Origin of the sequence: Paenalcaligenes hominis (genome assembly GCF_041359055.1) — a bacterium.
In the GTDB taxonomy this organism is placed as follows: Bacteria; Pseudomonadota; Gammaproteobacteria; order Burkholderiales; family Burkholderiaceae_B; genus Paenalcaligenes; species Paenalcaligenes hominis_A.
In genome coordinates this window covers 173,015-230,685 of sequence record NZ_JBGJKZ010000004.1, presented here as the reverse complement: position 1 = coordinate 230,685, position 57,671 = coordinate 173,015, and the positions used below count along the sequence as shown (strand labels likewise).

The 57,671-nt window shown below is 46.5% G+C and carries 48 protein-coding genes, 3 tRNA genes, 1 other RNA gene and 1 pseudogene (2 of these 53 running past the window's edge); 36 read left to right on the top strand and 17 right to left on the bottom strand.

The annotated features are described in order from the left end of the window. The 5 genes from ACBP46_RS10970 to recR all read left to right on the top strand — a co-directional run. Nucleotides 1-2,108, top strand: partial view of a UvrD-helicase domain-containing protein gene (locus tag ACBP46_RS10970; RefSeq protein WP_371016776.1) — the 3' portion only. The gene continues 1,219 nt to the left of window position 1, outside the view; only the last 2,108 of its 3,327 coding nucleotides appear in the window; the start codon falls outside the window, past its left edge; its stop codon occupies nt 2,106-2,108. A gap of 16 nt (nt 2,109-2,124) precedes the next feature. Next, an RNA gene (ffs, locus tag ACBP46_RS10965) (signal recognition particle sRNA small type) lies at nt 2,125-2,222 on the top strand. A gap of 98 nt (nt 2,223-2,320) precedes the next feature. After that, a complete protein-coding gene (locus tag ACBP46_RS10960; protein WP_371016775.1) occupies nt 2,321-4,489 on the top strand; it encodes a DNA polymerase III subunit gamma/tau in 2,169 nt (722 codons plus the stop codon). A gap of 53 nt (nt 4,490-4,542) precedes the next feature. Further along, on the top strand, nt 4,543-4,869 hold the full coding sequence (locus ACBP46_RS10955; RefSeq protein ID WP_167660852.1) for a YbaB/EbfC family nucleoid-associated protein: 327 nt from the start codon (nt 4,543-4,545) through the stop codon (nt 4,867-4,869). Continuing rightward, the gene (gene recR / locus ACBP46_RS10950) at nt 4,870-5,481 is read left to right on the top strand and encodes a recombination mediator RecR (protein WP_371016774.1); all 612 of its coding nucleotides are present in this window, start codon (nt 4,870-4,872) and stop codon (nt 5,479-5,481) included. A 67-nt stretch (nt 5,482-5,548) separates the two neighbouring features. Here the strand turns inward: recR and tal are convergent, their stop codons facing one another. Further along, entirely contained in the window at nt 5,549-6,520 is a 972-nt protein-coding gene (tal, locus tag ACBP46_RS10945; protein ID WP_371016773.1) for a transaldolase, read from the bottom strand. A gap of 163 nt (nt 6,521-6,683) precedes the next feature. On the opposite strand from tal, the gene carA reads away from it, so the two are divergent. Continuing rightward, complete coding sequence (gene carA / locus ACBP46_RS10940; protein ID WP_371016772.1) at nt 6,684-7,847, top strand: glutamine-hydrolyzing carbamoyl-phosphate synthase small subunit; 1,164 nt, start codon at nt 6,684-6,686, stop codon at nt 7,845-7,847. Nucleotides 7,848-7,864: 17 nt separating this feature from the next. After that, complete coding sequence (gene carB, locus ACBP46_RS10935; RefSeq protein ID WP_371016771.1) at nt 7,865-11,098, top strand: carbamoyl-phosphate synthase large subunit; 3,234 nt, start codon at nt 7,865-7,867, stop codon at nt 11,096-11,098. Between the two features lie 74 nt (nt 11,099-11,172). Here carB and ACBP46_RS10930 read toward each other — a convergent pair whose 3' ends face one another. From ACBP46_RS10930 to ACBP46_RS10910, 5 genes are all read right to left on the bottom strand, one after another. Next, complete coding sequence (locus tag ACBP46_RS10930) at nt 11,173-11,814, bottom strand: histidine phosphatase family protein (RefSeq protein WP_371016770.1); 642 nt, start codon at nt 11,812-11,814, stop codon at nt 11,173-11,175. Nucleotides 11,815-11,824: 10 nt separating this feature from the next. Then, nucleotides 11,825-12,727, bottom strand: coding sequence for a LysR family transcriptional regulator (locus tag ACBP46_RS10925; RefSeq protein WP_371016769.1), 903 nt, complete (start codon nt 12,725-12,727; stop codon nt 11,825-11,827). A gap of 2 nt (nt 12,728-12,729) precedes the next feature. Then, nucleotides 12,730-13,827, bottom strand: coding sequence for an ABC transporter ATP-binding protein (locus ACBP46_RS10920; RefSeq protein ID WP_371016768.1), 1,098 nt, complete (start codon nt 13,825-13,827; stop codon nt 12,730-12,732). 12 nt (nt 13,828-13,839) lie between these two features. Further along, nucleotides 13,840-15,540, bottom strand: a complete 1,701-nt coding sequence (locus ACBP46_RS10915) for an ABC transporter permease (protein WP_371016767.1) — start codon at nt 15,538-15,540, stop codon at nt 13,840-13,842. 64 nt (nt 15,541-15,604) lie between these two features. Beyond that, nucleotides 15,605-16,927: an ABC transporter substrate-binding protein gene (locus tag ACBP46_RS10910; protein ID WP_371016766.1), complete on the bottom strand. Its 1,323-nt coding sequence runs from the start codon at nt 16,925-16,927 to the stop codon at nt 15,605-15,607. 190 nt (nt 16,928-17,117) lie between these two features. On the opposite strand from ACBP46_RS10910, the gene ACBP46_RS10905 reads away from it, so the two are divergent. Together ACBP46_RS10905 and greA are read left to right on the top strand one after the other, a co-directional pair. Then, nucleotides 17,118-18,443, top strand: a complete 1,326-nt coding sequence (locus tag ACBP46_RS10905) for a solute carrier family 23 protein (RefSeq protein ID WP_371016765.1) — start codon at nt 17,118-17,120, stop codon at nt 18,441-18,443. A 204-nt stretch (nt 18,444-18,647) separates the two neighbouring features. Beyond that, nucleotides 18,648-19,124, top strand: coding sequence for a transcription elongation factor GreA (gene greA, locus ACBP46_RS10900; protein ID WP_371016764.1), 477 nt, complete (start codon nt 18,648-18,650; stop codon nt 19,122-19,124). Between the two features lie 78 nt (nt 19,125-19,202). On the opposite strand, the gene ACBP46_RS10895 is transcribed toward greA, so the two are convergent. Further along, nucleotides 19,203-19,619 carry a YhbY family RNA-binding protein gene (locus ACBP46_RS10895; RefSeq protein ID WP_371016763.1) on the bottom strand — a complete coding sequence of 139 codons (417 nt, stop codon included), beginning with the start codon at nt 19,617-19,619 and terminating at the stop codon, nt 19,203-19,205. Nucleotides 19,620-19,636: 17 nt separating this feature from the next. Here ACBP46_RS10895 and ACBP46_RS10890 point away from each other — a divergent pair, with 17 nt between their 5' ends. From ACBP46_RS10890 to ACBP46_RS10870, 5 genes are all read left to right on the top strand, one after another. Next, on the top strand, nt 19,637-20,281 hold the full coding sequence (locus tag ACBP46_RS10890) for an RlmE family RNA methyltransferase (RefSeq protein WP_371016762.1): 645 nt from the start codon (nt 19,637-19,639) through the stop codon (nt 20,279-20,281). A 93-nt stretch (nt 20,282-20,374) separates the two neighbouring features. Further along, nucleotides 20,375-22,312, top strand: coding sequence for an ATP-dependent zinc metalloprotease FtsH (ftsH, locus tag ACBP46_RS10885; protein WP_371016761.1), 1,938 nt, complete (start codon nt 20,375-20,377; stop codon nt 22,310-22,312). 18 nt (nt 22,313-22,330) lie between these two features. Beyond that, nucleotides 22,331-23,173 carry a dihydropteroate synthase gene (folP, locus tag ACBP46_RS10880; protein WP_371016760.1) on the top strand — a complete coding sequence of 281 codons (843 nt, stop codon included), beginning with the start codon at nt 22,331-22,333 and terminating at the stop codon, nt 23,171-23,173. Next, nucleotides 23,166-24,506, top strand: coding sequence for a phosphoglucosamine mutase (gene glmM, locus ACBP46_RS10875; protein WP_371016759.1), 1,341 nt, complete (start codon nt 23,166-23,168; stop codon nt 24,504-24,506). Before folP ends, glmM begins: the two co-directional genes overlap by 8 nt. A gap of 83 nt (nt 24,507-24,589) precedes the next feature. Then, the gene (locus ACBP46_RS10870) at nt 24,590-25,369 is read left to right on the top strand and encodes a GNAT family N-acetyltransferase (RefSeq protein WP_371016758.1); all 780 of its coding nucleotides are present in this window, start codon (nt 24,590-24,592) and stop codon (nt 25,367-25,369) included. A 36-nt stretch (nt 25,370-25,405) separates the two neighbouring features. Here the strand turns inward: ACBP46_RS10870 and ACBP46_RS10865 are convergent, their stop codons facing one another. Then, nucleotides 25,406-26,926, bottom strand: coding sequence for a Ppx/GppA phosphatase family protein (locus ACBP46_RS10865; RefSeq protein ID WP_371016757.1), 1,521 nt, complete (start codon nt 26,924-26,926; stop codon nt 25,406-25,408). A gap of 176 nt (nt 26,927-27,102) precedes the next feature. On the opposite strand from ACBP46_RS10865, the gene ppk1 reads away from it, so the two are divergent. The 6 genes from ppk1 (at nt 27,103) to ACBP46_RS10835 (ending at nt 33,848) form a co-directional block, all read left to right on the top strand. Next, entirely contained in the window at nt 27,103-29,172 is a 2,070-nt protein-coding gene (ppk1, locus tag ACBP46_RS10860; protein WP_371016756.1) for a polyphosphate kinase 1, read from the top strand. A gap of 106 nt (nt 29,173-29,278) precedes the next feature. After that, nucleotides 29,279-30,322 carry a phosphate ABC transporter substrate-binding protein PstS gene (gene pstS, locus ACBP46_RS10855; protein ID WP_371016755.1) on the top strand — a complete coding sequence of 348 codons (1,044 nt, stop codon included), beginning with the start codon at nt 29,279-29,281 and terminating at the stop codon, nt 30,320-30,322. Between the two features lie 120 nt (nt 30,323-30,442). After that, a complete protein-coding gene (pstC, locus tag ACBP46_RS10850; RefSeq protein ID WP_371016754.1) occupies nt 30,443-31,381 on the top strand; it encodes a phosphate ABC transporter permease subunit PstC in 939 nt (312 codons plus the stop codon). Nucleotides 31,382-31,393: 12 nt separating this feature from the next. Next, entirely contained in the window at nt 31,394-32,260 is an 867-nt protein-coding gene (gene pstA / locus ACBP46_RS10845) for a phosphate ABC transporter permease PstA (protein WP_371016796.1), read from the top strand. A 29-nt stretch (nt 32,261-32,289) separates the two neighbouring features. Then, a complete protein-coding gene (gene pstB / locus ACBP46_RS10840) occupies nt 32,290-33,069 on the top strand; it encodes a phosphate ABC transporter ATP-binding protein PstB (RefSeq protein WP_371016753.1) in 780 nt (259 codons plus the stop codon). A gap of 56 nt (nt 33,070-33,125) precedes the next feature. Then, nucleotides 33,126-33,848, top strand: coding sequence for a transporter substrate-binding domain-containing protein (locus ACBP46_RS10835; protein WP_371016752.1), 723 nt, complete (start codon nt 33,126-33,128; stop codon nt 33,846-33,848). Between the two features lie 157 nt (nt 33,849-34,005). Here the strand turns inward: ACBP46_RS10835 and ACBP46_RS10830 are convergent, their stop codons facing one another. The 5 genes from ACBP46_RS10830 to ACBP46_RS10810 all read right to left on the bottom strand — a co-directional run bounded on the left by ACBP46_RS10830 (nt 34,006) and on the right by ACBP46_RS10810 (nt 38,471). Further along, the gene (locus ACBP46_RS10830) at nt 34,006-34,995 is read right to left on the bottom strand and encodes a TRAP transporter substrate-binding protein (RefSeq protein ID WP_371016751.1); all 990 of its coding nucleotides are present in this window, start codon (nt 34,993-34,995) and stop codon (nt 34,006-34,008) included. 31 nt (nt 34,996-35,026) lie between these two features. Beyond that, entirely contained in the window at nt 35,027-36,289 is a 1,263-nt protein-coding gene (locus tag ACBP46_RS10825) for a TRAP transporter large permease (RefSeq protein WP_371016750.1), read from the bottom strand. 3 nt (nt 36,290-36,292) lie between these two features. Then, nucleotides 36,293-36,883 carry a TRAP transporter small permease gene (locus ACBP46_RS10820; protein WP_371016749.1) on the bottom strand — a complete coding sequence of 197 codons (591 nt, stop codon included), beginning with the start codon at nt 36,881-36,883 and terminating at the stop codon, nt 36,293-36,295. 226 nt (nt 36,884-37,109) lie between these two features. Then, nucleotides 37,110-37,186 (bottom strand) — tRNA-Pro (locus tag ACBP46_RS10815). Between the two features lie 61 nt (nt 37,187-37,247). Beyond that, nucleotides 37,248-38,471, bottom strand: coding sequence for a phospholipase A (locus tag ACBP46_RS10810; RefSeq protein ID WP_371016748.1), 1,224 nt, complete (start codon nt 38,469-38,471; stop codon nt 37,248-37,250). Between the two features lie 99 nt (nt 38,472-38,570). On the opposite strand from ACBP46_RS10810, the gene ACBP46_RS10805 reads away from it, so the two are divergent. From ACBP46_RS10805 to ACBP46_RS10765, 9 genes and pseudogenes are all read left to right on the top strand, one after another. Then, nucleotides 38,571-39,302, top strand: coding sequence for a polysaccharide deacetylase family protein (locus ACBP46_RS10805; RefSeq protein ID WP_371016795.1), 732 nt, complete (start codon nt 38,571-38,573; stop codon nt 39,300-39,302). Between the two features lie 27 nt (nt 39,303-39,329). Then, nucleotides 39,330-39,406 (top strand) — tRNA-Arg (locus tag ACBP46_RS10800). Nucleotides 39,407-39,773: 367 nt separating this feature from the next. Beyond that, nucleotides 39,774-40,055, top strand: a pseudogene (locus ACBP46_RS10795) (phage integrase central domain-containing protein); the annotation flags it as partial. Nucleotides 40,056-40,108: 53 nt separating this feature from the next. Continuing rightward, nucleotides 40,109-40,390: a hypothetical protein gene (locus ACBP46_RS10790; protein WP_371016747.1), complete on the top strand. Its 282-nt coding sequence runs from the start codon at nt 40,109-40,111 to the stop codon at nt 40,388-40,390. 101 nt (nt 40,391-40,491) lie between these two features. Continuing rightward, complete coding sequence (locus tag ACBP46_RS10785) at nt 40,492-41,493, top strand: hypothetical protein (RefSeq protein ID WP_371016746.1); 1,002 nt, start codon at nt 40,492-40,494, stop codon at nt 41,491-41,493. A gap of 156 nt (nt 41,494-41,649) precedes the next feature. Continuing rightward, entirely contained in the window at nt 41,650-42,513 is an 864-nt protein-coding gene (locus ACBP46_RS10780; protein ID WP_371016745.1) for a hypothetical protein, read from the top strand. A gap of 103 nt (nt 42,514-42,616) precedes the next feature. Further along, nucleotides 42,617-42,826: a helix-turn-helix transcriptional regulator gene (locus ACBP46_RS10775; protein ID WP_371016744.1), complete on the top strand. Its 210-nt coding sequence runs from the start codon at nt 42,617-42,619 to the stop codon at nt 42,824-42,826. 1,182 nt (nt 42,827-44,008) lie between these two features. After that, the gene (locus tag ACBP46_RS10770) at nt 44,009-44,725 is read left to right on the top strand and encodes a hypothetical protein (RefSeq protein ID WP_371016743.1); all 717 of its coding nucleotides are present in this window, start codon (nt 44,009-44,011) and stop codon (nt 44,723-44,725) included. A gap of 332 nt (nt 44,726-45,057) precedes the next feature. After that, nucleotides 45,058-45,441, top strand: a complete 384-nt coding sequence (locus tag ACBP46_RS10765; RefSeq protein WP_371016742.1) for a hypothetical protein — start codon at nt 45,058-45,060, stop codon at nt 45,439-45,441. Between the two features lie 60 nt (nt 45,442-45,501). On the opposite strand, the gene paaX is transcribed toward ACBP46_RS10765, so the two are convergent. From paaX to ACBP46_RS10750, 3 genes are all read right to left on the bottom strand, one after another. Beyond that, nucleotides 45,502-46,461, bottom strand: coding sequence for a phenylacetic acid degradation operon negative regulatory protein PaaX (paaX, locus tag ACBP46_RS10760; RefSeq protein WP_371016741.1), 960 nt, complete (start codon nt 46,459-46,461; stop codon nt 45,502-45,504). 78 nt (nt 46,462-46,539) lie between these two features. Continuing rightward, entirely contained in the window at nt 46,540-48,015 is a 1,476-nt protein-coding gene (locus ACBP46_RS10755) for a phospholipase D-like domain-containing protein (RefSeq protein WP_371016794.1), read from the bottom strand. Between the two features lie 339 nt (nt 48,016-48,354). Further along, nucleotides 48,355-48,430, bottom strand: a tRNA-His gene (locus ACBP46_RS10750). A 198-nt stretch (nt 48,431-48,628) separates the two neighbouring features. Between ACBP46_RS10750 and ACBP46_RS10745 the strand changes: the two genes are divergently transcribed. The 5 genes from ACBP46_RS10745 to ACBP46_RS10725 all read left to right on the top strand — a co-directional run bounded on the left by ACBP46_RS10745 (nt 48,629) and on the right by ACBP46_RS10725 (nt 52,344). After that, a complete protein-coding gene (locus tag ACBP46_RS10745; RefSeq protein WP_371016740.1) occupies nt 48,629-49,255 on the top strand; it encodes an L-threonylcarbamoyladenylate synthase in 627 nt (208 codons plus the stop codon). A 62-nt stretch (nt 49,256-49,317) separates the two neighbouring features. Then, complete coding sequence (locus ACBP46_RS10740) at nt 49,318-49,968, top strand: site-2 protease family protein (RefSeq protein WP_371016739.1); 651 nt, start codon at nt 49,318-49,320, stop codon at nt 49,966-49,968. A gap of 87 nt (nt 49,969-50,055) precedes the next feature. Continuing rightward, the gene (gene dapA / locus ACBP46_RS10735; RefSeq protein ID WP_371016738.1) at nt 50,056-50,961 is read left to right on the top strand and encodes a 4-hydroxy-tetrahydrodipicolinate synthase; all 906 of its coding nucleotides are present in this window, start codon (nt 50,056-50,058) and stop codon (nt 50,959-50,961) included. Beyond that, nucleotides 50,958-52,094, top strand: a complete 1,137-nt coding sequence (gene bamC, locus ACBP46_RS10730) for an outer membrane protein assembly factor BamC (protein WP_371016737.1) — start codon at nt 50,958-50,960, stop codon at nt 52,092-52,094. The genes dapA and bamC overlap by 4 nt, the downstream gene beginning before the upstream one ends. 112 nt (nt 52,095-52,206) lie before the next feature. Further along, nucleotides 52,207-52,344, top strand: a complete 138-nt coding sequence (locus ACBP46_RS10725; RefSeq protein WP_371016736.1) for a hypothetical protein — start codon at nt 52,207-52,209, stop codon at nt 52,342-52,344. Here ACBP46_RS10725 and mutS read toward each other — a convergent pair. Beyond that, nucleotides 52,341-54,962 carry a DNA mismatch repair protein MutS gene (gene mutS, locus ACBP46_RS10720; protein ID WP_371016735.1) on the bottom strand — a complete coding sequence of 874 codons (2,622 nt, stop codon included), beginning with the start codon at nt 54,960-54,962 and terminating at the stop codon, nt 52,341-52,343. The genes ACBP46_RS10725 and mutS overlap by 4 nt on opposite strands. An 853-nt stretch (nt 54,963-55,815) precedes the next feature. Here mutS and mgtE point away from each other — a divergent pair. Beyond that, nucleotides 55,816-56,856 (top strand): magnesium transporter, encoded by a 1,041-nt coding sequence (gene mgtE / locus ACBP46_RS10715; RefSeq protein ID WP_371016734.1) that lies wholly within the window; start codon nt 55,816-55,818, stop codon nt 56,854-56,856. Nucleotides 56,857-56,888: 32 nt separating this feature from the next. Continuing rightward, nucleotides 56,889-57,671, top strand: the 5' portion of a protein-coding gene (locus tag ACBP46_RS10710) for a sensor histidine kinase (RefSeq protein WP_371016733.1). The gene runs 264 nt beyond the window's last position; the window shows 783 of its 1,047 coding nt (coding positions 1-783); the start codon lies at nt 56,889-56,891; the stop codon falls past the right edge of the window.

The window sequence follows — 57,671 nt, the reverse complement described above, 5'->3', positions numbered from 1 at the left end:
GTCACTTGTTGGTGGATGAGTTTCAAGACACCAGTTTGAATCAAATTAAGCTACTAGAGCGCTTAACTTCGGGTTGGGCTGCCGACGATGGCCGCACGGTCTTTTTAGTGGGCGATCCCATGCAGTCCATTTACCGCTTTCGTAAAGCAGAAGTAGGGTTGTTCTTGCAGGTTCAGCGTGAGCAACGTTTAGGCGATGTTGAACTGACGGCCGTGGCTTTAAGCAATAACTTTAGGTCGGCGGCCAATTTGGTGCACTGGGTTAATGAGTTAGGTGCAGATTTATTTCCAGCCCAGCCCGACTTAGAGTTGGGGGCCGTGACCTATAATCCGTCGGTGCCGTTTCATGATGAAAAAGAACTGTCTAAAGTACAGGAGCATCCTTTTATTTATCAACGCCACCAAGAGGGCGTGATGAGTAGAGAGCAGGCTCTAGAGGCAGCGCAGCAACGCGTAGTCAGCCTTTGCCAAGCTGCTTTAACACAATTTAAGGATAGCGCTAAACCCGCTGCGGTGTTGGTACGAGCCCGCAGTCATCTAGGTCCCTTAATTCAAGTTTTGCAGCAGGCGGGTATTCCAACCAAAGCCGTTGAAATTGATAGCTTACACTCTAGGCCAGTAGTTCAAGATATTGTGCAGCTAGTGCGCGCTCTTAAACACCCAGGTGATCGCCTTGCTTGGCTCTCATTATTACGTGCCCCTCTTTGCGGCTTGCGTTTGGCTAGCCTACACCAACTTTGTGGACACCATCGTACAGCAACTATTCCACACCTGATTGAGGCAGCCGATCCGCAGCAGTGGGACGTAAACGAGTGGGAGCGTTTGCAGCATGTGGCGAATGTATTGCTAGATCAGTCGCAGCAAAGTGGTGCGTTACCTTTTGCGGCTTGTGTAGAGCATTGTTGGTTGCGCTTGGGAGGCGAGCAAATTTATGGAAGCCCCAATGAAAAAGCAGATGCAGAAAATGTGTTCCGTTTGCTTGAGCAATTGGCACCGTACGGTGACTTAGATTTGGATGTGTTTGAGGAAAAAATTCAACGACTTTTTGCGGTAGCACAAAATGCCACCCAAGCCGTTGAAGTGATGACAATTCATAAATCTAAAGGGCTTGAGTTTGAGTCGGTGATTTTGTATGACTTGAACCGAGATGCGGCGCGAGACAAAGAGCCTTTATTGGGCATAGAACAAAGCCATGGGCGTTTATATGTGGGGATGGTTAAAGCTAGCGATGCGCTCCAGCGTGACCCGTTAAGTGTATTTATAGCTGAGCGCGAGAAAAAGCGCGCTGAGTTTGAAATGCAGCGATTATTGTATGTGGCTGTGACGCGAGCGCGTCATCAGTTGCATTTGGTTGGTGTGATTGAGCAAAATGTGACCAAAGACGAGCTGGTAGTACGTTCGCGTTCTTTGTTGCATTTGCTCTGGCCACGGGTTGAAGCGGCTTTTACTGCAGCAGAGCCTCAGGCTGCTCCTGCTTCAATGCGGCCCCAAGGAGCCACCCCCCAACATCACCTTGTGCGTGTGCAGGATCTTGCTGCGCTGCCATATGTTAGGCCTCGCCATGTGCCTACGGGTTCTAATCACTGGCAATGGAATGAAGAGCCTTTTAAAGAGGCTGCCATTGGCACGGTAGCGCATGCTTGGTTAGAACGCATTGGGCGTGAGGGTAGAGCTGCGTGGGACGTAGAGCGCATTGAAGCCAGTACCGCTGTGATGCGACGTCAGTTATTGCGAGCTGGGTTTGCCCTAAATGAGGTAGATGAGGCCGTAATGGTAATCCACGATACCTTATTACGCACTTTGACTAGTACTAAAGGGCAGTGGTTGCTAGATGTGGCTAAAGCATATAGAGAATGGACGCTAATTGATGCCGAAGGCCGAGTTTCAATTATTGACCTTGCTATTTCTCAAGAAGATCAGTGGTTAATTGTGGACTTTAAAACAGGTCAGCCTTATCCCGGTCAATCCACTGAGGAGTTTTTGGACATTATGAAAGAACGCTATGCTGCTCAGCTACGGCGTTACTGCGATCAGGTGACGGCCTTTGACGGACGCCAAGCCAAAGCGGCACTTTATTTTCCTAGAGCAGACCTCTGGTGTGAAATTTAGTGGTATACTTATTTTTGGTGAGCCCCTTCGCATGGTTCAACAGCCAACCTGGTCAGGTCGGGAACGAAGCAGCCACAGCTGTCTCGAACTAGTGCCGAAGCCAGGCTCACCTCTTCTTTTTGGCTTTCACGCCCACTTCCCGCAGTCACCTCAAATCCGGTACACTTGACTAGCCTTGTGGCTTTCTTTTTTTTACCGAATCGCACTCCTCCATGACATATCAGGTACTGGCTCGTAAATGGCGTCCACGCTCGTTTGACACCTTAGTTGGTCAAGAGCACGTAGTACGCGCCTTGACTCATGCTTTAGACATCCAACGCTTGCACCATGCTTGGCTTTTTACCGGCACCCGTGGCGTAGGTAAAACCACCTTATCACGCATTTTGGCTAAAGCCTTAAATTGCGAACAGGGGGTTAGTGCGCACCCATGCGGGGGGTGCCAAGCATGCACAGAAATTGATCAGGGACGTTTTGTTGATTATGTCGAGCTCGATGCGGCATCGAATCGCGGTGTAGATGAAATGACGCAGCTGCTTGAGCAAGCGGTATATGCGCCTAGCGCAGCGCGTTACAAGGTCTACATGATTGACGAGGTGCACATGTTAACCGGGCATGCATTTAATGCCATGTTAAAGACCCTCGAAGAGCCACCGGCACATGTAAAATTTATACTGGCGACGACGGATCCACAAAAAATACCGGTTACCGTGTTGTCACGATGTTTGCAGTTTAATCTCAAACAAATGACCGTTCCCGCTATCGAGTCACACTTGAACGATATCCTCCACGAGGAATCTATCCCTGCAGAAACACCCGCTTTGCGTTTATTAGCCCAAGCAGCCCAAGGTTCAATGCGTGATGCTCTGTCTTTAACAGACCAAGCCATTGCGTATAGTGCAGGCTCTGTTAGCACCGAAGCGGTGCAGGACATGTTAGGTACTATTGATCAATCCCATTTAATTCAGTTATTACAAGCCTTGATTGATGGCGAAGGCAACCGACTTATTGAGCTTGCCGATCAAATGCTATTGCGTGGTCTATCGTTTGGGGGGGCGTTGGCTGATTTAGCGGTGTTGTTGTCTCGTATTGCTATTCAGCAACGGGTTCCAGGTGCTTTACCGCCTGACGAGCCGCAGCTAGAAGCCATTCAGCACCTAGCACAACAGCTCTCACCTGATCATATTCAGCTGTATTATTCAGTGGTGGTGCATAGTCGTGACGAGTTACGTTTGGCACCCGACGAATACGCGGGCTTTGTTATGGCGTGTATGCGCTTGTTTGCGTTGACGCCAGCCGGTAGTTTGCCACATAAAGCCGAGCCTAGTTCTCAGGCTGCTGCGCCTGCCAGTTTAAGCCATGCAGATAAGACTGGGGCTTCGGCACCAGCAGCTGTGAGGCCTATCGAACCTACTGTAACCGCAGCTACGCCTAAGGCTGAGGCCGTGTCAGCAGAGCCCGTGGCTCCTCAGGTTGCTCTTGACTCTAGTCCTAGGGCACAAGCCGAGGCAGAACCACACCAAAATTCAGTAACGGCAATCCCCAATGCTGCCAAAGAGATAAATAAACCTGTAGTCGCTTCAGACAATCCGCCGTCTGCCGCCGTAGCCTCGCCTTATGAGTCTGATTTTGATAACGCCAGTGCCCGTGAAGGCATTCAGGCCCCTATTATAGAGCGAGGCGGCCAGGCTTTGCGGGCCCCCCAAGTGGACGATACACCACCTTGGGAAGAGGCTCCATCTTTACCCAAAACACCTCCTGCTACAGAAACAGCCCAAACGGTTGATGCTCCCACCTCTTCCTCTGAGTTATGCCCACCAAGCTATGATGAGGAGCCTCCTTTTATCGAAGAGGATTATGGGGGGGGGCCGTTGCGTGATGACGAGGCCGAGGATTTTCCCGCGGGGGATATTGAAAACGGTAGCACTGTCCCCCATATAGAAGATGCCGTACAACAAGCCGTCGCCGCGTTAGAGCTGGTGCCTCCTACGGTGCCCAAGCCCGAACAAATGAGCAGTACTCAGTGGGTAGAATTAGCGCCAAAGCTGCCCTTATCAGGTTGGGCCGCTGAATTAGCCCAACAAACTGAGTGGATTGAGTGTGATGGACATCAAGTCGTATTGCGTGCAGCCATCCGTTCTGCAGACGATAGTCAAGCCAAAGCACGCATTAATACCGTGCTCAATGAACATTTTGGGCAGGCTTTGCGTTTGCAAATTGATTACGGCTCAACGGGCGATGACACCGCCTTTGCTGTAGCAGAGGCTCAGCGTGCACAGCGTCAGCACGAGGCAGAGCTTGATGCTCAAGAAAACCCGTTTATACTAGCGCTCATTGAACAGTTCGATGCGCAGCTATTGGCAGGCTCTGTTCGAGCTAAATAGTCGAATTCAGTGCGGTTTAGTCACCTCACTCATTTTATTAGGACAGTTACATTATGATGAAAGGTCAAATTGCAGGCTTAATGCGTCAAGCCCAGCAAATGCAAGAAAACGTGAAAAAAGCCCAAGAGGAACTGGGAAATATCGAAGTCGAAGGGGCTGCTGGTGGTGGCTTAGTCAAGATCACCATGACCTGCCGCAATGATGTGCGTCGCGTTACTATTGATCCGTCTTTGCTTGAGGACGACAAAGAAATGCTCGAGGATTTAGTCGCTGCCGCTTTTAACGATGCGCTACGTAAAGCCGAAAGTACGTCACAAGAAAAAATGTCAGCACTCACAGCGGGCTTGCCGTTGCCTCCTGGGATGTCATTTCCCTTTTAAATGAGTAATCCGGTTTTACCTGAACCCGCGCCACTGCGTGATTTAATTGACGCTTTTAGACGTTTGCCCGGTGTAGGCGAGCGCACGGCGCGTCGTATGGCATATCATGTTTTGCAAAATGATGTGGTGGGTGCCCAAGAGCTGAGCCAAGCTTTACAGCATGCGGTCAGTACGCTCATGCATTGCCAGCGTTGCAATAGCTTTTCTGAAACAGAAGTCTGCCACACCTGTGCCAATCCACAGCGCGATCACAGTCAGCTTTGCATAGTCGAAACGCCAGCCGATCAAAACATGATTGAAGCCAGTCATAGCTACTACGGCTTGTATTATGTGTTGATGGGACGTCTAGCACCTCTAGAAGGTGTAGGCCCTAAAGACTTGCAGTTTCAACGTATTGCGCAGCGGGCCTCCGAGGCCGAAGTCCGCGAAGTGATCTTGGCTACGAATTACACCGCCGAAGGTGAAACCACGGCTCATCATTTGGCTGAATACTTACGGGCGCGTGGGGTGACGTTGACGCGTTTAGCGCGCGGTGTTCCTGCTGGCAGTGAGCTCGAGTACGTAGACGCCAGCACAATAGCTTGGGCATTAATGGAACGCCGTAGTACCTAAAACAAAAAAGGGTTGGCTTAAAAGCACAACCCTTTTTCTGTTTTTACTAAACGCAGACCAGAGTAAGTTAGGTTGCAATCAATTTGTGTTTGGTTTCTTGGATCAGCTGATCTAGGGCAATAGCGTCTCGAATAAACAGACGAATACCTTCGGCTAATTTTTCTGTAGCCATGGCGTTTGCATTAAGCTCAGTGCGGAAAGTGATTTCATTATTGGCATGCCACTCGGGCGCGTGAGCTTTAGCAGCCTGAATGTCTAAAGCTTTTTCTACGTTGCCGTGGGTAGTGGCTAATTGGTCCAATAACGCAGGGCTAATGGTAAGCAAGTCGCAGCCAGCCAAAGCCACAATCTGCCCAATGTTTCTGAAGCTAGCCCCCATAATTTCGGTTTTTAAATCATAGGCTTTAAAGTAGTCGTAAATTTGTTTTACTGACTGTACCCCAGGGTCGTTGACGCCCGCGTGTTTGGCTTCATCCCAGTCTGCCCCAGCAGCTTTTTTGTACCAGTCGTAAATGCGCCCTACAAAAGGTGAAATAAGGGTGACCTTGGCCTGAGCGCAGGCAATGGCTTGCGGTAGACTAAATAATAGTGTGAGGTTGCAATGGATGCCTTCGCTTTCTAGCTGTTTGGCCGCCTGAATGCCCTCCCAAGTTGCTGCTAGCTTAATGAGTACACGTTGTCGGTCTATGTCGGCACGTTCGTATTGTTGAATAATGTGGCGCGCTCGCTCGATACTGGCTTGGGTATCAAAGGATAAACGGGCATCGATTTCAGTGGAGACACGCCCAGGCACTATAGACAAAATCGCCGTACCAAAAGCCACGAGTAAGGCATCATTTAGCTCGGATGCATTTGCTTTGGGGTTTTGTAAAACGGTTTCTTGTAGCAGGTGCTGATACGCAGGCTGTTGTACAGCGTTCAATATAAGCGACGGATTGGTAGTCGCATCGGTAGGGCGAAAAGCCCGTATGGACTCAAAGTCTCCTGTGTCTGCTACTACAGTAGTTAGTTGGCGTAGGGATTCAAGCAATGTTGTCATAAATTTTGAACCAAAAAAGCAAAACAAGATGTACGGGTTAATGTAGACTACTTTTATATTCTATGTGGCAATGTTGCTACTGAACGATATGTGCTTTATGCCTTAGTGTAGTCAGGGTATAATCGTTAAGTTTTATTTGTAAATTATGAACCGGGGTTTAAACGTGCTGCCGTCTCTTTTTCCTGACGAGTCCAATGCTAGCTCAAGTGCGATCCTAGCCCTTGCCGATGGGACCGTTTTTAAAGGTTATTCCATAGGCGCCGAGGGGTATGCTGTAGCCGAGATCGTATTTAATACGTCCATGACAGGCTATCAAGAAATTCTCACTGACCCTAGCTATAAAGGTCAAATCGTAACACTAACTTATCCACACATTGGAAATACTGGGGTAAATCCCGAGGATGCCGAGTCATCCAATGTGCAGGCGTCTGGGTTAGTTATCCGTGATTGCGCTTTACGCGTATCCAATTTTCGTTCCACTCAGTCGTTACCAGACTATCTAGCGCAACAAGGTGTTGTTGCTATTGCAGGTGTTGATACACGCAAGCTGACGCGAATTCTTCGCGAAAAAGGCGCTCAAAGCGCTTGTATTTTAGTAGGTGAAGATGTTGATCGGGCCATTGAACTGGCCCGTTCTTTTGCCGGTTTAGAGGGGGTGGATCTAGCCAAAGAGGTTAGCCTAGCCACCACTAAAAACTGGACCCAAGGCTCTTGGACGCTAGGTAAAGGTTTTAGCGAAATGGCTCCTGCCGCCGAGGCACACCACGTAGTTGCTTATGATTTTGGTGTGAAAAATAACATTCTACGTTTGTTAGCCGATCGCGGTTGCAAGATCACCGTTGTACCTGCTGAAACTCCTGCCGAAGAGGTATTAGCTCTCAATCCGGATGGTGTGTTTTTATCTAATGGTCCTGGCGACCCTGCTGCATGCGATTACGCCATTACCGCTACCAAAACCTTCCTCGAGAAAAAAATCCCTGTATTTGGTATTTGTTTAGGGCATCAGCTCTTAGGTTTGGCCGCAGGTGCAAGCAGCGTCAAGCTAAAAACAGGGCATCATGGTGCTAACCATCCTGTACAGCAGTTAGAGTCAGGTCGTGTTTATATCACCAGTCAAAATCACGGTTTTGCTATTGATGCCGATACCTTGCCGGAAAATGTACGTGTAACGCATGTGTCTTTATTTGATGGCACCTTACAAGGCTTAGCTTTCACGGACCGTCCTGCTTTTGGTTTTCAGGGCCACCCTGAAGCCACACCAGGCCCACGTGATATGACTGCTTTATTTGATCAATTCATTAGCCTTATTGCTAATAAACAGGCTTAATTGCCAGACTGAATATTATGCCTAAGCGTACAGATATAAAAAGTATTCTTATTATCGGAGCCGGTCCGATTATTATCGGCCAGGCGTGCGAGTTTGACTATTCCGGAGCCCAAGCATGCAAGGCCTTAAAGGCCGAGGGTTACCGCACGATTCTTGTCAACAGCAATCCTGCCACCATCATGACCGACCCAGACACGGCCGATGTGACCTACATCGAGCCCATCACCTGGCAAGCGGTAGAAAAAATCATTGAACGTGAGCGTCCTGATGCTTTGCTACCTACCATGGGTGGTCAAACAGCGTTGAACTGTGCTCTAGAGCTAGCGGCCCAAGGTGTACTGGAAAAATACAGCGTAGAAATGATTGGTGCCAATGCCGAGGCCATCGACAAAGCCGAAGATCGTCTGAAATTTAAAGACGCAATGACCAAAATTGGCCTTGAGTCGGCTAAATCTGGCGTTGCTCACACCATGGACGAGGCTTGGGCCGTACAGCGCCAAATTGCCGAAGAGGTTAACTCTTCAGGTTTTCCGGTAGTCATTCGCCCAAGCTTTACTTTGGGTGGTACCGGTGGCGGTATTGCTTACAACATGGAAGAGTTCGAGGAGATTTGCCGTCGTGGTCTAGAGGCATCTCCTACTAGCGAACTGCTTATCGAAGAATCCTTACTCGGTTGGAAAGAGTACGAAATGGAAGTGGTACGTGATAGTGCAGACAACTGCATTATTGTGTGTTCCATTGAAAACTTAGACCCGATGGGGGTACACACCGGTGATTCAATCACTGTAGCGCCTGCTCAAACCCTCACTGATCGTGAATACCAAATTATGCGTAACGCCTCAATTGCGGTGTTACGTGAAATTGGTGTCAGCACAGGGGGGTCCAACGTACAGTTTGCAGTGAACCCAGATAATGGTCGTATGATTGTTATCGAGATGAACCCACGTGTTTCGCGCTCGTCTGCCTTGGCATCCAAAGCCACAGGTTTCCCTATTGCAAAAATAGCCGCCCGTTTGGCCGTCGGTTATACCTTAGATGAGCTACAAAATGAAATCACTGGTGGTGCTACACCGGCTTCATTTGAGCCTTCCATCGACTACGTAGTCACCAAAATTCCTCGTTTTGCCTTCGAGAAATTCCCCCAAGCCAACTCACGCTTAACCACACAAATGAAGTCTGTGGGCGAGGTCATGGCAATGGGTCGTACTTTCCAAGAGTCCTTCCAAAAAGCGTTACGTGGCTTAGAGGTTGGGGTTGACGGTCTAAATCAAATGACCACTGACCGCGAAAAATTACAGGTCGAACTAGGTGAGCCAGGTCCTGAGCGTATTTGGTATGTGGGTGATGCATTTGCACAAGGCATGAGCTTGGATGAGGTTCATCAAATCACCAAAATTGACCCATGGTTCTTGGCTCAAATCGAGGAAATCGTCAAGATTGAACTGGCTTTAGAGCAAAAAACGTTGGCTGATTTAGACCGTGACACGTTATTCGGTTTAAAACGTCGTGGCTTCTCCGATCGCCGTTTGGCATTTTTGCTTGATACGGTAGAGTCCGAGGTACGTAAACTGCGTCATCAGCTCAATGTACGCCCTGTGTACAAGCGTGTGGATACGTGTGCAGCCGAGTTTTCTACTGATACTGCGTATATGTATTCGACTTACGAGGAAGAGTGCGAAGCCGAGCCTACTGACCGCAAAAAAATTATTGTCTTAGGTGGTGGTCCTAACCGTATTGGTCAGGGAATCGAGTTCGATTACTGTTGTGTACATGCTGCTATGGCGCTGCGCGATGATGGTTTTGAAACCATTATGGTGAACTGCAACCCAGAAACAGTTTCTACCGATTACGACACTTCTGACCGTTTGTATTTCGAGCCACTTACGCTAGAAGACGTGCTTGAAATTGTATATGTGGAAAAGCCAGTCGGCATGATTGTGCAGTACGGTGGTCAAACTCCGCTAAAGTTGGCTCGTGCTCTTGAAGCAAACGGTGTGCCTATTATTGGTACCAGCCCCGAGTCTATTGACGTGGCCGAAGACCGTGAGCGTTTCCAAAAGCTGCTTAATAAGCTTGGCCTACGTCAGCCACCAAACCGCACTGCACGTACCGAAGGCGAGGCATTAGCCTTGGCTTCTGAAATTGGTTATCCATTGGTAGTACGTCCTAGCTACGTATTGGGCGGTCGCGCTATGGAAATCGTACACGAGCAAGCCGATCTCGAGCGTTATATGCGCGAGGCCGTCAAAGTAAGCAACGATTCCCCTGTGTTATTGGATCATTTTCTAAACAATGCAACCGAAGTGGATGTGGATTGCATTTCTGACGGTACCGACGTGTTTGTTGGTGGGGTAATGGAGCATATCGAACAAGCAGGTGTTCACTCTGGTGACTCAGCGTGTAGCTTGCCTCCTTACTCTTTAACTAAAGAGGTCGTAGAGGAAATTCGTCGTCAAACAGCACTAATGGCCAAGGCTTTAAATGTAAAAGGCTTAATGAACGTGCAGTTTGCCATTCAAGACGATGACGTGTATGTGCTCGAGGTTAACCCACGTGCTTCTCGTACTGTACCGTTTGTGTCCAAGGCCACTGGCTTACAAATGGCAAAACTGGCAGCACGCGTTATGGCGGGTCAGAAAATTGCAGACCTAGATTTTTCCGCTCAAGCCAAAGACGGTTTTTATGCCGTAAAAGAGGCGGTTTTCCCCTTTGTTAAATTCCCTGGCGTAGATACTATCTTGGGTCCCGAGATGAAATCTACAGGTGAAGTGATGGGGGTAGGGCGCAGCTTTGGTGAGGCCTTTGTTAAATCGCAAATGGCTGCTAGTGTTAATTTGCCCAAGTCAGGCAATGCGTTTATTAGTGTGCGTGACAGCGATAAAACCCAAGCTGTTGAAGTGGCTCGTGGTTTGATTGAGCTAGGCTTTACTGTGGTGGCTACACGTGGCACAGCCGCCGCTATCCAAGCCGCGGGCTTGGCGGTAAAAGCAGTCAACAAAGTGACAGAAGGGCGTCCTCATATTGTGGATATGATCAAAAATGGTGAAATTTCACTAGTGATCAACACAGTAGAAGAGCGTCGTAATGCCATCACAGACTCACGTACTATTCGTACACATGCTTTGGCTGCTAACTTGGCTTACTACACAACTATAGCGGGTGCTTTAGCTGCTGTAGAGGGGCTGCAGTATTTGCGTCATGGTGAAGGCCTACGCGTGTACTCACTCCAAGACATGCACAGCGCTTCGTAAAACAAGCGACGGTACAGTCTAAAAAAGGCACACCCTAGGGTGTGCCTTTTTGTTTTCCACGTAGAGCTAGAGCATTAAATACCAACGTCATCCAAGGCGGAGTCTAAATGATCGTGTTGAGCCCAGTGGATAGCCTGCCATGGGCTACCAGATAAAATAGCAAAGTGGTTTACGCTGGCGTTCAGAATGGGTTGAGGGCGCTGGCTGAGTAAGTCAACTTGGTATAGGTGACGCCAGACAATATCGATGACTCCACCGTGAGCAAACACGGCTAGTTTCTTGCCTGAGTACTGATCCGCTAACTGATTGAATGCAGCGATAATACGGTCATTAAAAACCGTGAGACTTTCCCCTTCAGGAATGTCTAAAGTGGGCTCACGTAAATTGAGTTTGGGTTTAGTTAAACCATCTATGGCAATTAGCTTTTGCCACAGCTCACCCTCATAAATACCGTAATTTCGTTCACGCAAACTGCTGTAGCATGTGATTGCGTTAACAGGGAGCTCGAAAGCTATTTGGGCGGTTTCAGCAGCCCGACTCAGGTCACTGCTAATCACATGGTCTACCTGTAGTTGTTGCTGTTGAATATAACGCCGAACGGCAAGGGCTTGTTGTTTGCCAATATCGTTTAAAGGAATATCAATCCAGCCTTGGAGCCGTTGTTGAGCATTCCAATCTGTCTCACCATGGCGAATCAGCCAAATTTCAGTTTTCATAGTACTTATATTAAAAAGCAGTAAATGTAGGATCTAACGCCCAGATTTCTTTTAGCATTGAAACCAATGCAATAATTAAAGGAGTTTGCGATGTTTCATTAGCGCTAATAAAACTTAAAATGGCGTCGGCTTTAGTATGACCCCAAATAGAGAAATGTTTTTTTTGCACCCCTTGCAAGGCGATTTCTTCACGAATAAGAGCGCAACCTGCACCCGCTCGTACTAAAGCATCAAAGTGTGCGGTGCTGTCACTGTGCATAATAATACGAGGACTTAATCCTCTGCGCTCGAAAAGCTCACGCAACAACACATGGCTATGACTGCCTAATGGCCCATCTAGCCACGGCATTTGAGCGAGCTCTTGCCATCCACCTAGGGTAAGTTGTGGGTATAGTGCGGAGGGCACTGCAATTCTGAAACTAACACTACGTATGGGTAACCAGAAAATGTCTTGGGGTGGGTACGAGCTAATTGCAAAAGCAGCTTGAAGTTGACCAATGGACACTTGCTCTATGAGTGTATCCGTTGGCAAAACCACCGTTTGTAACTCAATTAATGGCAAACTTTCGGCGAGCCTATGAATCAGCTCGCCTAAACGCAAAAAATCTAAGTGTTCGCTAGGGATACCTAAACGTAGCTGTCCACTAAGTTCACCTTGTAAGTCTGAAGCCGTAGAGCGAATTTGTGTTGCTAGCGTAAGCAGTTGCTCAGCCGTTGGTAAGAGATGCTCGCCAGCTTTGCTAACTGTCATTTTACGGGTGGAGCGCTCAAACAAAGCTAAACCTAGGCTTTGTTCAAGGGCTTTGATTTGAGCAGTTACAGCAGGTTGAGTCAAACACAAAGCCTCTGCGGCCCGAGTCAAATTGTTAAGTTTGGCAACAGTGACGAAGGCTTTGAGTTGATTGATTTCCATGGCTATAGCGGTAGTAAACGCACTTGTGTGGGCTCAATACCAATAGAAACCGGAGCGCCTACAGTATGTTGTGGCAAACCTGAGTAATGTGACTGATCTGCGGTAATGGTTTTTTCACCGCATTGAATCTCATAGCGCGTAAATTCGCCTAAAAACTCGCTGCGGATCACATTGCCAGGTATCCAAATATAGCGAGCATCGTTACCTTTGGCTGTGTTTCCACTATCTAATTGTACTGTGTGCGGTCTAAAGCTGGCGGCTAATTGGTTTTGTTGGGGTACAGAGTCATCATCTAACACCGGAAGTTTTATGGTACCAATACCCTCTACTTGTAAAGTAATGGTGTTCGAAGTGCGCTCGACGACCTGGCCTTCAAGCATGTTCATAGTGCCCACAAAGTTAGCCACAAAGCGATTGCAAGGGTAATCGAATAAATTAGCGGGCGTGCCAACTTGCTGTACTACCCCCTGATCCATCACGGCCATGCGGTCGGCGGTGGTCATGGCTTCCTCTTGATCGTGCGTAACAAAAATGGTGGTAATGCCCAGACGACGCTGCAAAGCAAGCAGGTCTTGACGCATTTGTACGCGTAACTTTTGATCTAAATTTGACAGCGGTTCGTCTAAGAGCAGTACTTGAGGCTCGATGACGATGGTACGAGCGAGTGCCACACGTTGTTGTTGACCACCTGAAAGTTCGTTAGGGCGACGTTTAGAAAAGCTTTCTAAACCCACCATTTCAAGGGCAGCCTGAACCTTTTTTTGAATTTCTGCTTTAGGAGTACGGCGCTCCACCAAACCAAAAGCAACGTTGTCCCACACGGTCATGTGAGGCCATAGTGCATAGCTTTGAAATACCATGCCAATATTGCGCTTATGGGGCGGGACATTGCTGATATCTTTGCCATCGACCAAAAGCTGGCCTGAGTTATGTTGATTAAAACCAGCAATTAAACGTAGCAGGGTAGACTTACCAGAGCCTGAAGGGCCTAGCAAGGCAAAAAATTCGCCGGGTTCAATGACTAGATTGATGTCTTTAAGGACTTCGTTGGTACCGTAGGCTAATCGGATATTACGGCATTCCACACTTACTTTTTTCATAATAAGCCTATGTTAATTCTGTTGACTAGGGCGTTGACGAGCCGAGGTGCGCTCAACCACTAAATGAGAGACGTAGGTACCGATTGCGACAGCAACCACGGCCAATACACCGAGCGCTGCACCTGGGCCACGACCTGATGCGCTTTGCATATACAGATAAATGCCATAACTCATTGGGGCATCGCTATCACGAGTAACAAGCATGATGGTAGCGGATAGTTCCACTGCTGCCGTCATAAAGCTAGTGACAAAACCTGCCAAAATGCCACCAGCCATCAAAGGAACAACTACACGCCGGATGGTGCTGATTTTGTTGGCACCTACCGAAGCTGCAGCCTCTTCTAAGCTAATAGAGACTTGTTGTAATGCTGCCATACACGAGCGAAGCGCATAAGGCAGACGACGTACAGAGTAGGCCAGCATAATAATGACCCATGTTGAGGTAATACCTACCCCTAAGCCCGGAATCTCCACATCACGGAAAGTGCGTAATAAACCAATGGCCAACACCAAACCTGGCACGGCTAGCGCGGCTGAGGCAATCCAATCAAGGGTTTGGCGAGCGGGCAATTTAGTGCGCAAAATAATATAGGCAATGGCGGTGCCTAAGATCACATCAATAAAAGCAGCTAAACCACCATATAGCAGGGTATTTGCAATCATGCCCTGAGAATCTTGAAACACTGAGGCGTAATGCGCCAAGGTGTAGCCGTCAGGTAATGGGGCAAAACTCCATACCGTAGCCAATGATAAGAGCAACACACCTATGTGGGGTGACAGCACTAAAAGCAAAATAAAACCAATCCATGTATAGGCCATGATGGATTGTCCACGGCTTAGCTCACGCTGCTGTAATGAGTTGCCTCCTTTTTGTAGCGTGGAATAATCACGCCCTTTCAAGGCACGAGCTGATAACCACAGGGCAAGGATGGAAAATGCAATCATAATTACGCTGATCACATAGCCGAGCGGATCATCAATACCTACCTGTGTAATACGTAGATAGGCTTGGGGAGCCAACATATTGGTAATACCCAAGACTAAAGGGGTCCCAAGGTCATCAAAAACTTTAACGAACACCAACGACGCACCCGCTACATAGCCTGGCAAGGCGAGAGGGAAAATCACGCGTCTAAATAAACGCCAGCCCTTGGCACCAAGGTTTACCGCTGCTTCTTCCATGGCACCATCGATGTTTCTTAAAGCCACGGTTAGGTTCATGAGAATGAAGGGGAAGTAGTGAATAGCTTCAACAAAAATAATACCGTTGAGGCCGTCCATAAGGGGAAGCGTAATACCAAACCAATCATCTAGCAGTAGATTAACTGAGCCAGAGCGACCAAAAATTAGCTGCATGGCGACAGCGCCTACGAAAGGCGGCATGATGAGGGGTAAAATCCCTAGGGTTTGAATAATCAATGCCCCTCTAAATTTAAAGCGAATTGTAAAATACGCTAGAGGAACAGCAATAAGTGATGCAAAAAAAGTGGCTGCGACCGCAACGTATAAACTGTTTTTAAAGGATTCTGTTAACAGCGACTGATGCAAAAAAGCAGAAAAATGCCCAAGCGTAAAATGACCGTCAGCGTTAACAAAAGCAGTAAAAAATACGTTCCCAATCGGAAGCACAAGAAATAGCACTAGAAAAGCCAGAACTAAGCCAGCAACTAGAACTAGACCGATGGGAAATCGAGAAGAAAAAGAATGAGCCATAGGAAGCCAGGAGTTTTAGAGCAAAGAAAAACCATCCTCATGAATGAGGATGGCTAAGACTACATTACAAGCGCATTGCCTCTTTAGCTAATGCTTCTGCTTTTTCATAGTTGTTTTTAGCGGCTGTGTTCCACTCGCCCTGAAGTTTGGATAGCTCCTGGTTGACCTTGGGGTCTTTTTTGTCTGCTTTGAACAAATCAACAAGTGCACTGTCTTTGACTTGTTCTTCGTTTAGCACAGGAGTCCATGCCAGTTTTTTTGCCTCGTCTAAGCGTACTTTGGCTTCGGCTGAGGCGGAGTCACCTAGCTTTTTCTGAGCATCCCAAATGGCTTTAGTGGCGGCTTGCAGCTCTTTATGACGGAAAGTGATGGTTTGATCAAACAGGGATTGCACAATGAAGTAGCGGCTTTGCGATAGGTTCACATCAAAGTCAACCGTGCTGCGTTCTACAATTTTCATTGGGTCTGGATAGCCATCAGGAATGTTGGTCATTTTGTCATAAGGCAAAACGGGCAAACGTGAAACCTGAGGCAAGAGCAGAATTTCTTGGCCTTCTGGGCTGAGAGTGAATTCAACAAATTTTTTGGCTTCCTCGGGATTAGCGGACTCACTAATCAACGCGATATTAGCTGGCACAATAGCTGTTTCATCGGGGTAAATAAACTCGACGGGGAAATTAGAAAACTTGCTAGATAGACCAAAGAAGTCAATCACAGGGCCTGCACCAAACTGGCCATTGTTCACGCCGTCCGGCACACCAAAAGAACGATCGGTGATGGCTGCGCTGTTGCCCGACATCAGCAGTAATGTATTCCAGCCCTGATCCCAGCCTTCACCTTGAAGAATGGTTTCTACAGTTAGGTGCATGGTGCCTGAACGTGAGGGGGAGGTCACCCCGACATTGTTATACCACTCGGGTTTCAATAAATCAGCCCAGGTTTTGGGCTCGTCTAGTTTTTTTGCCTTAATAAAGCGCGTGTTGTACATAATGCCGTAACCCGCTAGGGCTTGACCCAAGAAAAAGCCGTTGGGGTCATTGACAGGGAACGAGCCGATGGTATTGGGAACTTGGGGGTTGGCAATATCTTTTACACTGCTTAATAGCTTGTCTTGGGAGAGCACTTCGAACGCATCCGGTGCGCTAGCCCAAAATACATCAGGACGACGTCCAGCGGGTGTTTCTTTAACAAAAGCAATGCCGGACACCGTGTTTTTGTTAAGGATTTCTACTTTAATGTCTGGATTCGCGTTTTCAAACGCATTTTTGTAGGCTTGCGTTAAATCTTTTGGGAACGAAGTAATAACAGTGATTGTTCCTGCTTGTGCTAATGGCGCGAGTGTGCTTAGCGCAAACGCAGTCAGTAAATGCCGTGTTAGCTTTTTCATTTTTTGTCTCCTAAGGATTTATATGGTTATTAACCAGTTCTAGCCTAGGTAATCCTATGAGCTCTGTCCAATAAAAATAAATGATGATAGTCATAAGTGCCAAAGAAACAGAATCCGTAGCCAAAGCTTGATTGCTAGCTCATAGCGCCGTAAACTTGCGCCACTACCTCTTTTCTCTACACCGCGAATTATGTCTGAAACCTACTTTCCCCGTTGGCGCAAAGTCTCTTCTGTTGCGCCTGATGCTGTAGTACAACCCAACGAATATTTACCCGCACCCCAATCGGTAGCCATGGCAGCACAACACGTAGTGGCTATGTTTGGATCAACTATCTTAGCGCCTTTGCTAATGGGGTTTGATCCAAACCTTGCTATTTTGATGTCTGGTATTGGTACATTGATTTTCTTCCTGTTCGTGGGCGGGCGCGTGCCGAGCTATTTGGGCTCTAGTTTTGCGTTTATTGGGGGTGTTATTGCGGTCACGGGCTATGCGGGCAGCGGAGCCAATGCCAACATTGGAGTGGCTTTAGGTGCCATTATTATGTGTGGTCTGGTTTATACCTTAATTGGCGCTGTGGTTTGGGTCGCAGATGCACGATCAGGTGGTGCGGCTCATATCATTAACAAGCTGATGCCGCCTGTTGTTACCGGCGCTATTGTGGCGGTAATTGGGCTAAATTTGGCACCTATTGCAGCCAAAGGTGCCATGGGCTCTGGTACCTTTGATGCGTTAATGGCATTAATGACAGTATTGTGTGTGGGCGGGGTCGCTATGTATAGCCGCGGTGTGGTGCAGCGGTTATTGATTTTAGTGGGCTTAATAGTAGCGTGTTTGATTTATGCTCTATTTACTAATGGTTTAGGTTATGGCACTCCTATTGATGTATCGGGTGTGACTCAGGCCGCTTGGTTTGGCATGCCAAGCTTTTCCGCACCGGTTTTTGAGGTGCAAGCCATGACCGTCATTGTGCCTGTAGCGATTATTTTAGTTGCTGAAAATCTAGGGCACGTCAAAGCCGTTTCGGCCATGACCGGACAAAACCTAGATAAATACTTAGGTCGAGCTTTCGTAGGTGATGGGGTAGCCACTATGTTGTCAGGCTCGATGGGTGGCACAGGTGTTACTACTTATGCGGAAAACATTGGCGTCATGGCGGCTACGCGTATTTACTCCTCATTGGTGTTTGCCATTGCCGCTTTAATTGCTATTTTCTTGGGCTTTTCACCCAAGTTCGGTGCAGTGATTCAGATGATTCCAGGGCCAGTATTAGGAGGGATGTCCATCGTAGTTTTTGGCTTGATCAGTGTGGCGGGGGCTCGCATTTGGGTAGTAAACCAAGTCGACTTCAGTAAAAGCCGAAATTTATTGGTTGCTGCTGTTACCTTGATTCTTGGAGCGGGTAACTTTAGCTTAGAACTAGGCATCATTCGTTTAGATGGAATTGGAACAGCTACCTTTGGCGCTATCTTAATGCATGCGTTGCTTTCTTTACGTCAGCAGAAAGTCACGAATTAACTCTACTCTATATTCTAGTACTTGCAATTTGGTTGGCTTTTGCCGACAATACATCTAAAGCCCCAACGCGTTGGGGCTTTATTTTCAATTGAGTACGCCTAGCCATCTATTCATAGGCTTTTATTCAGTTCATACTTAACTAAAAAATTTCTCTTGCGCTCCTGTCATCTTGGGGGCGTTTTTCATTCTTAAATCAGGAAACATATGTCTGCGATTCCGTTGACAGCGCAGGGCGCTGAACGCTTAAAAGCCGAGATACATCGCCTAAAAACAGTAGAGCGTCCCGATGTAATTAATGCCATTGCAGAAGCTCGCGCACAGGGTGACCTTTCCGAGAATGCTGAGTATGATGCAGCACGAGAGCGTCAAGCCTTCGTAGAAGGACGCATTCGCGAGTTAGAGGGCACTATCTCTAATGCTCAAATTATTGATCCCGCTGCTCTGGATGTGGGTGACCGCGTCGTATTTGGTGCTACTGTTACCCTAGAAGACCTAGACTCCGGAAATCAGGTGACGTATCAAATTGTAGGTGATGTGGAGTCAGATATACGTGAAAACCGTATCTCTGTTTCTAGTCCCGTCGCACGCGCTTTAATCGGCAAGTCCCAAGGGGATGTGGTCGAGGTTCAAGCCCCAGCAGGGGTACGCGAGTACGAAATTCTAAGCATCGAGTATCGCTAAAACCACCTTGCTATGCATTAGGCATAAATAAAGCCCACCGATGTGGGCTTTGTCATTTGAGATGCTTTATGATGGGTTTTAGCGGCGCACGCGCACTTTGTTGCCGCCTTTAGTCTTTTTAAGGCCAGCGGCAGCCAGTTTTTTAGGTGTGTAGGCTTCGTTGGCTTTGCGCACAGCGCGTGTTTCGGGTTCATTACCCTGTAAAACGTCAGGGCGATCTGGGTTTTGACGGTAAACGGTTAGGATTTTTCCAACGTGATTAATGGGTTCAGTACCCAGTTCGTTGCAAATTTGTTCATAAATAGCTAAACGCGCTTCACGGTCATCACCAGCAACACGAATTTTTATTAATTGGTGTACGTTTAAATGTACAGCGATTTCTTTAAGCACGGCCTCTGTGAGTCCGTTGTCGCCGATAAGAACCACTGGACGTAGAGCATGGGCTGCGGCACGTAATTGATTACGTAGCTGTGTAGTAATAGTTAATGTAGGCATAATGAGATTGTACGGGAATGGGCAAGAAAAAAACCTCTAAAGCATGGGTGCATCAGCATATTAATGATCCCTATGTTAAGTTAGCGCAGCAAAAGGGTTATAGAGCCCGCGCTGCTTTTAAATTATTAGAAATAATAGAAACCGAAAGACTGTTGCATCCGGGCAACGTTGTTGTGGATTTAGGTGCTGCACCAGGTAGCTGGTCGCAGGTCGCACGCGAACGTCTAACGCAAAATGGACTGATAAATGGCCGTATTATTGCTTTAGATATGTTGCCTATGGAGCCTATAGATGGCGTTGAGTTTATTTTAGGCGACTTTAGAGAGGATGAGGTGCTTGATCAGTTAAAAAATCTTTTAGGTGATCAAAAAGTAGATCTTGTTATTTCAGATATGGCCCCCAATTTATCAGGTGTGGCTGCCGCCGATTCGGTTCGTATTCAGCATGTGTGTGAATTAGCTCTTGAATTTGCACAGCAGCACCTGAATCCAAATGGTGCTCTTATTGTAAAAGCGTTCCATGGTAGCGGTTTTTCACAAATAGTGAAGTCCTTCAAAGAACACTTCCGTCAGGTCAATACGCGCAAGCCTAAGTCGTCTAGAGATCGCTCTGCGGAAACCTTTCTAGTTGGGCGGCAATTAAAAAACACGTCAGTATGCTAAGACGCCTCATTATCAGGTAGAATGTGATAATTGGCTCTTGTACAGCTAACTGTCAGCTTAGCTCTACAAGTTTAAGCAATTAGGAGGTTGGTGTTGAACAACTCATTTTCCAAAGTCGCTGTTTGGATGGTCATTGCGCTAGTCCTGTTTACTGTATTTAAACAGTTTGATGGGCGTCCTACGACCACAGATGGCGTAACGTATACCCAATTTATGGACGATGCGCGCGCTGGGCGCGTGTCAAAGGTCGATATCCAAGGCGATACCCTATATGTAACGCCCGATTCCGGACGTCCTTATTCTCTAACCTCTCCAGGCGATCTCTGGATGGTTCCCGAACTCGTGAAGTCCGGTGTACAGGTTTCTGGTAAAGCGCGCGAAGAGCCGTCTTTCTTAACCAGTATTTTCATTTCCTGGTTCCCCATGTTGTTGTTAATTGGGGTCTGGATTTTCTTCATGCGTCAGATGCAAGGCGGTGGCAAAGGCGGAGCATTTAGCTTTGGCAAATCGCGTGCGCGTATGCTTGATGAAAACACAAATCCTATTACATTTAGCGATGTGGCAGGTTGTGACGAGGCCAAAGAAGACGTCCAAGAGCTCGTCGACTTCTTACGTGACCCTACACGTTTCCAACGTTTAGGCGGTCGTATCCCGCGTGGTGTACTCATGGTAGGGCCTCCCGGTACCGGTAAAACTTTACTTGCTCGTGCTATTGCAGGCGAAGCCAAAGTGCCTTTTTTCAGCATCTCTGGCTCAGACTTCGTAGAGATGTTTGTAGGGGTTGGGGCGGCGCGTGTACGCGATATGTTTGAAAATGCCAAAAAGCATGCTCCTTGCATCATTTTTATTGATGAAATTGATGCGGTGGGTCGTCAGCGTGGTGCTGGGCTTGGTGGCGGTAACGACGAGCGCGAGCAAACCTTAAACCAGTTATTGGTCGAGATGGATGGCTTTGAAAAGGGCCAAGGCGTGATTGTTATTGCTGCCACGAACCGTCCCGACGTATTGGATCCCGCTTTGTTGCGTCCTGGCCGTTTTGACCGACAGGTAGTAGTGTCACTACCCGATATTCGCGGTCGAGAGCAAATTCTAGGCGTGCATATGCGTAAAGTGCCCTTGTCTGGCAATGTGGATGCACAGGTGCTTGCTCGTGGTACACCCGGCTTCTCTGGGGCAGACTTAGCCAACCTCGTCAACGAGGCGGCTTTATTTGCGGCCCGACGCAATGCGCGTACGGTAGATATGCAAGACTTTGAAAGTGCCAAAGACAAGATCATTATGGGTGCCGAGCGTCGCTCCATGATCATGCCCGAGGAAGAGCGTCGCAATACGGCTTATCACGAGTCCGGTCATGCATTAGTAGCACGTTTGCTGCCTAAAACCGACCCGGTACACAAGGTCACTATCATCCCACGTGGCCGTGCTTTGGGCGTTACCATGCAATTGCCCGAGTCAGACCGCTACAGTATGGATAAAGACCGCTTGCTGAACATGATTGCGGTGTTGTTTGGGGGGCGTATTGCCGAAGAGGTCTTTATGAACCAAATGACCACCGGCGCTTCGAATGACTTTGAACGGGCTACTCAAATTGCACGAGATATCGTAACGCGTTACGGTATGACCGACTCTTTAGGTCCTGTGGTGTATGCCGAAAATGAAGGCGAGGTATTCCTAGGTCGTAGTATGGCCAAGCCCACCAACATTTCCGAAGCCACCATGCAAAAGGTGGATCAAGAGGTCCGCGCCATTATCGATCAGCAATACAATGTGGCTCGTCGTTTAATCGAGGATAACCGTGACAAAATGGAAGCCATGACTCAGGCCTTGCTCGAGTGGGAAACCATTGACGCTGAACAAATCAACGACATCATGGAAGGCCGTGCACCGCGTCCACCTAAAGATTATTCAGACACCAAATCAAATGGCTCTGATAAAACACCGCCTACTTCTGGCGTGAAGGCCGACGAGGTCACCGAGACCAAAGCAGACGACAAGCCTGCCGACGATAAACCAGCGACTACACCTATTTAATTTTTAATTTAGTATTCCATGAAAAAAACATGGCGATGCGGGCGCTTCGAATTCGGGTTCGAGCGCCCGTTATTGATGGGAATCCTTAATATCACACCGGATTCCTTTTCCGATGGTAACCAGTACCTTCAAACCGAAACGGCGATTGCGCATGCTAAACAGCTTATTGCTGACGGTGCCGACATTCTTGACATAGGAGCCGAGTCCACGCGACCGGGTGCTCAGCCCGTGGCACTAGACGAAGAGCTGCGTCGTTTGCTTCCCGTAATAGAAGCGTTGCATGAGCTTAACGTTCCTTTGTCTATTGACACCTTCAAGCCAGAAGTAATGCAGGCTGTCTTAGCAGCAGGGGCGGATATGATTAACGACATTGCGGGTTTTCAAAACCCGGCCTCTATTGCTGCTGTAGCAGCATCGGATTGTGGCTTGTGCGTGATGCATATGCAAGGCGAGCCCCGTACAATGCAAACGAATCCGCACTATAGCGATGTCAAAACTGAAGTGCGTGATTTTTTACAACATCGTGTACAGGCATTGGTGCAAGCCGGTGTACAGCCCGAGCGTATTATGCTTGACCCAGGCTTAGGTTTTGGTAAAACGGCTGCACACAATTACACCCTCTTACGCGATTTGGAACAAATTCAGATAGACTCCTACCCATGGTTAATTGGTCTGTCACGGAAGTCCATGATTGGGCATGTGGTACATAAAGGGCCACAACAGCGTGTTGCTGGCAGTATTGCAGGCATGTTGGCGGCCGTTGCACGCGGTGCGGCAGTGGTGCGCGTACACGATGTGGCTGAGTCAGCCGATGCACTCAAAGTCTGGCAGGCAGTAGAACAAGGAATAACAAATGAGTAAACGTAAATATTTTGGTACAGACGGTATTCGTGGTGAAGTGGGTGGTAATACTATCAATGCTGAGTTTGCCCTGCGTTTGGGTTATGCGGCAGGGGTGGTTTTAGCGCGTGCTCACACATCGGCTAACAGACCTAAAGTGGTTATTGGTAAAGACACGCGTATTTCCGGTTATATGCTAGAGTCCGCATTAGAAGCAGGCTTATCTGCCGCAGGCGTCGATGTGTTGTTAGCAGGGCCAGTTCCCACACCAGCAGTGGCTTATTTAACACGCACTTTGCGCTTAACGGCGGGCATTGTGATCAGTGCATCGCATAATCCTTATTACGATAACGGTATTAAGTTTTTCTCTGCGCAGGGCATGAAGCTTCCTGATGAGATAGAGCTTCAAATTGAGGAGGCCCTCGATTTGCCCATTAATTGCGTGGCTTCAGATAAATTAGGGCGTGCCCGTCGTCTAGAGGACTCTGCAGGTCGTTATATCGAGTTTTGTAAAAGTACCTTTCCTAACGAGCTGGACTTATCGGGCTTAAAGCTTGTGGTTGATGCTGCGAATGGGGCGGCATATCATATTGCACCACACGTTTTTCGAGAGCTGGGCGCAGAGGTTCACGCTATTGGCTGTGAGCCAAATGGTTTTAATATTAACGAAGGGGTGGGGGCACTTTATACCGATCATCTGCTTCAGGTGGTGCGTGAACGTGGGGCAGATATAGGCATAGCCTTAGATGGTGACGCTGACCGTTTACAAATGGTGGGCAGTGACGGCCGTTTATATAACGGCGATGAGTTGCTTTACATGATCGTCCGCGATCGCATGCTAACTCAAGAAGTGAAAGGCGTAGTAGGCACGCTTATGACCAACTTGGGCTTAGAGAATAAACTTAAAGAATTAGGTCTAGAGTTTATTCGCGCTAATGTCGGCGATAGATACGTCTTAGAAAAGTTGTTGGAAAAAGGGTGGTTATACGGTGGTGAAAGCTCAGGTCATTTGCTGTGCTTGGACTACCACACCACAGGTGATGGAATTATTGCTGCTTTACAAATTCTGACTGCTATGCGACACCATGGTAGCTTGCTACGTGAACTGGTCGCTGATTTAAAAATGTACCCACAGAAAATGGTTAACGTAGAGTGGGAGCAAGGCCGCGACTGGACAGAGTGTCAAGAGCTCATGCAGGTAAAACAGCAGCTAGAAGCAGAGCTGGGTCAAAAAGGCCGCGTATTGATTCGTGCGTCTGGGACTGAACCCAAGCTGCGTTTAATGGTTGAAGCAGAGGATCTAAGCAAAGTCGAAAACGGTATTGAACGTCTCTTAGCTGTAAAGCTGGTCTGATTCATGCTTTTTGTTTGCTGCGTTAAAATTAATGCAATATAGCTTTGGCATCATAGGGATACCTTTAAGGAGCCCTATGACCTATGCAGCAAATCGCTTATGTTTCCCCTTCATTGGCGCAACATGTTTGGCGCAGCCCTAGAACTGATGGTTTACAGTTGCGCTTAGCGCAAAATCAACACGAGCTTCACGCAGTGCAGCGCCTGCGCTTCACTATTTTCACCGAAGAAATGCAGGCGGTTTTACCAAATGCTCAGACTGGCTTAGATGCCGATCGCTACGATCCGTGGTGTGAGCATTTTATGGTGCTAGCAGGAGCCTCAGAAAAAGTAGTAGGAACCTACCGTATTCTTCGCCCAGAACAAGCCAAACGTCTAGGTGGCTATTACTCTGAGTCCGAATTTGATATTAGCGCCCTTAATGGTTTACGCCCTTATATGGCTGAAGTGGGACGCTCTTGCATACACCCTAGTTACCGCAATGGTAGTGCGATTATGTTGTTATGGATGGGTATTGCTAGCATGATGCGTGCAGGTGGATATCGTTATCTATTGGGATGTGCAAGTGTGAGCCTGCGCGACGACGGGGTTACCGCCGCTGAGGTATGGCGAGCAGCCCAACGATCTATGCAAAAAAATCCACACGTGACGCGTTTAAGGCCGCACCATCGTTATCCAGTAGAAAAGCTCAACAGCAATTTGCCCGCTCGCATTCCACCGTTAATTAAAGGCTATTTAAATTTAGGGGCAGTACTTTGTGGTGAACCTGCATGGGATCCTGATTTTAATACGGCAGATTTTCCTGTTTTACTCGATACAGAAAAGTTGCCAGAGCGCTATAAACGGTATTTAGGCTTTATTTAAATACGGGTAAGTTAGGCAGCCAATAGGCTGCCTTTTTTAATTGATTTTGATAGTTGGCAAGGCTTTGGTATAAACCAGCTTCACGCGAAAATCGGCTTTGGCCCATTCACTTTGTTCGGTGCGCAGAGAGTACTCAGAGAGAGGGCGAGTCGTGATCCAGTTTTTATCCGCATAGATGGTAGCCCCGTGGGAGCTAGTTTGGACATGTAAGGGCAGACTATCGATGTTTTCACGACGACGCATCAACATAATGCTGAGTCGCAGACACAGCAAAGTTAACCATTCCGCGCGCTGGACTTGATGTAAATTAAGTTTTTCCAGTTTGCCTAGTTGCCCTAGGGTTAAAAAAGCGAGTAGGGATTGATCGTCTTTGGAGAACCCCGGCATGTCTGCATGACCCAATACATAGGCAGTGTGTTTATGGTAGTCGTTATGGGCAATAGATAACCCTACTTCGTGCAAATCAGCAGCCCAACCTAAAGCCAGTTTAAGCTCTTTGGTTTCAGGGCTAGAGGGCAGATTGAGTTGCTCAAACAAATGCAAGGCGGTGTGTTTGACTCGGGCGGCTTGGGCTAAGTCGATGTGATAGCGTTTGCTTAGCTGTAGCACTGTTTCTTCACGTTTATCGCGATTTGAATCTCGCCCCAGTAAGTCGTACAAGACTCCCATGCGTAGTGCGCCTTCACCGCGTTGCATCGCAGAGACTTTTAGCTCTTCAAACACAGCAATCATAATAGCGAGGCCAGCTGCTAGTACAGGGGCGCGGTGGGTTTTAATGCCGGGTAGTTCGCTGGCAATAACTCGTTTGTCGCGTACTAGTTTACGTCGTAGTAGGTGCATACCATCTAGCGTAATACCACGTTCAGAAAGACCCATTTCTAATAAAATGGCCTCAATCCCTTTAGCGGTACCTGAAGAGCCATACGCATATTGCCAACCTGTTTTACGGTATTGTTGAGCAATAACTTCGAGTTCGCGTCGAGCCGCAAGAATGGCTTGATTCATGCGGTTTTCAGTGATTAGGCCGCTACCAAAAAAGCGATCAGTAAAACTGACGCAGCCCATGGGTAACGAGGACAATAACAAGGGTTGAGTATTACGCCCGATAATCACTTCGGTCGAACCACCGCCAATGTCCACCATTAAGCGTTTGTCGGTGGACGGAGGTAATTCGTTATTAATACCAGCGTAAATTAAACGCGCTTCTTCGTAACCTGAAATGACCTCTATGGGGAAGCCAAGAGCTGCTTCAGCAATAGGCAGAATTTCTTCTCGGTTTGAGGCAACCCTAAAGGTATTTGTAGCGACCGCTCGGACGCGGTTAGGGTGAAAGCCCTGGATACGCTCGTGAAAGCGTTGCAAGATAGTAATAGCGCGTTTGACTGCGTCTGGGTGTATGCGACGGTCGGGTCCCATATCGGCCGCCAAGCGCACGGATTCGTTTAAACGGTCAATGGCGTAAATTTGTGCATGACCGTTGTGTTGCTCCACCCGCCCGATGGATAAACGAAAGCTATTCGAGCCTAAGTCAACGGCGGCAAGTAAATGTTGGTCCATAGGGAACTAACTTGTAATCAATTATGCTGCGATTATACGTTAAGCGCATAAAAACACAGCGGTATTTAAGACTAACGTGGTTTTATAGGCTCGAACACAATAAGGCTGTCATTCAATTGTAAAATGCATTGAGTATAAAACTTGTCATTTCTATTTTATTGTCTGACTAGAACGCTATGATCCCTAATCCCACCGTCATGCTCATCAATCGCGAGCTCTCTTTATTGAAATTCAATGAACGCGTTATGTCGATGGCGGCGAACCCTAATACACCGTTATTAGAGCGGTTACGTTATTTGTGCATAGTCAGTTCAAACTTGGACGAGTTTTTTGAAATTCGTGTCTCTAGTCTAAAAGAAAAAATGGCTCAGGCACCTCATCATGTGCAGGGGGATGGGTTTTCTCCTATCGATGCGTTTACCAAAATCCAGCAAGCAACCCATGAGTTAGTCGATAAGCAAAACAATTTGCTATTAGAGCATGTGCTCCCCAATTTGCAGGCTGAGGGTATTGGGTTATTGCGTCCGTCTCAGTGGACCGAAGAACAACGAATCTGGGCCTATGGCACGTTCCAACGAGAAGTCATGCCTTTATTGACTCCTATTGGTTTAGATCCCGCTCACCCCTTTCCTCGGGTCTATAACAAAAGTTTAAATTTTATTATTTCTCTTTCCGGAGAAGATGCTTTCGGACGTACTGGCTCTATTGCTATAGTTCAAGCCCCTCGGGCGTTGCCTCGTCTTTTAAAAATACCTACTGCTATAGCAGGAATTCCGCACGGTTATGTGGTGTTGACGGCGTTAATCAGTCATTTTGTCGAAGAGCTCTTTCCAGGCATGGACGTCAAAGGTTGCTATCAATGGCGAGTTACACGCAACAGCGATTTATTTGTGGATGAGGAGGAGGTCACCAATTTACGTCAGGCTTTGCAGGGTGAACTTTCACAGCGTAATTTCGGTGCGGCGGTGCGTTTGGAAATAGACTTATCCATGCCAGAGAAATTGTCCGCTTTTTTACAGCGTGAGTTTTCTCTTGGAGAAAAAGACACCTATCGCGTACTTGGGCCGGTGAATTTGTCGCGTTTAGCAGAACTGTGTGATGTGCCTGACCGTCCTGATCTCTTATTCACGCCTTATCAAGCGCCTATTCCTGCACCGTTTGATCAAATAGAAAACCCTAAAGAGTTTTTTAAAGCCATTACGCGCAAAGACCATCTACTGCATCATCCTTATCAGTCGTTTCAACCCGTATTGAGCTTTTTACGTGCAGCGGCATTGGATTCACAGGTGGTGGCGATTAAGCAAACCATTTATCGCACTGGTGAAGACTCCGAGCTGATGCAAGTCTTAGTTCAAGCCGCTAAAGCAGGAAAAGAAGTGACGGTGGTTGTGGAGCTTATGGCCCGTTTTGATGAGCAAACTAACATTAACTGGGCAGCGCGCTTAGAAGAAGCAGGTGCGCATGTTAGTTATGGTGTGGTCGGATATAAAACTCATGCCAAGATGGCGCTGGTTTTGCGTAGGGAAAAAGGCGAGATACGACGTTACGGCCATATTGGTACCGGCAATTACCATCCACGCACGGCCCGACTGTATACCGACTTTGGCTTGCTAACGGCAAACGAAGCCATTTGCTCTGATATGGAACAGGTGTTTAGTCAACTGACTGGCTTGGGTACGCGTCGCAGCTTACAGCTGTTACTGCAATCGCCTTTTAATTTGCATGAAGGCATGATGAGTCGTATCGAGCGAGAAATACAGCATGCAAAAGAAGGGAAAAAAACGCGCATCATGGCAAAGATGAACTCATTGCTGGAGCCTAAAATCATTTATGCTTTGTACGAGGCCAGTCAAGCAGGTGTGCGCATTGATTTAATTGTAAGGGGGGCCTGCGCCTTACGACCTGGGGTGCCAGGGCTTTCAGATAAAATTCAAGTGCGCTCCATTGTAGGTCGATTTTTAGAGCACTCACGTGTTTTTTATTTTTATAATGCAGGGCAAGAAGATTTATTTATTGCTTCAGCAGATTGGATGGACAGAAATTTTTTCCGACGGGTAGAGTTGGCGGTTCCAATCTTAGACAAGCGGTTAAAACGTCGTGTTATTAACGAGGCATTGCGGTATGCGTTGCGGGATAACCAGCTGGCTTGGCGGGCTCAACCATCAGGTCAATATCTCCGCGTGCGCAGTCGTAGCAACAGCAGTTTTAATTTGCACGATCAACTAATGCAGGAGTTAGGGCAATAATTCATGTTGCAACCAAACGACTGTCATAGACATGTCATATTCACGTCTTACACTGGGAACCGTTGCAGATTGATCTGCCTATTTCAAATCACCAAGAGGTGCTTAGATGTTGAAACGTGCTTTTTCTAAATTATCCGTAGGTTTGGCTTTGAGTGCGCTGACACTATCCGTTCACGCCGTCAATGTGACCGGAGCGGGTGCGTCTTTTCCTTATCCGATTTATGCGAAGTGGGCTGCGGCCTATCACAAAGAAACAGGCAAGCAAGTGAACTACCAGTCGATTGGTTCAGGGGGTGGTCAGCAGCAGATTATTGCTAAAACAGTGGATTTTGGCGCTTCAGATGATCCAATGAAAGCGGATGCTTTAGATAAAGACAATTTACTGCAGTTTCCAGCGGTAATTGGTGGTACTGTACCCGTTGTGAATATCGATGGTATTAAGCCGGGCGAGCTACGTTTATCGGGTACGGTTTTAGCTGATATTTACTTAGGTAAGATCACAAAATGGGATGATGAGGCTATCAAAGCATTAAATCCAGACCTGAATTTACCTAATAAGTCCATCGTGGTAGTGCACCGTTCCGATGGTTCTGGAACCACTTTTGGTTGGACTAACTATCTCTCTAAAGTGTCTGCCGACTGGAAAGAAAAGGTCGGGGAAGGCAAGGCTGTGAAGTGGCCTACAGGCCAAGGCGGTAAAGGTAACGAAGGCGTAGCTGCTTATGTACGTCAGCTAAAAGACTCCATTGGTTATGTGGAGTACGCTTACGCAAAACAGAACCAGTTGTCTTGGGCTCAGCTTGAAAACAAAGACGGCCAGTTTGTGCAGCCCTCGCAAGAAAGCTTTGCCGCTGCTGCAGCAAATGCAGATTGGCATGGCACCCCAGGCATGGGTGTAGTGCTTACCAATGAAACAGGTGCTCAATCTTGGCCTGTGACAGCAGCTACTTTTATCTTGATGCATAAAAGCCAAGACAAGCCAGCCAATGCTGAAGCGGTCTTAACGTTTTTTGACTGGGCTTTTACTCATGGTAAAGACATGGCCGCCGAACTTGATTATGTGCCATTACCTACCGAAGTTACAGACCAAATTAAACAGTTATGGACTGAAGAAATTAAAGCTGAAGATGGTAATGCGATCTGGAAGTAGTAGTACAACCATACGCTTATAACGCTAAAATCATTCAAGACGGTACTATCTGGTCAGGTAGTCCGTCTTGTTGTATAACACGATGACACTAGTCAATGATCCCTTCACTAAAACCTTGTCATGAAATTTAATCAGAATGGTTTGCTAGACCTGCTATTTAAAAACCTTACACGAAGCTTTGCCTTTTTTGTTTTTATTCTATTGGCAGGCATTATGGCGTCCCTTATTTGGGGCAGCCGCGAGTCGATTTCTGCTCATGGCATTGCGTTTTTATGGACTAACGACTGGGATCCGGTCAACAACCATTACGGAGCGCTTGTTCCCATTATCGGGACATTATTAACCTCTGCCATTGCGCTATTTATTGCAGTACCTGTTTCGTTTGGTATTGCTATGTTTTTAACAGAGCTTTCTCCCATTTGGTTGCGTAGACCTTTAGGTACCGCTATTGAAATGCTGGCTGCTATCCCCTCTATTATTTATGGTATGTGGGGGCTTTTTGTTTTTGTGCCTTTGTTTCAACGCTATATTCAACCCACTGTGATCCAAGTCTTTGATGGGATTCCGATCTTGGAGTCCATATTTGCGGGGCCTCCGTTTGGTATTGGGGTCTTTACTGCAGGGTTAATTCTTTCCATTATGATTATACCGTTCATCACAGCGGTGATGCGCGATGTGTTCGAGCTTGTACCCCCGATGCTTAAAGAGTCTGCCTATGGTTTGGGCAGCACCACTTGGGAAGTTATGTGGCGGGTGGTATTACCGTTTACAAAAAATGGCGTCATTGGCGGCATTATGTTGGGTTTGGGTCGCGCTTTAGGGGAAACCATGGCCGTAACTTTTGTGATTGGCAATGCCTTTAATTTACCCAACTCCATTTTTGCACCATCAAACTCTATTGCTTCTGCGCTAGCCAACGAGTTTAACGAGGCTGGTGGCATGCAAAAAGCTGCCTTGCTCGAGTTGGGCTTAATTTTATTCTTAATTACTACGGTAGTGTTGGCCGTCTCCAAAGTGTTATTGGCCCGTTTGGCACGTAACGAAGGGGCTAAATCCTAATTCATTATGACTATGCAAACACCTACTTCTTCTACCTTAACCCCAGCGAATCCGCTTTACAGACGCCGACACCGCTTTAATAAATTTATGTTGGTGCTGTCTGGCGCTGCGTTGATTTTTGGTTTGTTTTGGTTGTTTTGGATTATTTTAACTTTGCTGGTGAAAGGGGCTTCGGCATTGTCGTTTAGCTTGCTGACACAGCCTACTCCACCGCCAGGCATCGACGGGGGGTTGTTGAATGCCATTATAGGTAGCTTTATGATGGCGGGCGTAGGGACGCTTATTGGTACCCCTATCGGGATTTTGGCAGGCACGTATTTGGCTGAATTTGGTCAACGAGGCTGGCTAGCACCTGCAACGCGCTTTTTAAATGACGTCTTGTTATCCGCCCCCTCGATTGTAATTGGCTTGTTTATTTACGCTGTGCATGTGGCTCAGGTTGGTCATTACTCAGGTTGGGCCGGGGCATTGGCACTGGCTATTTTAGTGATACCCGTGGTGGTGCGCTCTACCGATAACATGCTGCAACTGGTACCTAATAGTCTGCGCGAGGCCGCAGCGGCATTAGGGTGCCCACAGTGGCGTATTGTGATCTTTATTAGTTACCGCGCTGCGCGTGCCGGTATTATTACTGGGGTGTTGCTAGCGGTGGCTCGAATTTCTGGTGAAACGGCACCATTGCTATTCACCGCCCTGAATAACCAGTTTATGTCTTTAGATATGAATGGGCCACTGGCGAACCTACCTGTAGTGATTTTCCAATATGCCGCTAGCCCATTTGAAGATTGGAACCGTTTAGCGTGGGCAGGGGCTGTGTTAATTACCCTGTTTGTGCTTGGAATTAATATTTTAGCGCGCACTTTATTCCGCAATAAATAACGCCTGCCTTAACGAATTGATAACTAACTATGCAAAGCCTTTCTACTCCTACTGATCGCATTAAGCTCGAGGTTAAAGACTTGAACTTTTATTATGGTGATTACCATGCGATCAAAAACGTTAATATGAGCATCCAAGAAAACAAGGTAACCGCGTTTATCGGACCTTCGGGCTGCGGTAAATCCACCTTGTTGCGCACCTTTAACCGTATGTTCGAATTGTATCCCGGGCAACGTGCCGAGGGCGAAATTTTGCTTGATGGTGAAAACCTACTGACATCAAACGTGGACATTTCTTTGCTACGCGCTAAAGTGGGTATGGTCTTCCAAAAACCAACGCCTTTTCCCATGAGCATTTATGACAATATTGCTTTTGGCGTGCGCTTGTTTGAAAAACTGAGCAAAGGCGAGATGGATGAGCGGGTAGAATGGGCCCTAACTAAAGCAGCGTTATGGGACGAGGTTAAAGATAAATTACGCCAAAGCGGCAATGGTTTATCCGGTGGTCAACAACAGCGTTTATGTATAGCACGTGGGGTTGCCATTAAGCCCGAGGTTTTGCTGCTTGATGAGCCCACTTCCGCCTTAGATCCGATTTCTACTGCTAAAATTGAAGAACTGATTTCTGAGTTAAAAAACGACTATACTGTTTTAATTGTTACTCACAATATGCAGCAGGCTGCGCGTTGTTCGGACTACACGGCATATATGTATTTGGGCGAGTTAATGGAATTTGGTGAAACAGACCAAATTTTCGTAAAGCCAGCCCGCAAAGAAACAGAAGACTACATTACTGGCCGGTTCGGATAAGGTCCATTCTCGGATAGCTAGCAGCCTTAGGGCTGCTTTTTTTATGGAGACACACTATGCAAGAGCAGCAAACAGTGATTCAGCAGCTTGCACCCTCTGGCGAGCTACGAGTTGCATTGAATTATGGCAATGGAGTGCTCGTGCAGCGCGGCACGGATGGGATCCCGCAGGGGGTCGCGCCCGATTTGGCGCGCGAGCTTGCGCGACGTCTAGGCGTGCTTCCACGGTTTATTAGTTATGATGCTGCCGCAAAAGTGGCCGAAGCTGCTGCTACCCAAGCATGGGATTTGGCCTTTATGGCAATTGATCCCAAACGGGGTGAACACATTGATTTTACTAATGCCTATGTACAGATTGAGGGAACGTGTTTAGTACGTGAAAACAGCGCATGGCATAGCGTGGCCGATTTAGACCGTGAGGGGGTGCGTATTGCCGTAGGCCAAGGGGCGGCGTATGAGCTGTATTTAACTCGAGCCATACAGCATGCAGAGTTAGTACGTTTTCCTACCTCTAATGCCGCAATTCATGGCTTTGTTGACCAAAGCTTAGATGCTGCAGGTGGTGTGCGCCAAACATTAATGGATTTTGCAGCAGAGCAAAGTATATATCGCGTACTAGACGATTATTACACTGCTATTTATCAGGCCATCGCTTTGCCTAAAGGGCGTGATGAGGCCTTGGCTTATGTCAGTGCTTTTATTGAGGAAATGAAACAAAATGGCTTTGTAGCCGAGGCGCTGCGTCGCAGTGGGCAGCATGGGGCAAATGTTGCATTGTAGGTAAATAATTAACCCGCCACAATAGTAGTTTAAGGTGGCGGGTATATCAATCTACCAGCATACGTGAAAAACGTGGCTGATTGGGGCGACTATAAGCAGCCCAGACAACAACGTCATTCCGTGGCGTTGGTTGTTATCGTTAAGAGGCTAAGTAGCTTTACTTGCTTTGGGACTTAATTGCAGATGCTTCGGCTTCAAGCTCGCTTAAAACAGGCGATTTTTTTCGCCATTCCTCGTACCATTTATCTACGCTGTCACCAAAAAATGCTCTATCAGTAGATAGGATCTTTGCGGAGCTGTTGGCTTCAATTTGTGCTAAGTAATCTGCATCAATTTTCTCATACGCTAAAATAATCTGTTGCAGATGTTTGGTAGTGAGGGTGCTAATTAGCTCTTTTTGCTCAGCCGGGATTTGGCTCCATTTACGTGCAGATGCTACTGCTACCATAGGCAGCATCATGTGATTAGAATGCAGTAACGTTTTTGCATTATCAATATATTTCACGTTCCACGACCCCTCAAAGTCAATTTGCATACCATCAATTTGACCATTGGCAAAAGCATCATACAACGCGGGTAATGGCATGGGTGTGGGAGCTGCTCCTACCTTACGCCAAAAATCTAACTCGGGCTCAATAGGAATGGTGCGGATTTTTTTCCCTTTAAGTTGATCGGCAGATTGTAGGTCTTGGCGCATTAATATTTGTCGCATACCAGCCATGCCATAGCCCAAACCAACTAGACCTAAACTGTTTAACTCTTCTAGCATTTTAGTTGCAGTGGGGCCCTGCAATAGCTGGCTGACCTCTGCTGGTGTATCCACTAAATAGGGCGCAAATAAGGCAGCGTAATTAGGGCGTCGGTTTGCAATCTCGCCAGCCACTAAAAAAGCCATATCTAATGCCCCACTTTGCAGCTGTTGGAGCATTTGTGCTTCACTGCCTAGCTGACCCGAAGGAAAAACAAGTAAATTGATTTCCCCATTGCTTTTTTCTTTGAGTTCTTGGGCAAGTTCGTTGGCTGAAATGCTCCATTGATGAGAAGGTGGGGTAATGAGCCCCAGCCGTAAATCAGCGGCAAAAGCCGAACTAACTAAAGCACTGCTAATAACGAGGCTTTTTAAAAAAGAGCATAAGGTACGTTTCATACGTGTCTCTATCAATAAAAAAGTGATTAGGCTAATGCACCAAAAAAGTAGCCAAAGAAGGAAAAAAAGTGATGAGTAAAATAACGCCTAGTGCAATGAAAAGATAGGGCATAGCTAGCCAAGCAATGCGCTCTGCTTTAAGACCCGATAGCGAGGCAGAGACAAATAAAGCAGAGCCTATAGGAGGGGTTAATAAGCCCACCACTAAACTTAAACACAGCACCACACCAAAATGGAAAGGGTCAATCTGATATACCGTGGTAGCCACAGGCAAAAGCACAGGAACGACCAAAATGATGATGGGAATAGGGTCCATGACCATACCGGCCAATAACAAGGCAACAATTACAATACATAAAAAAGTTGTAGGCTCTGTGGCAATACTTTGAATCCAGGTTGCAAACAAAGCGGGCAGGTTTTCAAAGGTAATAACCCATCCAAATACTTGGGACGCGGCAATAAGCAATAGAACCAGTGCTGAGTTTTGTGCGGCACGAATGAGAGCAGGCCAGATAAAACTAAAGTTCAGCTCTTTATAAACAAATCGACCAATCAGAATAGAGCTAATGCAGGCTAGGGTGGCGGACTCAGTAGGTGTAGCAATGCCCCCCAAAATACAACTAATAATAATTACAGGAATTGCCGCCGCAGGTAAACCATCTAGCACCAGTTTGCAACGTGTTTTGAATGAGTGCTGTGCGGTTTTGGGGTAGGATTTTTTACGTGCTAACCATCCTATAAAGGCCAAAAAACCTAAACTTAATAAAATCCCAGGCAAAATGCCAGCAAGAAATAGATCTCCAATGGAAATTTGTGCTATGACGCCATAAATAATAAAAAGCATAGAAGGCGGAATGATGGGAGCCAGTAAACCGCCTACGGCAGTGATGGTAACAGCGTCCTCTTTGCTGTAGCCTGCTTTTTCCATTTCGGGTACAGCTAAGCGCATCATGATGGTGATTTGGGCGACGGTAGAGCCTAGGATAGACGCCATCATCATATTGGCTAATAGATTGATATACGCCATGCCGCCCCGTACAGAGCCTATGAACGCTGCCGCAGCACCCATTAAGCGGCGTGCAATTCCTCCTTCGTGCATACATTCGCCCAATAAAATAAATAAAGGCAAAGCAAGCAAGCCATAGTTTTCTAGCCCACCAAAAAACTGTAAAGGATAAGACCCCAATAACACCAAGTTATCGTTGGCATAGATATAAGCCAGCGCCGTCATCGCTAAGACAAAAGCAATGGGAACACTGAGTGCTAACAAAATAAAGAAACTAAGAGCCACCATTGCTTAGTTGCCCCTTTGAGTGCGGATATGGTTGATTGCAGAAAAAAGGTTGACGCAGCTGTGTAATAAACCACACACGGCAAACCACGGCAAAATGAGCCACACCCATGTTTTTTTAATTCCTAATGTCATGGTGGGCTCGTCATAAATAAAATTAAGCTGCCCTGCGGCAAAGGCGCTGATATCGCCGTGGTATTTCACTAATAGCGTTAAGGGTTCAAAGGCAATGTGCAGCAAATAAATAAACATCACAAAAAACACCACCAGACAAACATCCACTGTAAGTGTGAGGTAGCGTTGCAACGAGGGGCTGAGCCGATCTTTAAAGAGTGTAATAGCTATGGCGGATCGATAGTGGATACCGGCCGAGGCTGCAAATAAAGCCATCCATACCATCAGACTTACCGCAGCCTCATCAATCCAGTAAAGGGAATGGCTAGCTAAGCGAGTTAGTATATTTAAAAGCAGCAGGGCAAAAATAAGCCCTAAGCACAGAGCGGCGCTGTAGATTTCAAAAGTGGCTAGGGCTTGGCTAAAGCGCTGTAGACGATGGTGCGCATTAGAGCTAGGGGTAGGGCGATAAAAGTGTTGCATTTGCTAGGTTTCAGCACTTTTGTGCTGTGCCGCATTAAAAAAGCTGAGTATGACAATGATAATGATTACTATTAACGCTATTCTAATCTGTGCAGCTTGGTTTGCACAGGGCTAAAGCAAAATAAGAAAAATCAGACCAAAAACAAAGGCCGCGAAAAAGAAGCACAAAAGAAAAAAGGGCTTATGCGTTTTATTGCATAAACCCTTGATTTTCTTTGGGAATTCTTGGTCGGGGCGATAGGATTCGAACCTACGACCCTCTGGTCCCAAACCAGATGCGCTACCAGGCTGCGCTACGCCCCGAAAGATTTAACTATAGCACGTATCCTTTTTAAAAAGCAAGTTTATTTGCTAATAAAAGTAGTTAAGGTGTTAAAGCAATGCCGATCCGAACCTGAGACTGATTCGTTTTGTTGTAATGCAACAAGGTTTCCCCGTAGCCATTTAAATATTGTGCATACAAATACCCATTTAAATTCAATGGGGTACGTTTTAGGGGCCAGGCCACATCTAGCTGTTTAGTATGGCGACCGTGTTTGCCTTGTTGGTAGCTGCCCATCACACTAAGCCCGTTGGCTTGCTGCCAGCGCAGTCGCCAATTTACCGAACCCATGTAATCACTGTAGTCGGCATTATCAGCACTTACTCCCACATAACGCTTGAATCGAGGCATGAAGCGCAGTTGGCTGGCATTAGCAAAGGTGTAGCTGAGCTCGGGCTGTAAGTAAAAATCATTTAACGAGCGAGAGCTAGCGCCGCTTTTACCGTTGGACTCATGTTCTATACCCGCATTCAAGCCCAGGTAAAAAGGGGATTGGGCTGGTTGCCACATTTTCTCTTTGTACCAGAATAAACTAGGGTTGTAGGTGCTATCCACAAAAGGAAGGGAATCGCTGCCTAAATCCCAAAGTGAACGCTGAGTGTAGCCCAGATAGAAATGATGATAGAAACGACTGCTTTGTGCGGATTGGGGGCTAAGTAGTCGGTATTTAAAGCTAATTTGAAAACGAGCATGACTGTCGGGTCGAGTACCAAAAATAAAATACATGGGCTCGTAAACAGAAAGGGCGTTACGTACTTGCTCGAATGCAGTTAAGGAGCTTTCCGTACTCGGGGCTGCGGCTACTGTATTTATTGTAGCGTTTAGAGCACTAGTTGAGTGTGTAGGGGTTGTTGTGTTTGCCTGTGCAATAGTGGGGGATTTAAGCTCTAGCGCTAGCAACTGCGGCGAGCCTTCAATGGCTAGAGTATGAATACCCGTGGCTAAAGCAGGCACTTGGGTTTGCCACTCTGCTTTAGCAAAACCATTAATAGGTACAGATCTGGTGGGGTGATCTTGCGAAGGAGTGGCTATGCTTTGAATTGAGGTGCCATGTTCAGTATGCCAGCGCAGAAGTAGTTGTTGTGGTGGAGTCCACTCAGTGACTTCTGCTGTGTCATTGATATAAATAGCATGAATAGTGATGGGCTGATTGGGTTGGGCAATAGGAGGATCCACAGAAAAGCTGGTAGCCGCGCTCAACAAAGGTTGGTAGAGTAGTAGCCACACTAAAGAGATTAAGTAAAAAAAGCGGTAAATTACATGCATGATGGGTGCAATAAAAAAGCCAAAACAGCACTAATTTACCATTGAGTTGGTGCTTTTATGTGGTGCTCAACAATTGTTTACTATCATTCAGAGGGAGCAGTGATGATTCCTATACTTATGTACCACCAAATTGCAGTGCCGCCGCCAAAAGGCACGCGTTTGCGAGGCAGCACAGTGCATCCGGCGCGGTTCGCCAGACAAATGCAATGGCTCAAGCGCTTGGGTTACACGGGTTTGTCTTTGGCTGAGCTTGAGCCGTATGTGCTGGGCCAGAAAACAGGGCGCGTAGTGGGCATCACTTTTGATGATGGATATCAAAATGTACATGACAACGCATTACCTATACTTCAAGAACTAGGCTTTAGCTCAACGAATTTTATTGTCTCGGGGGAAATAGATGGGCAAAACACATGGGCACAAGGTGCAGGTAGTCCTCCGGCAAAGCTAATGTGTGAAAGCAGTATCTTGCAGTGGGTGGATGCCGGTCAAGAAATAGGCTCGCATACTGTGTCTCATGAGCGTCTTGCTGAGTTAGAACCAGATCAGGTATATGAGCAGCTGCAACGCTCCAAGTACGAGCTAGAGCGGCTTTTGCAGTCCGAGGTGCATTCCTTTTGTTACCCGTATGGCAGCTACAATGATGCCGCCAAAGCGCAGGTTGCGGCATTGGGCTATAAGCGCGCGGTAACCACAGAGCGAGGTTTAGCGCAGGCCCATGACGATATCCATGCTTTACCACGCGTTACGGTTTTGCGCTCTACCCATTTAATTCATTTTTTGCGAAAAATTCTAACGCAGTATGAAAATAAAAAACGGGCTGGTAAAGATTAGCGTATCAGGTATAATCTCTTTTTTTGCGCGTCTGTAGCTCAGTTGGATAGAGCACCCGCCTTCTAAGCGGGCGGTCACAGGTTCGAATCCTGTCAGACGCGCCACAATGCTATAAAGCACAATACGTTAATGTAAAATCAGCCCGCACCCATACTCGGTTAGCGGGTTTTTTGTTGTCTGTTGATGTACGCTAAGGTTAAGCGCTATATACCGTCACTGGTTGGTAATTAAGACGGTATCCCATAGTTTTGATAAAAGTCAAAAACTAAGCGCCGATTCCGTCAGACAAGCCAGATAGTAAGCCCTATAAGTTAACTGATGACACGACAAGCGCACCAAGATGCTACACGTGCATTGGCTGATGGCTTAGGCTCGATAGAGCAAAAGAAGCGCGAGGAGGGGCGTAAGACGTTTGAGTAAGTCGCGTTGTTATCGTTTGAGCGTTGGTAGTCTGATAAGTCAAAAAGCACCGCTAGGGAGGTGTGGCGTAGGCTAGGGGTAAGCGTACTTCCCTATCTTGGTCAGCTGCCACTAGATGCGCTTACAGTAGCTCAAGTGCGCGATTGTATAAAGCGAATCGAGGAACAGGGGGCGTCTGATATGGATAAACGTCAGTTACAGGGTTGTAATCAAATAGCCCATTTTGCTGTGGCGCATGATTATGCAGAGCGTAATCCCGTAAGTGACATATTCAAGTCAGTTAAAAACAAAACTATGTTCGTACTGATGCTAAAGAGCTGCCAGAGTTGCTAGTGGTTATTGATGGGTGCTAGGGACAAGAGCATACACGCCTGTCTTTACAGTTGATGAGTTTAACTTTTGTACGAACTTTACCGCATGGGGTACAGGGACGTATGACGGGCCACGGCTTTCGGGGTGTAGTGTCTATGGTCTTACATGGAAAAGGCTTTGCCTATGAGCATATAGAGCTACCTGTAGCTCACCAAGAGCGTGACGAAGTCAGTGCCTCGTACAACCATGAGCTATCCCTTGGGCCTAGAGAAAAGATGGTGCAGTGGTGGGGCGATTACTTAGATGGCTTACGTAAAGGCAATATTTTAAATTTTCCCGCCAAGAAAACGGGGTAACGGTTAAAGCGAGTGTCTACCCTGGCCGAGGGAAAAGTGGCACGTCCACCACCTGACACTAGCTACTGATTATTTGGACAGCTTGCTAAGACAGGTGAGCAATGAAAGCTAAGTATTACAAAATAGTAGGCAGTCTTACAGGGGCTGAGGCTCTTGACTACTTAAACTCTTTAACTGGAGCGGGATTAAGCCCAGAAGATTTTTTTCAATTAAAGCGCAAAGGTTTTTTGCCCAGTTATGTAGAGCTTGACGGGGCTTTTGCTAGAGAAAATAAAGAAAGGCCTTTATATGACGGCTTACTTGGTAGCTGCCCAGCTGATATTCAGGTATTAGGCTTGCAGCGTGTTTGTTCACATTTACATTTTTTTAGAGAAGGTGATGATGAGGGGCGTTACTTTTTTACTATGCCTGAAGGTCTTTTTCTTCGGGGGGCTGATTTCTCGATTTCCTTAGAGGGTGATGTAATTAGTAATGGCGTTGTTAGAGTTATGAGCAAGTGGCAGCTTTCATCTACTCATTTAGGAATTGGCGATTATGAGCTAGTATTTAACTCATTGGATATAGAAGATTTAGCCGCCAAAATGAATGAGGAGCCAGATCACCAAGCCTTGCAAGAAGAAAACCAACGTCTAAGTCAAGATATAACAGAGCTGAAAGCTACAGTGGAGCATTTAGAGATGGAAAATGGAGGTTTGCTACAAAAGGTGTCAGCTATTGAAAGAGCACACAATAGATTAGTGACTCAGTTAACTGATTTAGGGGAGCAGCATGACCTTTGTATGGTGTCTCTAGAGGGGGCTGATGAGAAAACAGAAGAGGCGTACAGAGACATAGAGCGCTTACGGGCTGAAAATAATATACTTAAAACTGAAAATTTTCAATTAAAAGCTGATGATGAAATAAACCCAAGAGAAAAAGAAACGCTATACAAGTTGATTGCTGGCATGGCGATAGATGGATACAGACATAACCCTGTAGGTAGAAGTGGCACTGTAAAAGAGGTTGAGGGGGCTTTGGCTACCCTCGGTATTCCGCTTGGTGAGCGTACAATTAGAAAGCACTTAAATGCTGCAATTGATTGCTTACCTACAAAATCAATATAGGCGTAGATCAAGATAAGAAGAAGACTGAGAGTTATTCACTAAGATTATGGGATGTTAACGCTGACGTTTAGCCCGACGGGGTGAAAAGGCGGAAGGTCCACCGCTCTGATGCTGGCTACTTGTTGAGTTGGACAATTTACTAGGGCAGGTGAGCTCATGAAAGGTAAGTTATATAGCCAGTTAGAGTTTTTAACGGCTGAGCAAGCAGTTAGTTATTTATGCTATTTAATAAATGTAAGTGGGACTGGTGCGGTTGATATTTTGGTTGATTATGCAAATCAAAATATTTTGGAGTTTTATTGTCTATTCCCTTCTAATTCCTTTATTACTTTGCTTGATAGAGCCTCGACAGAATATGATACAACAGAGCAAAGCTCTTTTTTTTCGCCTATCAAATACCAGTCTCACTCAAGAGGTCTGATTCTCAAAAAAGGGAAAAGTGAGATTTTTGCGTATATAAAAAGTATTTTTGAAGTGGTGGAGTTTGAAGGGGTAGGTACAGCTCACTATCTTGATGGAAGTGTAAAGATGGTGTACCCAGCAAAGACTTGGGTGACTGATGGGTATCTTTTACTGGGTGGTGAGGGCAGCTTTAGGGAAAATAGGAAGCAGGCTGCGAAAAGTGGGTTTATATTGAGTGTTAAGGTATATTTTTCAAAAAATGACGTTGACTCCTTAGCAGCACAGATAAATAGAGAGCCTGACACTCAAGCCCTACATAAAGAGATAGAAGCTCTTAAAGCCGAGGTAGAACGTCTACAGACTGAAAATAACGAGCTAAAGACAAGTGCTAGTGTTAGTGGGGAAATAAGCCCCAGAGAAAAAGATTCATTATATAAAATAATTACGGCTATGGCTGTAGATGGGTATGGACATAACCTAGAGGCAAGAAGAAATACAACAACAAAAGAGTTAGAGGGTGCTTTAGCTAAGCTTGGTATACCGCTTGCAGAGCGCACTATAAGAAATCACTTAAGTGCCGCTATAGATATTTTGCCTGCAAAGCTAATAAAGACGTAGGTCAATCGGCAGGTGCCGAATGGCAAATGGCACTTGCCGCACAAACAGGTTAGTAAAAAATAGACTGAGCTCATTATCTTTTAATAATGAGTGAGGTTCAGTTATGGCAATGAAAGCCTTTCAACGTATGCCTGCCGTACAAGAGCGTGTGGGTGGTATATCAAGAACAACCATTTACGGAAGGGTTAAAAAGGTTCAGTTCCCTAAGCCTGTAAAAATAGGTGGCCGTGTTATTGCATGGCTGATCAGTGACCGGAATCAGTGGGCCGAAGATCCGAAAGCGTGGCAAGAGCAAAGTGAGGTGGTGCAATGACGATAAATAAAAACGTCCCCACCATAAAAAGCAATGAGGGTGCACCAAAACCTACTAAGCCCAGCCAGAACAGCACGGTTATACAGCTTAAAATAAATAATCAAGCCGAGTTACGGGCGCTTAGTGCGCTTGTAGCAGCACGGGAGAGGGCTGTGAGCCGTAAGGATCTAGATAAAGCTTGTGGTGCGGCTAACAGTCCTGAAATAGTCCGTAGACTTCGGGTTAAGGGCTTTGATATTCATTGTGAGATGCGTAGGACTCGTAACCGCTTTGGTGAGAGTGTACAGGCGGGGTATTACACGTTGTCGGGCTTTGGCGGAGATGATTTCCACCGCTTAGGTTGGGGAGCGTAATTATGGTTCTTGCTAATCTAGTTAATCCTGCTCATGACTTCAGTGCAGCTCAAATAAAAGCTGTCGGGTTTGGCGATCTGTGTAAATAGGGAGGACGCACTGATTCCAAGAAATCTGGCGATTTTTTGCGTCTGTATTATGCCTTTAGTACATTTCTATGGGCGAGTAACGGTGAGCGTACCTACGGGTACGCTGGTTTCCCTTTTTACCAGTTTTCCAACCTCACTATACGCCCGCTCACCCAGGGGAAAATACATCCCCTCTTCCCTTTGGCTGCCCGTAAAGCTGTCCGTCAGGGTTTTGTCGGTATCTCTACGCAATTCTTTACCATATGCCCCCGAGAATAGTGCGACGGCTTATCTAATCTTCATGCTCGAGGTATTGCGTTTGATGATGTCTTTGTTCGTGAGGTTGACAATTTAATCATTGGTGGGAAGCGTGCAAATACCTAAGCAGCAATTGCAGCTATTAAATCAAAGTATTGATTTGGATAATGTAGCCTATGAGGGCTTAGAGCATATTGCCGCCAAGCCTTACAGATAAAAGAGGTGATTTTTTCTTTGAAAATAATCTCTAGAATAACCATTTGTATCGATATAGACCCAATAAAAATAATATAAGCCACTCATAATCCTAAGTAATACAACGGTACAAAGTAACTGCATTGATGAAATAGAGGGCTAGGACTGTAAACGGTTTTTTCTATTAGTTGTATTCTTTTAGTTTAATAATTGATTAAATCATGATATTGATATTTGTTTTTAATAGGTCTTTAGGTGGTATAGAGATATGACCATTTATTTAAATTGATTTTATAAGAAGTAATTTTATGGATAATATTCAGCAAGTTCTTGAAGAAGCTAAAAAATGCCAGCATGAGTATATGAGTGAGTTAACAACGAGAGGAGGAGACGTATATAGTGACAACATAGCAGCTAGAGCAGTGGTTAGTTCGATCCCTTATATAGGAAGTGTGGTTGATGCTCTTTTTTCGGGTAGGGCACAAAAAAGGCAAAAGGAAAGAGTAAGTGAGGCTATAAACCTTTTAAGGGAAAAATTACAAAAAAGATCTGGATTACCAGAGTGTAAGTCTAGTGAGGAGTTTGATGATTTTTTAATATCTTTTTTTGAAAAAATGGTCAGATCTAGAGAATATGAAAAAATTCAAGCGTTAACAGATATTGTAGTTAATCAAGTTATTAAACAGGATTCATGGAGTAAGGCTGAGGCTATGTTGCGATTGGTGGGAAGGCTAGAGGCATTGCATATATCTGTTTTAAAATGGGCTGTAGATATTGATAAAGATCAAGAGGAGCTGGAGATATTATTTACAGTTAAATATACAGGGGAAAATAAATATACGTTGGTGGATAGATTCAAAGAGGATGAGAGTGTTTTAATTTTAATATGCTCGGAGTTAGTAGCCGCAGGATTGTTTTTAGACGCTGGAGCAGGACGTTTGAGTACTGGGGCTATGGAGATGTTTAAGATAACACCTTTAGCGAAAGAACTTATTACTTGGATTTCTGACGAGCCTCTTTCTTAGTGTGTTTATAACTTAATACATCCCCCCAATATACTTTTAGGTGCGAGAAATAGCACTCAAACCGTAATGCCAAAACAACCTTATGTAACTGTTAGTATCTGTAATCAGGGGTATGTAGATGTGCCGTAATCATGTCTGCAGTTCTTTGTAGGGATGTACTCCCATAGAGCCTGATATTGGGGAGGGTTGCTTCAAGATTACCGCAAGGCTATAGCAAAGATGGGTTTGATAAAATCTGAGGTTGCTGTAACAGTTGCGTAAGGCTTTGATAAGTCGGTCCCTAGTGTGGGTAAATAGTCGACGTATGGAAGTTGGTTAGATTTAGGAAAAATATGCGACAGCAATACCATTTTAGGAAAATTGATGGGCATCTCTATATTTGGGATGTGAATAAAATCATTAAAAGTCTAGAGGGTAAGAAGCCTAGAAAGGTAGCCATAGCAGCAATAAAAGAACTGGATGAGGCGTATTGGTTTGAAAAAGGGGCCTTGGTCACAGGTCGTGATTTCATTCATCACATGAGGCTAGTTAATGAGGCCAGTTTGAGTTATCCCATCATCTTGTGTTCTGAGGGGCGCTTGATTGATGGAATGCATAGGGTGATTAAGGCCGCATTACTAAATCAAGAGAGTATTTATGCTGTTCAGCTAGATTCACCCTTAGCTCCTGATTATGTAGACGTTGACCCCGACACGTTGCCATACGATGATGACTAAGGGATAGGTCTGATATGGGGAGCTAAGGGCTTATAGGTTTTAGTGTGAATACCGTCAGATCTAAGACGCCTTTTTTAAGCCGTTTTTTGTTGTTTTTTCTAGCCCGCCAAAGCGTTCATAAAAATAACGGTCAGCTTCTGGGGCATTTTCATCCTCAGTACGCAACGTAGCTAATATATGTGCCTGAGACCCAGCCAACAGGTGTTGATACACTTGATGGCAAATTTCATACGCTTTTTTTCCGCTCCAGCTTTTGGGTAGTAGTTCTAAAGGTAGCTGAGGATCGTGCAGTTGTGCGCGTCGGTATTCATGAATTAATAACGTGCGCATTACAAAAGCCAGCTCAGCAGAAAGCATAGGCTGAGTGCGTAAATGAGCGAGCACAGGAGCAAAACGTTCGATAAAGCGAGAATACCGTTGACTGACCTCGTCGAGCTGCCAGCACTCTGCAATGAGACTGGCTAGTGTTTTGCTATTGCTTAGCTCAGTGTTTTTTTGTTGCACTACATAAACGGATTGCGTGCAGTGGCTTTCTTCGATAAGCGCATTTAAGGCATTTAGGTCGGGGCTGGGGTGTATAAACGCAAACGGTGACAAGGCACCGAAGCCTTCCCAAAGCAAGGCTTTACGTAAATCAGCCCGTTGTTTGGTGCTAATGCTAGCAGAAAGAAAAAAAACTTGAGTCCATGCGCCATCCCAAGTGAGATCGCTGGGGGTGTAGATACGCTGATGTGCTTTTTGAAAGCGTTGTGAGGCTTGGGGGCGCAGTGTGTACATGCTACGCCGACCCTCGCGTTGAGCGCTAAGCCATCCCTCTTCCGCAAGACGATAAACACTGGTGCGGACTAGGCGGTCGTTAATACCAAAGGGTGCTAAAAGACGGATTAGGCTGCCTAACCATAGGGCTCCCCCATGGGGGCGAATCACATCCCCAAAAAGAGTCATTACTAAAGATTTGGTGCGAGGTGGGTGCTCGGCTAGGTAAGTCTCACTCCACGATTTTAAAAAGCAATCAGACATGGTTTACTTCTCGTCATTGTTATTTGCCCATATACTACACAATTTTGCTTGGGCTAGGTAAAGATGTATCGTTTTCACCTAGAGATAGGGGCTAGCTAACCAAATAAGACGATTCAAAAGGCGCTGTTTAAATGGTATTTGCTTTAATTGCTTGAGGGTTAAAGCATCGGCGTGTTGAATTTCAAGATCAATAGCATCTTGAATTTTTTGTGCCGTATCTAGACAGTAAATTTCAACATCTAACTCAAAGTTAAGTCGTAAACTACGCGGGTCTAGGTTAGACGAACCTACATAACTCCATTGGCCGTCAATGGTTAAGAGCTTAGAGTGATTAAAGCTTCCAGTTGCTAACCAAACATGGGCTCCGGCAGAGATAACTTGGTCAATTTGAGCCAACATAGCGCGGCTTACTAATTGCAAGTTGTTCTTTTTTGGAATCACAATATCAACGCGTACACCACGTCTTGCCGCAGTGTTAATAGCACCAAGTAAAACCTGGTCAGGCAGAAAATACGGGGATTGAATGCGAATATGTTGTTGGGCAATAGCGAAAGCGCCTAATAGCATGGAATGGGTGCTGGCAATAAAGCTGTCAGGCCCAGAGCGTATGCAGCGTGCAGGCACATGGGGCAGGGGGGCATCACATGAGTCTTGACGCCAGAACTCGTAGTTGAGTTCTTCTTTGGTGGTGAACTCCCAGTCATGAACAAAGGCAGAAATGAGTTGGGCCGCGATAGGTCCTTGTAATTTGAAGTGGGTGTCTAACGCTGGCTCGGGCGTGTATTCACTATAAAAACCCTCACGAATATTCATGCCGCCAGTAAAAGCCACAAGGCCATCCACAATTAATACTTTACGGTGACTACGTAGATTGGCGTAAGGGCGTTTTAAAAAACTCAGAGGCAACAGTGGAATAGACATAAATAAAGCACATGGGATGCTTTTTTTACGTAAAACGCGGTGAATGGGGTGACGGGAGTATTGCACCCCAATGGCATCAATTAAGACGCGAATTTGTACGCCGCGTTGTTGAGCTTGCTCTAAGGCCTCCACAAACTGCGTGCCAAGACGGTCGTTATCAAAAATATAGCTTTGAAGAGCAATAGAATGCGTGGCGGTATTGATGGCCTCAAGCATGGCGGGGTAGGTTTGGTCACCGCCTTTTAAAAGTTGTACATGATTGCCGCCACGTAATTGAAAGCGGCTAATATCATCGCCTAAGGTTTTAAGAGATTGAAACTGGGGACCGAATTCATCACTAAGCTCGGTAATAGGGGATGCGTTATAGCGAATGTATTCTTTAATATGGCTATCACGTAGGCTAGTAAGCTGAGTTTGGCGTACACGATTGATGCCGGCAATCAGGTACAAAATAGACCCTGCATAAGGAGACAATAGAATAACCCCAACCCAGCCAATGGCAGCGCGTACTTCGGTCTTATTCATAGCAGCATGAATGGCGGTAGGGATGCTAATTACCAAACTGAGGACTAAGGTGATATGAGGCCAATACTCAACCCAAATGCCGTAGATCTGTTGTGATAAAGGAGCCATGTAAAGTAAGAATTCCTTATGTGGGTTAAGGGCGAGTGCGTAATGAGTTGAGCCAGTTTGGATTGGGGCTGCCATGGCAAGCAAATTGTTGATGCCTTGAATTTGAACGCCAAACACCACCGCCAATACTGGGCTCTGGGCACACGCTGTACCAATACCAGTCACCATTTTCATCTTGGGCGCACCAATTAAAGTGAGCCGGAGCCTGGTCCCAATGAGGGGGAAAGGAGCAAGTTGTAGTCATTGTGTAGAGTTAGAGGGGCAAACAGCCACTACTATACGTGTAAATGACGCAGAAATGAAAAAAGCCCGCATAATAAATTATACGGGCTTTGAATCTGGGGTGACCGACGGGGCTCGAACCCGCGACAACCGGAATCACAATCCGGGACTCTACCAACTGAGCTACGGTCACCATCATTTGTAGCCGCGCTATAAGGCGCTTGCTGCAAAGAAATATAACTATAACATAAAAAATAAAAAAGTACACCCATTTTGAATTTTGCTAAGCTTATGATTGATAGGTGCTGTCTCGTAGTCATTATTACAGCCCTAAGAGACAAGGATCTATCAGCAGTACGTCATTTTTATTGGATCAAAATGAGGAAAGACTATGGCTCAACTTTTTGAAGTACATCCGCAGAATCCACAGCCACGACTATTAGCACAAGCTGCTGATTTATTAGCCAAAGGAGGTTTAGTGGCTGTGCCTACTGACTCAAGTTATGCGGTAGTGGCCCGATTAGATGATCGCTCGGCTGCTGAAGCCTTACGTCGTTTGCGTGGTTTGGATGAAAGACACAACTTAACGTTGCTGTGCCGCGATTTGGCGGAAATCAGTACGTTTGCGCGTGTGGATAATAGTCAATATCGCTTGCTTAAACTTGCAACTCCTGGGCCGTGGACCTTTATTTTAGAAGCCACTAAAGAAGTGCCTCGTCGTGTATCCCATCCGTCACGTAAAACCATTGGGATTCGGGTGCCTCAAAATACCGTGTTATTAAGTTTAATTGAGCAAGTAGGCTCGCCATTACTTTCTACTACGCTTATTCCTGAAGGTGAAACCGAGGCGCTTAACGAGGCAGAAGAGATTGTAGAGCGCTATAAATACGATCTAGAGGCAGTGATTGATGGGGGGCCATGTCCTGCCGACTTCACGACGGTGATTGATTTAAGTAGTGGGCAACCTGAAGTGTTGCGTCGTGGATTAGGTGACCCACAAAAACTTGGCTTAGAGTAAACTGCAAGCTCTTCATTTAAGCTCTGGTCAATAGACTAGGGATCATAGGAAATCGACGCGTTATGGAAAGTTTAATACAGACAATTGCGGTATATGCCCTACCTGTCTTATTCGGAATTACTTTGCACGAGGCTGCTCATGGTTATGTGGCCCGTTATTTTGGTGATCCGACTGCTGACGAGGCTGGGCGTATTAGTCTGAACCCAACGCGTCACATTGACCCCATAGGAACCATCGTTGTTCCTTTGTTTTTACTCATTTCAACCAAGCTGTTGGGTGGAGCGGGGCTATTATTTGGTTGGGCTAAGCCTGTTCCTGTCAATTGGTCTCGTCTACGCAATCCTAAAAAAGATATTTTATGGGTAGCGTTAGCGGGGCCAGCTTCAAATTTATTGATGGGTATAGTCTGGGCAATTGCATTGCGCATGCAGGTTTCGTTTGGCATGGACCCAAGCGATTTTTGGGCTCGTATGGCTATTGCAGGCGTTCAAGTTAATTTGGTTTTAATGGCGTTAAATTTAGTGCCTCTGCCGCCATTAGACGGGGGGCGTATTATGTATAGCCTATTGCCTCAAACCTATGCCAACCAGTATGCGCGTCTTGAGCCATACGGTATGTTGATACTTATTGTATTGATGTTTACTGGGGTGCTCTGGGTCATTTTGCAACCTTTTTTGACGTTTGGGCAGACCATTATTCGTTTGTTCTTATGAGTTTTGGCTTGAATCCGGTAAACTTAGAAGATACTTTGTTTGTTATTTTTGGCTTTAGCTCGTCTTATCCAGGAGACTTTTTCTATTATGGCTAGTTCGGATACTGCAACCCCTATTTTTCAAGGCAGCATGGTTGCCCTTGTCACGCCAATGCTTCCTGACGGAAGTCTGGATTTGGACGCTTACCGAAAACTGATCGATTGGCATGTGGCCGAGGGCACAGATGCGCTTGTGGTAGTGGGTACCACAGGCGAATCCCCTACAGTTGATATGACCGAGCACGCCGAGCTTATTCAGCTTGCTGTAGAACACGCAGCGGGTCGTATTCCTGTTATTGCAGGGGTGGGTGGCAACTCAACGGCCGAGGCCATCGAGTTAGCAACACATGCTCACGAAGTAGGTGCACAAGCGGGCTTATCCGTTGTACCGTATTACAACAAACCCACCCAAGAAGGCCTCTACCAGCATTTCAAGAAAATTGTTGAAACTGTCGAATTACCTACTTTTCTTTATAATGTGCCAGGTCGAAGTGTGGCAGACATGTCTAACGAGACGGTGCTGCGTTTAGCCCAAGTCCCCAATATTATCGGGGTAAAAGACGCAACGGGCGATATAGGTCGCTTGGCGCAGCTGCTGCGCGATAAACCAGACGAATTTATTGTGTTAAGCGGCGATGATGCCACTGCTGCTGCTCTAATATTACTAGGTGGTAAAGGTAATATTTCGGTCACCGCCAACGTGGCACCTCGACTGATGAAGCAGTTATGTCAGGCAGCGCTTGACGGCGATTTGGCTACAGTACGCCAAGTCAATGGTCAGTTAGCTGATTTAAATAAAATGTTGTTCATCGAGGCCAATCCTATTCCTGTTAAATGGGCTTTAGCAGAAATGGGCTTAATTCAATTAGGCTATCGTTTACCTATGACACCATTAGCAACGCAGCATCATGCAGGGCTGCGTGAATTACTAATTAAAGCAGGGTTAATCGCATGAAAATCACCCCAAAACCAACTCCTTGGTTTGCTGTAACAGGTTTAAGCCTTGTGCTTCTAAGCGGTTGCTCCGCCTTAGATGAATTCACTGGCAAGCAGGAAAGTGTTAATTACAAAAGTACGGTTTCAGGGGATCCTCTCAGCATCCCGCCTGATCTAACCCAAGCTAACCGTGATGCTCGCTTCCAAGCTCCTGCGCGTGGTGCCATGAGCTATAGCCAGTATGCCGAAGCACAATCCGAAACCAGTACAGCGACTCAAGGTTCGAACGTTTTACCTAGTGCTGATGGCATTCAGGTTAAACGCGATGGCGAGTTACGGTGGTTGGTCGTGGATCAGCCCGCCGAGGTGATTTACCCACGCGTTATCGAGTTTTGGAATGAACAAGGTTTTACTGTTCAGTCTGACGATCCACGTGCTGGCTTGATTGCCACAGATTGGGCTGAAAACCGCTCAAAAATTCCCGATAGCTGGATTCGGTCCTTATTGGGGTCTGTTATTGACCAAGTATTCGATAGCGGAGAGCGAGAGCGGTTCCGTACCCGTTTAGAGCGTGTTGATAACAAAACCGAGGTCTACATCAGCCATCAGCATATGTATGAAACCCCCACCACAGACGGGGCTGCGTTTAAATGGGTGCATGGCAAAGAAGACCAAGGTCTAAATGCTGTTATGCTTGCGCGCTTAATGGTGTATTTAGGCACCGATCTTGAGCAAGCTCAGGCGCAGGTCAAAGCAGCCGAAGCCAATGATACCGAGCCATTGGTTCAGGTACAAGACACATCTAACAACCGCCAGCTAACCTTAAATGAAGGCTTTGATCGCGCTTGGCGTCGTGTGGGTGTAGCCATTGACTCAGCTGGGTTCTCTGTAGAGGATCGTGATCGTAGCGCGGGCGAATACTACATTCGTTATTTAGATGCGGATAGCGGTGAAAAAATCGAACAGCCCAATATTATTGGCCGTTTGTTCCGTGCTCGTAATACTGCTGAAGCACAACGCTTACGTATTCGCGTACAGGCTCAGGGTGCATCCAGTACTCTGGTTCAAGTAGTTGATGAACAAGGTCAAGTGCTTAATACCGCTACAGCGGGACGTATAATTAATGTACTGTCTAACCATATGGCTCCGTAGCTTTATGTGACTGATACTAAAAGGCCCTGCACTATGCAGGGCCTTTTTTGTAGACAAACAAAGGATTGTTGTTAATAATAATGATTCTCATTTAGTGATTTTGGAGTCTACCATGTCATCAGATCGTCTTACTGTATCTCCACTAGCACCACAGAAAACCTATCGTTTTGAGCCGACTTGGTGGCACATAGGGCTTAGTGCCACTGCTATCTTTGTTTTGCCCTTGGCCTTGGCGGCATTGTTGATTTAGTTTTTCTGGGGCAGGTAGGTGGTTTGCCATTGATAAAGTAAATCTAATGCTGCGCGTGGGCTAAGCTCATCCAGTTTTGCCTGCTCAAGCTGTTGTTGTAGGTCAAGGGCTAACTCTTGATCTGGACTAAGGGTTGGTGCAGAAGTAGCCCCCGAAGCAAACAAATTCAACTGTGGCGCTGGGGTATGCAATTGTTCTAAACGCGCCAGCTCTGCAGTTGCGTTTTGAATAACAGAGGCCGGAATACCGGCACGTTGTGCCACTTGAATTCCATAACTACGACTCGCTGGCCCAGGGCGTACCTCATGTAAAAATGCAATACCGTCTTTGGTTTCGGCCGCAGCTAAATGCACATTGATGGCTCCGGTTTGCTCATCAGCTAAACGGGTTAGCTCAAAATAATGTGTGGCAAACAGTGTCAGGCTGCGGTTATGTTGCAATAAACGTAAGGCTATGGCCCAAGCTAAAGATAATCCGTCATAGGTCGATGTGCCGCGCCCGATTTCATCCATTAGCACCAAGCTATTTGCTGTAGCTCCGGCTAATATGGCAGCTGCTTCTGTCATTTCCATCATAAATGTAGAGCGACCACCTGCTAAATCGTCCGCTGCACCAATGCGAGTAAATATTCTGTCTAGTGGCCCCACCGTAGCCGCTTCAGCTGGTACATAGCTGCCTGTACGGGCTAACAAAGCAATCAGTGCGGTTTGACGCATGTAGGTGGATTTACCCCCCATATTGGGGCCAGTAATCATCAACAGACGTTGCGACACACTTAGGTCACAACTGTTCGCCGTGAATTGCTCTATGGTGTGCTCAACCACAGGATGGCGGCCTAAGCGAATTAGAATCTCGGCTTGTTCGCTTAATACGGGTGCGACCCAATGGTTATCCAAAGCATGGCGCGCAAAACTAGCTAAAGTATCAATTTCAGCTAGCGCAGCAGCCACGGCAGAAAGAGAGGCGGCATATAATGCTAATTTGCTTAAAAGCGAATCAAACAGGACTTTTTCACGGTTTAGACTGCGCTCTTTAGCCGATAGCACCTTGTCTTCCCACTCTTTGAGCTCGGGTGTAATAAAGCGTTCTGCATTTTTTAATGTTTGACGACGACGGTATTCTGTGGGTACCTTATCGGCCTGAGCACGGCTGACTTCAATAAAAAAACCATGGACGCGGTTGTATTCCACCTTTAATGTGCTGATTCCTGTGCGCTCACGCTCGCGGGCTTCGATTTTAAGTAAAAAATCACCACTGTCATTAGCCAGAGAGCGTAGCTCATCAAGCTCTGCATCAAAGCCATCACTAATCACTCCACCGTCGCGAATGAGTAAAGCAGGCTCGTTAGCAATCGCCTGCTGCAGTAAGTTTAAGAGCTCAGGCGAGAGACGTTGAATAGTTTCAAGCCAATTATCTAGAGCGTGGCTGTCTTGGTTTGTTTCAACAAGCGTGGCTTGTACTGCAGGAAGCTGCTGCAAGGCATCGCGTAAACTAGCTAACTCGCGGGGGCGCACCGTGCCTAATGCAATACGGGTAGCAATACGTTCTAGGTCAGGAAAGCGTTGTAAGTTTTTTTGTAATGCACGCAGTGGTGAATGAAGCGGATTGTGCTGCTCTTTTTGTACAAATTGGGTAACGATGCGTTGGCGCTGTAGGATGGTGGGGTTGTGACGTAAAGGCTGATGTAACCAACGGCGCAATAAGCGCGCACCCATTGGGGTGGCACAATGGTCAATGGTGCTAAATAAAGTAGGTTTGGTTTCGCCGCTAATGGTTTCGGTTAGTTCTAGGTTTTTGCGAGTTACACCATCAAGCACTACAAACTCACCCAATTGCTCTATATGAATCGTTTGAATATGGGCTAACTGCTGGGCTTGGGTATGTTTGACGTAACGTAATAACGCGCCTGCCGCATAGGTGGCTAAAGGTAGTTCATCCAGACCAAACCCTGCCATGCTGTCCACATTAAAATGTTCAAGCAGCACCTGTAACGCGTTGTCTGCAGCAAAATGCCAGTTGGGCAAGGCTACTTGGCTTTGTGCCTCAGGATAAAAGAGTGTGTGTTGTTCTGCATGCAAAAGCTCGGCAGGTTGTAAGCGACTAAGCTGAGTATCAAGTAATCGACTTTCACACTCATACACCTGAAATTGCCCACTAGCTAGATTCATCCATGCGATCCCCAATGTTTGGGGGGCGTCGACAGAGTCAGGTAAAACAGCGGCGATGATGCGATCCGACTTGGCAGGCAACAGCGCATCGTCCGTTAATGTCCCTGGCGTAACAATACGCACAATTTGACGCTCTACTGGCCCTTTGCTTGTGGCAGGATCGCCGATTTGTTCACAAATAGCTATGGATTCCCCCAGAGCAACTAAGCGTGCTAAATAGCCTTCAAGTGAATGAAACGGAACGCCTGCCATGGGGATGGGTTCGCCATTAGAGCTGCCGCGCTTAGTGAGGGTGAGATTAAGCAAGCGAGCCCCTTTTTCTGCATCTTCATAAAATAACTCGTAAAAATCCCCCATTCGGTAAAACAGTAAGTACGACTTGGCTTGGGCTTTAAGCTGTAAATACTGGCGCATCATGGGGGTGTGGTGTGAGTAATCAGTTTGGGTCATAGATCTCGTTGCTTGTGAGCCGTCTGCGGCTTAGAAAGTACAGTTAGTTGCAAGGCTCTATTGTAGCCATTGATTGAATTCTTCTACTAGGTAGTCGTGGTCTTAACGAGGACTAATAGATTAAGTCGCTAGTCGTTAAGGGTATTGAATTTGATGAAAAGCGCGACAAATTACGTATTTTTGGGGCTGTAGAGCGCGCAAAAATATACTTGAGTATAGAAATAGCACGCTAAGAGATACTAGGCATAGACCCAACGCAATGCAATAATACTACGTCTAAGCAGCAGCTCTTTTGTTTGAGCCACGAGCTGATGTTTTGCTATTAAGACCCATCTATATAAGGTTAATTATGGACCCGGATTCGAGTTGGCCTACGGCCACAATTATTCAAATTAAGACGCTGGCAAGCAGCGTACTCAAGCGTATTTAACGTCGACGAATCCTTTGGTTCCACACCATAAGCTCGGTAGGCGTTTTAACGCCATGGAGAGTGTTATGGTTTTTGTTTTCTTGTCTTTTCTGGCTTGCGTATTTTACAGCGCGCCACGATGCCTCTATTTATCCTCTGAGTATTTACTGCGACCCAGGTTGCCATAGCTTAGCGCTGTTAGCTTTGCTTCAACCAATGCGTGTTTAGGCGCTGCTTTGGCCTAGGCTAGGTTGCGTCTGTTTGACTGAAAACAGAGGATATCCATGAAGAAATATTTACGATCACAGCGGTTTTATACCAAAGCTTCATATGCAAAGCATTGGTGTCAAAGGCTTGTGCCAACGATAGTGCTATCTAAACCGTATTTGGTTTTAGCTAATTTGCCTGCTCAGCATGATGACTTAATGATTAGGAGATAATACGATGACAACTCAACAACTACTCCAAAGCTCCGCTCAACACCTCAATATCAAGCATACGCATGAGCAAATGTATCCTACACAAAGTGTAGGTGCGGTAATGAGTGCCTCTTTTATGACTTTAAAAGCAGACATCAGTGTAAAAGACGCGTTGAATCAAATTCGCTTGGATGCCCCAGTCAAAGACACTATTTATTTCGCTTATGTTTTGGATGAACGTGGAGGCTTGCGAGGTACGGTGTCATTGCGGGATTTAATTTTGGCCCAACCAGACACACAAATTGTAGATCTGATGACGACTCAAGTCGTAAGTTGTTCTGTCTTTGATGAGGCAGCAGAGGCGGCCCGTTTAATTTCAGCCTATGATTTATTGGCAGTCCCGGTGTTAGACCGCCACCAACGTATGATTGGTATCGTAACCTATGATGAGGCCTTAGATGTAACGGAGGAGGAGTCCACCGAAGATCAACTCAAATTGGGTGGGGTGGGTAAGCTAGTGGGATCCATTAAGGACTCGACCATTTCACGTTTATATAAAATGCGTGTAGGGTGGTTGGTTTTGTTGGTCTTTGGTAATGTGTTTTCAGGGGCTGGTATTGCTTATTTTGAAGACCTGATTGCCAGTATGGTGGCTTTGGTCTTTTTTCTGCCATTGTTGGTAGACAGTGGGGGTAATGCTGGCTCTCAAAGCGCAACCTTAGTAGTACGTGCCTTAGCAACGGGCGAAGTTAAACGGCGCGACTGGCTTCAAATGTTAGGCAAAGAGTGCACTGTTGCATTGCTTTTAGGCTTGACCATGGCGGCTGCGGTTGCTTCAATTGGTTGGTGGCGTGGTGGGCCAGAAATTGCCGCTGTAGTCGCAGCCACAATGGTTTTGATTGTCTTGGTCGGTAGTGTAATTGGTCTACTTTTGCCTTTTCTATTTAATCGATTGAATTTAGATCCGGCAGCGGCCAGTGCGCCTCTTATTACGTCTATTTGTGATGCGGCAGGGGTGCTAATTTACTTTAGTATTGCCGATGCGTTTTTAGTTATACCGGCCTAACAGTGGTGGTAAATGCGTTTAAAGGAAACCCTATGCGTGTTTGGCAGACCCTGCCTCCAGTCGTGCGTTATGGTATTTTGTGTGTGGTTTTAGCTGGCTTATTTATTGCTGATACACGGACTGATTATGAGGTAGCAGTTGCGGTGTTTTATATTTTAGTCATTATTACAACCTCACACGGGGCCAGCCAGCGTCACATTATTAGTCTGGCGGCAGTGTGCATCGTTTTGACAAGCTTGAGCTTTGCGTTGACCCCTCATGGTGATTTGCATGGGGGGCTCATTAATTTAAGCATTAGCTTGGCTACCATTGCCATCACCAGCTACCTCATAATTCAAATAGAAAAAGCGCGCCAAGCCGCGCTTCAAGCCCAAAATCAGCTTTTGCGTTTAGCGCGTGTACAAAGTTTAGAGGGCCTGACCTCCTCGATTGCGCACGAGGTGAACCAACCGCTAGCCGCTTTAATAACCAGTGGTCATGCGTCCCAACGCTGGTTAGCACAGCACCCGCCTCAGGTTGATAAGGCACAGCAAGCGTTACAACGCCTGCTTGATAGTGCTGAACGCGCTAGCAACATCATTAAACGGGTGCAAAATCTTATTAAATCCGAGCCAGCGCATAAGCAGCGTTTTGATATTCATCATGCTCTAGAGGAAATCGTGGCTTTGTCCGCAGCAGAGCTCAGACACCAAGGCGTTGAAGTGCAATATGACTTTAATGCACAGCATTCTGATGTATGGGCCGATCGTGTACAAATTCAGCAAGTGATTGCTAATCTCATCGTCAATGCTTTAGATGCGATGCAAGACAGTCCA

What these genes read in the sequence shown, in the direction of transcription:
- ACBP46_RS10780 (WP_371016745.1), top strand. Translation starts at nt 41,650, where the DNA reads ATGAAAGGTAAGTTATATAGCCAGTTAGAGTTTTTAACGGCTGAGCAA.
- ACBP46_RS10930 (WP_371016770.1), bottom strand. Translation starts at nt 11,814, where the DNA reads ATGAAAACTGAAATTTGGCTGATTCGCCATGGTGAGACAGATTGGAAT.
- ACBP46_RS10955 (WP_167660852.1), top strand. Translation starts at nt 4,543, where the DNA reads ATGATGAAAGGTCAAATTGCAGGCTTAATGCGTCAAGCCCAGCAAATG.
- ACBP46_RS10820 (WP_371016749.1), bottom strand. Translation starts at nt 36,883, where the DNA reads ATGCAACACTTTTATCGCCCTACCCCTAGCTCTAATGCGCACCATCGT.
- ACBP46_RS10810 (WP_371016748.1), bottom strand. Translation starts at nt 38,471, where the DNA reads ATGCATGTAATTTACCGCTTTTTTTACTTAATCTCTTTAGTGTGGCTA.
- ACBP46_RS10775 (WP_371016744.1), top strand. Translation starts at nt 42,617, where the DNA reads ATGGCAATGAAAGCCTTTCAACGTATGCCTGCCGTACAAGAGCGTGTG.
- ACBP46_RS10790 (WP_371016747.1), top strand. Translation starts at nt 40,109, where the DNA reads ATGAGTTTAACTTTTGTACGAACTTTACCGCATGGGGTACAGGGACGT.
- tal (WP_371016773.1), bottom strand. Translation starts at nt 6,520, where the DNA reads ATGACAACATTGCTTGAATCCCTACGCCAACTAACTACTGTAGTAGCA.
- glmM (WP_371016759.1), top strand. Translation starts at nt 23,166, where the DNA reads ATGAGTAAACGTAAATATTTTGGTACAGACGGTATTCGTGGTGAAGTG.
- ACBP46_RS10825 (WP_371016750.1), bottom strand. Translation starts at nt 36,289, where the DNA reads ATGGTGGCTCTTAGTTTCTTTATTTTGTTAGCACTCAGTGTTCCCATT.
- dapA (WP_371016738.1), top strand. Translation starts at nt 50,056, where the DNA reads ATGGCTAGTTCGGATACTGCAACCCCTATTTTTCAAGGCAGCATGGTT.
- ppk1 (WP_371016756.1), top strand. Translation starts at nt 27,103, where the DNA reads ATGATCCCTAATCCCACCGTCATGCTCATCAATCGCGAGCTCTCTTTA.
- pstA (WP_371016796.1), top strand. Translation starts at nt 31,394, where the DNA reads ATGCAAACACCTACTTCTTCTACCTTAACCCCAGCGAATCCGCTTTAC.
- pstS (WP_371016755.1), top strand. Translation starts at nt 29,279, where the DNA reads ATGTTGAAACGTGCTTTTTCTAAATTATCCGTAGGTTTGGCTTTGAGT.
- mgtE (WP_371016734.1), top strand. Translation starts at nt 55,816, where the DNA reads ATGACAACTCAACAACTACTCCAAAGCTCCGCTCAACACCTCAATATC.
- ACBP46_RS10960 (WP_371016775.1), top strand. Translation starts at nt 2,321, where the DNA reads ATGACATATCAGGTACTGGCTCGTAAATGGCGTCCACGCTCGTTTGAC.
- pstC (WP_371016754.1), top strand. Translation starts at nt 30,443, where the DNA reads ATGAAATTTAATCAGAATGGTTTGCTAGACCTGCTATTTAAAAACCTT.
- greA (WP_371016764.1), top strand. Translation starts at nt 18,648, where the DNA reads ATGTCTGCGATTCCGTTGACAGCGCAGGGCGCTGAACGCTTAAAAGCC.
- bamC (WP_371016737.1), top strand. Translation starts at nt 50,958, where the DNA reads ATGAAAATCACCCCAAAACCAACTCCTTGGTTTGCTGTAACAGGTTTA.
- ACBP46_RS10870 (WP_371016758.1), top strand. Translation starts at nt 24,590, where the DNA reads ATGCAGCAAATCGCTTATGTTTCCCCTTCATTGGCGCAACATGTTTGG.
- ACBP46_RS10745 (WP_371016740.1), top strand. Translation starts at nt 48,629, where the DNA reads ATGGCTCAACTTTTTGAAGTACATCCGCAGAATCCACAGCCACGACTA.
- ACBP46_RS10830 (WP_371016751.1), bottom strand. Translation starts at nt 34,995, where the DNA reads ATGAAACGTACCTTATGCTCTTTTTTAAAAAGCCTCGTTATTAGCAGT.
- pstB (WP_371016753.1), top strand. Translation starts at nt 32,290, where the DNA reads ATGCAAAGCCTTTCTACTCCTACTGATCGCATTAAGCTCGAGGTTAAA.
- ACBP46_RS10905 (WP_371016765.1), top strand. Translation starts at nt 17,118, where the DNA reads ATGTCTGAAACCTACTTTCCCCGTTGGCGCAAAGTCTCTTCTGTTGCG.
- ACBP46_RS10915 (WP_371016767.1), bottom strand. Translation starts at nt 15,540, where the DNA reads ATGGCTCATTCTTTTTCTTCTCGATTTCCCATCGGTCTAGTTCTAGTT.
- ACBP46_RS10910 (WP_371016766.1), bottom strand. Translation starts at nt 16,927, where the DNA reads ATGAAAAAGCTAACACGGCATTTACTGACTGCGTTTGCGCTAAGCACA.
- ACBP46_RS10925 (WP_371016769.1), bottom strand. Translation starts at nt 12,727, where the DNA reads ATGGAAATCAATCAACTCAAAGCCTTCGTCACTGTTGCCAAACTTAAC.
- ACBP46_RS10740 (WP_371016739.1), top strand. Translation starts at nt 49,318, where the DNA reads ATGGAAAGTTTAATACAGACAATTGCGGTATATGCCCTACCTGTCTTA.
- ACBP46_RS10895 (WP_371016763.1), bottom strand. Translation starts at nt 19,619, where the DNA reads ATGCCTACATTAACTATTACTACACAGCTACGTAATCAATTACGTGCC.
- ACBP46_RS10765 (WP_371016742.1), top strand. Translation starts at nt 45,058, where the DNA reads ATGCGACAGCAATACCATTTTAGGAAAATTGATGGGCATCTCTATATT.
- paaX (WP_371016741.1), bottom strand. Translation starts at nt 46,461, where the DNA reads ATGTCTGATTGCTTTTTAAAATCGTGGAGTGAGACTTACCTAGCCGAG.
- ACBP46_RS10865 (WP_371016757.1), bottom strand. Translation starts at nt 26,926, where the DNA reads ATGGACCAACATTTACTTGCCGCCGTTGACTTAGGCTCGAATAGCTTT.
- ACBP46_RS10920 (WP_371016768.1), bottom strand. Translation starts at nt 13,827, where the DNA reads ATGAAAAAAGTAAGTGTGGAATGCCGTAATATCCGATTAGCCTACGGT.
- carB (WP_371016771.1), top strand. Translation starts at nt 7,865, where the DNA reads ATGCCTAAGCGTACAGATATAAAAAGTATTCTTATTATCGGAGCCGGT.
- ACBP46_RS10770 (WP_371016743.1), top strand. Translation starts at nt 44,009, where the DNA reads ATGGATAATATTCAGCAAGTTCTTGAAGAAGCTAAAAAATGCCAGCAT.
- ACBP46_RS10725 (WP_371016736.1), top strand. Translation starts at nt 52,207, where the DNA reads ATGTCATCAGATCGTCTTACTGTATCTCCACTAGCACCACAGAAAACC.
- ACBP46_RS10890 (WP_371016762.1), top strand. Translation starts at nt 19,637, where the DNA reads ATGGGCAAGAAAAAAACCTCTAAAGCATGGGTGCATCAGCATATTAAT.
- recR (WP_371016774.1), top strand. Translation starts at nt 4,870, where the DNA reads ATGAGTAATCCGGTTTTACCTGAACCCGCGCCACTGCGTGATTTAATT.
- ACBP46_RS10785 (WP_371016746.1), top strand. Translation starts at nt 40,492, where the DNA reads ATGAAAGCTAAGTATTACAAAATAGTAGGCAGTCTTACAGGGGCTGAG.
- ACBP46_RS10755 (WP_371016794.1), bottom strand. Translation starts at nt 48,015, where the DNA reads ATGGCTCCTTTATCACAACAGATCTACGGCATTTGGGTTGAGTATTGG.
- folP (WP_371016760.1), top strand. Translation starts at nt 22,331, where the DNA reads ATGAAAAAAACATGGCGATGCGGGCGCTTCGAATTCGGGTTCGAGCGC.
- mutS (WP_371016735.1), bottom strand. Translation starts at nt 54,962, where the DNA reads ATGACCCAAACTGATTACTCACACCACACCCCCATGATGCGCCAGTAT.
- ACBP46_RS10835 (WP_371016752.1), top strand. Translation starts at nt 33,126, where the DNA reads ATGCAAGAGCAGCAAACAGTGATTCAGCAGCTTGCACCCTCTGGCGAG.